58 protein-coding genes, 2 pseudogenes and 1 riboswitch (2 of these 61 running past the window's edge) are annotated in these 55,382 nt (G+C 63.6%); of the genes and pseudogenes, 36 read left to right on the forward strand and 24 right to left on the reverse strand.

The annotated features are described in order from the left end of the window. Positions 1-885 carry the final stretch of an allophanate hydrolase gene (gene atzF / locus V1273_RS32320; protein WP_334411945.1) on the forward strand. The gene continues 924 nt to the left of window position 1, outside the view, so 885 of the gene's 1,809 nt are visible here — the last part of the coding sequence; the start codon falls outside the window, past its left edge; it ends in the stop codon at positions 883-885. A 140-nt stretch (positions 886-1,025) separates the two neighbouring features. On the opposite strand, the gene V1273_RS32325 is transcribed toward atzF, so the two are convergent. The 10 genes and pseudogenes from V1273_RS32325 to ugpB form a co-directional block, all read right to left on the reverse strand. After that, positions 1,026-1,730: a GntR family transcriptional regulator gene (locus tag V1273_RS32325; protein WP_334379949.1), complete on the reverse strand. Its 705-nt coding sequence runs from the start codon at positions 1,728-1,730 to the stop codon at positions 1,026-1,028. Further along, positions 1,727-2,155 carry an oxalurate catabolism protein HpxZ gene (hpxZ, locus tag V1273_RS32330; protein WP_334411946.1) on the reverse strand — a complete coding sequence of 143 codons (429 nt, stop codon included), beginning with the start codon at positions 2,153-2,155 and terminating at the stop codon, positions 1,727-1,729. Before hpxZ ends, V1273_RS32325 begins: the two co-directional genes overlap by 4 nt. 2 nt (positions 2,156-2,157) lie before the next feature. Next, positions 2,158-3,555, reverse strand: a complete 1,398-nt coding sequence (locus tag V1273_RS32335) for an AtzE family amidohydrolase (protein WP_334411947.1) — start codon at positions 3,553-3,555, stop codon at positions 2,158-2,160. 7 nt (positions 3,556-3,562) lie between these two features. After that, positions 3,563-3,745: a DUF4089 domain-containing protein gene (locus tag V1273_RS32340; protein ID WP_334365398.1), complete on the reverse strand. Its 183-nt coding sequence runs from the start codon at positions 3,743-3,745 to the stop codon at positions 3,563-3,565. A 19-nt stretch (positions 3,746-3,764) separates the two neighbouring features. Next, a pseudogene (locus V1273_RS32345) lies at positions 3,765-5,562 on the reverse strand (dipeptide ABC transporter ATP-binding protein). 244 nt (positions 5,563-5,806) lie between these two features. After that, positions 5,807-6,706, reverse strand: coding sequence for an ABC transporter permease (locus V1273_RS32350; RefSeq protein ID WP_334411948.1), 900 nt, complete (start codon positions 6,704-6,706; stop codon positions 5,807-5,809). Positions 6,707-6,715: 9 nt separating this feature from the next. Then, positions 6,716-7,729 (reverse strand): ABC transporter permease, encoded by a 1,014-nt coding sequence (locus V1273_RS32355; protein ID WP_334411949.1) that lies wholly within the window; start codon positions 7,727-7,729, stop codon positions 6,716-6,718. A 228-nt stretch (positions 7,730-7,957) separates the two neighbouring features. Next, positions 7,958-9,580 (reverse strand): ABC transporter substrate-binding protein, encoded by a 1,623-nt coding sequence (locus V1273_RS32360; protein WP_334365402.1) that lies wholly within the window; start codon positions 9,578-9,580, stop codon positions 7,958-7,960. 229 nt (positions 9,581-9,809) lie between these two features. Continuing rightward, a complete protein-coding gene (locus V1273_RS32365; RefSeq protein WP_334411950.1) occupies positions 9,810-10,760 on the reverse strand; it encodes an aminoglycoside phosphotransferase family protein in 951 nt (316 codons plus the stop codon). A gap of 108 nt (positions 10,761-10,868) precedes the next feature. Further along, a complete protein-coding gene (gene ugpB, locus V1273_RS32370; protein WP_334411951.1) occupies positions 10,869-12,191 on the reverse strand; it encodes a sn-glycerol-3-phosphate ABC transporter substrate-binding protein UgpB in 1,323 nt (440 codons plus the stop codon). Between the two features lie 626 nt (positions 12,192-12,817). Between ugpB and V1273_RS32375 the strand changes: the two genes are divergently transcribed. From V1273_RS32375 to V1273_RS32430, 12 genes are all read left to right on the forward strand, one after another. After that, complete coding sequence (locus V1273_RS32375) at positions 12,818-14,824, forward strand: sensor histidine kinase (RefSeq protein ID WP_334412305.1); 2,007 nt, start codon at positions 12,818-12,820, stop codon at positions 14,822-14,824. Then, on the forward strand, positions 14,794-16,539 hold the full coding sequence (locus V1273_RS32380) for an ATP-binding response regulator (protein WP_334365404.1): 1,746 nt from the start codon (positions 14,794-14,796) through the stop codon (positions 16,537-16,539). The genes V1273_RS32375 and V1273_RS32380 overlap by 31 nt, the downstream gene beginning before the upstream one ends. Continuing rightward, positions 16,536-17,273 carry a response regulator gene (locus V1273_RS32385; protein ID WP_334411952.1) on the forward strand — a complete coding sequence of 246 codons (738 nt, stop codon included), beginning with the start codon at positions 16,536-16,538 and terminating at the stop codon, positions 17,271-17,273. The genes V1273_RS32380 and V1273_RS32385 overlap by 4 nt, the downstream gene beginning before the upstream one ends. A 515-nt stretch (positions 17,274-17,788) precedes the next feature. Then, positions 17,789-18,400 (forward strand): sigma-70 family RNA polymerase sigma factor, encoded by a 612-nt coding sequence (locus tag V1273_RS32390; RefSeq protein WP_334411953.1) that lies wholly within the window; start codon positions 17,789-17,791, stop codon positions 18,398-18,400. A gap of 178 nt (positions 18,401-18,578) precedes the next feature. Beyond that, a complete protein-coding gene (locus V1273_RS32395; RefSeq protein ID WP_334411954.1) occupies positions 18,579-18,914 on the forward strand; it encodes a hypothetical protein in 336 nt (111 codons plus the stop codon). Between the two features lie 100 nt (positions 18,915-19,014). Next, the gene (locus V1273_RS32400) at positions 19,015-19,704 is read left to right on the forward strand and encodes a cytochrome c biogenesis CcdA family protein (RefSeq protein WP_334365408.1); all 690 of its coding nucleotides are present in this window, start codon (positions 19,015-19,017) and stop codon (positions 19,702-19,704) included. Between the two features lie 16 nt (positions 19,705-19,720). Continuing rightward, positions 19,721-20,287, forward strand: coding sequence for a thioredoxin family protein (locus V1273_RS32405; RefSeq protein WP_334365409.1), 567 nt, complete (start codon positions 19,721-19,723; stop codon positions 20,285-20,287). Positions 20,288-20,433: 146 nt separating this feature from the next. Continuing rightward, positions 20,434-21,834, forward strand: a complete 1,401-nt coding sequence (locus tag V1273_RS32410; protein WP_334411955.1) for a cytochrome ubiquinol oxidase subunit I — start codon at positions 20,434-20,436, stop codon at positions 21,832-21,834. After that, positions 21,831-22,841 (forward strand): cytochrome d ubiquinol oxidase subunit II, encoded by a 1,011-nt coding sequence (cydB, locus tag V1273_RS32415; RefSeq protein ID WP_334365412.1) that lies wholly within the window; start codon positions 21,831-21,833, stop codon positions 22,839-22,841. The genes V1273_RS32410 and cydB overlap by 4 nt, the downstream gene beginning before the upstream one ends. Before the next feature lie 29 nt (positions 22,842-22,870). Next, the gene (locus tag V1273_RS32420; protein ID WP_334379939.1) at positions 22,871-22,969 is read left to right on the forward strand and encodes a DUF2474 domain-containing protein; all 99 of its coding nucleotides are present in this window, start codon (positions 22,871-22,873) and stop codon (positions 22,967-22,969) included. A gap of 176 nt (positions 22,970-23,145) precedes the next feature. After that, a complete protein-coding gene (locus tag V1273_RS32425; RefSeq protein WP_334379938.1) occupies positions 23,146-23,745 on the forward strand; it encodes a L,D-transpeptidase in 600 nt (199 codons plus the stop codon). A 55-nt stretch (positions 23,746-23,800) separates the two neighbouring features. Then, positions 23,801-24,841: an amino acid ABC transporter substrate-binding protein gene (locus V1273_RS32430; protein ID WP_028351901.1), complete on the forward strand. Its 1,041-nt coding sequence runs from the start codon at positions 23,801-23,803 to the stop codon at positions 24,839-24,841. Positions 24,842-25,012: 171 nt separating this feature from the next. On the opposite strand, the gene V1273_RS32435 is transcribed toward V1273_RS32430, so the two are convergent. Continuing rightward, positions 25,013-26,152 (reverse strand): acyl-CoA dehydrogenase family protein, encoded by a 1,140-nt coding sequence (locus V1273_RS32435; protein WP_334365415.1) that lies wholly within the window; start codon positions 26,150-26,152, stop codon positions 25,013-25,015. Between the two features lie 164 nt (positions 26,153-26,316). After that, positions 26,317-27,501: an acyl-CoA dehydrogenase family protein gene (locus tag V1273_RS32440; protein ID WP_334379936.1), complete on the reverse strand. Its 1,185-nt coding sequence runs from the start codon at positions 27,499-27,501 to the stop codon at positions 26,317-26,319. A gap of 163 nt (positions 27,502-27,664) precedes the next feature. Between V1273_RS32440 and V1273_RS32445 the strand changes: the two genes are divergently transcribed. Both V1273_RS32445 and V1273_RS32450 read left to right on the forward strand, forming a co-directional pair. Beyond that, positions 27,665-28,210 (forward strand): carboxymuconolactone decarboxylase family protein, encoded by a 546-nt coding sequence (locus V1273_RS32445; RefSeq protein ID WP_334411956.1) that lies wholly within the window; start codon positions 27,665-27,667, stop codon positions 28,208-28,210. A gap of 171 nt (positions 28,211-28,381) precedes the next feature. Continuing rightward, positions 28,382-28,876 (forward strand): VOC family protein, encoded by a 495-nt coding sequence (locus V1273_RS32450; RefSeq protein WP_334372248.1) that lies wholly within the window; start codon positions 28,382-28,384, stop codon positions 28,874-28,876. 11 nt (positions 28,877-28,887) lie between these two features. Here V1273_RS32450 and V1273_RS32455 read toward each other — a convergent pair whose 3' ends face one another. Both V1273_RS32455 and V1273_RS32460 read right to left on the reverse strand, forming a co-directional pair. Next, positions 28,888-29,388 carry a DUF2938 domain-containing protein gene (locus tag V1273_RS32455; protein ID WP_334411957.1) on the reverse strand — a complete coding sequence of 167 codons (501 nt, stop codon included), beginning with the start codon at positions 29,386-29,388 and terminating at the stop codon, positions 28,888-28,890. Next, positions 29,381-30,244: a class I SAM-dependent methyltransferase gene (locus V1273_RS32460; RefSeq protein ID WP_334411958.1), complete on the reverse strand. Its 864-nt coding sequence runs from the start codon at positions 30,242-30,244 to the stop codon at positions 29,381-29,383. The genes V1273_RS32455 and V1273_RS32460 overlap by 8 nt, the downstream gene beginning before the upstream one ends. A 92-nt stretch (positions 30,245-30,336) precedes the next feature. On the opposite strand from V1273_RS32460, the gene V1273_RS32465 reads away from it, so the two are divergent. After that, entirely contained in the window at positions 30,337-30,813 is a 477-nt protein-coding gene (locus tag V1273_RS32465; protein WP_334411959.1) for a helix-turn-helix domain-containing protein, read from the forward strand. Here the strand turns inward: V1273_RS32465 and V1273_RS32470 are convergent. From V1273_RS32470 to V1273_RS32485, 4 genes are all read right to left on the reverse strand, one after another. After that, positions 30,776-32,008, reverse strand: a complete 1,233-nt coding sequence (locus V1273_RS32470; RefSeq protein ID WP_334411960.1) for an MFS transporter — start codon at positions 32,006-32,008, stop codon at positions 30,776-30,778. The two genes, V1273_RS32465 and V1273_RS32470, sit on opposite strands and share 38 nt — an antisense overlap. Positions 32,009-32,217: 209 nt before the next feature. Next, the gene (locus V1273_RS32475; RefSeq protein ID WP_334411961.1) at positions 32,218-32,577 is read right to left on the reverse strand and encodes a nuclear transport factor 2 family protein; all 360 of its coding nucleotides are present in this window, start codon (positions 32,575-32,577) and stop codon (positions 32,218-32,220) included. 14 nt (positions 32,578-32,591) lie between these two features. After that, positions 32,592-33,836, reverse strand: coding sequence for an MFS transporter (locus V1273_RS32480; protein ID WP_334411962.1), 1,245 nt, complete (start codon positions 33,834-33,836; stop codon positions 32,592-32,594). A gap of 134 nt (positions 33,837-33,970) precedes the next feature. Beyond that, entirely contained in the window at positions 33,971-34,465 is a 495-nt protein-coding gene (locus V1273_RS32485) for a type II toxin-antitoxin system HicB family antitoxin (RefSeq protein ID WP_334411963.1), read from the reverse strand. Between the two features lie 93 nt (positions 34,466-34,558). Between V1273_RS32485 and V1273_RS32490 the strand changes: the two genes are divergently transcribed. Next, positions 34,559-35,428, forward strand: a complete 870-nt coding sequence (locus V1273_RS32490; protein WP_334411964.1) for a protein-L-isoaspartate O-methyltransferase family protein — start codon at positions 34,559-34,561, stop codon at positions 35,426-35,428. 14 nt (positions 35,429-35,442) lie between these two features. Here V1273_RS32490 and V1273_RS32495 read toward each other — a convergent pair whose 3' ends face one another. Continuing rightward, on the reverse strand, positions 35,443-36,129 hold the full coding sequence (locus V1273_RS32495) for a DUF938 domain-containing protein (RefSeq protein WP_334411965.1): 687 nt from the start codon (positions 36,127-36,129) through the stop codon (positions 35,443-35,445). 35 nt (positions 36,130-36,164) lie between these two features. After that, a complete protein-coding gene (locus V1273_RS32500) occupies positions 36,165-36,554 on the reverse strand; it encodes an ArsR/SmtB family transcription factor (protein ID WP_334411966.1) in 390 nt (129 codons plus the stop codon). 212 nt (positions 36,555-36,766) lie between these two features. Between V1273_RS32500 and soxC the strand changes: the two genes are divergently transcribed. The 10 genes from soxC (at position 36,767) to V1273_RS32550 (ending at position 44,502) form a co-directional block, all read left to right on the forward strand. Next, a complete protein-coding gene (gene soxC, locus V1273_RS32505) occupies positions 36,767-38,011 on the forward strand; it encodes a sulfite dehydrogenase (RefSeq protein ID WP_334411967.1) in 1,245 nt (414 codons plus the stop codon). Beyond that, complete coding sequence (locus tag V1273_RS32510) at positions 37,995-38,669, forward strand: c-type cytochrome (protein ID WP_334411968.1); 675 nt, start codon at positions 37,995-37,997, stop codon at positions 38,667-38,669. Before soxC ends, V1273_RS32510 begins: the two co-directional genes overlap by 17 nt. Before the next feature lie 59 nt (positions 38,670-38,728). Next, the gene (soxX, locus tag V1273_RS32515) at positions 38,729-39,049 is read left to right on the forward strand and encodes a sulfur oxidation c-type cytochrome SoxX (protein ID WP_334369055.1); all 321 of its coding nucleotides are present in this window, start codon (positions 38,729-38,731) and stop codon (positions 39,047-39,049) included. 56 nt (positions 39,050-39,105) lie between these two features. Continuing rightward, the gene (gene soxY, locus V1273_RS32520; RefSeq protein ID WP_057841278.1) at positions 39,106-39,600 is read left to right on the forward strand and encodes a thiosulfate oxidation carrier protein SoxY; all 495 of its coding nucleotides are present in this window, start codon (positions 39,106-39,108) and stop codon (positions 39,598-39,600) included. A gap of 16 nt (positions 39,601-39,616) precedes the next feature. After that, complete coding sequence (gene soxZ, locus V1273_RS32525) at positions 39,617-39,928, forward strand: thiosulfate oxidation carrier complex protein SoxZ (protein WP_334411969.1); 312 nt, start codon at positions 39,617-39,619, stop codon at positions 39,926-39,928. Then, positions 39,925-40,791 carry a sulfur oxidation c-type cytochrome SoxA gene (gene soxA, locus V1273_RS32530; RefSeq protein WP_334379923.1) on the forward strand — a complete coding sequence of 289 codons (867 nt, stop codon included), beginning with the start codon at positions 39,925-39,927 and terminating at the stop codon, positions 40,789-40,791. The genes soxZ and soxA overlap by 4 nt, the downstream gene beginning before the upstream one ends. Beyond that, complete coding sequence (locus V1273_RS32535; protein ID WP_442894128.1) at positions 40,788-41,105, forward strand: hypothetical protein; 318 nt, start codon at positions 40,788-40,790, stop codon at positions 41,103-41,105. Before soxA ends, V1273_RS32535 begins: the two co-directional genes overlap by 4 nt. A gap of 26 nt (positions 41,106-41,131) precedes the next feature. Next, the gene (gene soxB / locus V1273_RS32540) at positions 41,132-42,880 is read left to right on the forward strand and encodes a thiosulfohydrolase SoxB (RefSeq protein WP_334411970.1); all 1,749 of its coding nucleotides are present in this window, start codon (positions 41,132-41,134) and stop codon (positions 42,878-42,880) included. Then, entirely contained in the window at positions 42,877-43,338 is a 462-nt protein-coding gene (locus tag V1273_RS32545; RefSeq protein ID WP_334411971.1) for a DsrE family protein, read from the forward strand. The genes soxB and V1273_RS32545 overlap by 4 nt, the downstream gene beginning before the upstream one ends. A 123-nt stretch (positions 43,339-43,461) precedes the next feature. Next, complete coding sequence (locus V1273_RS32550) at positions 43,462-44,502, forward strand: MBL fold metallo-hydrolase (RefSeq protein ID WP_334379920.1); 1,041 nt, start codon at positions 43,462-43,464, stop codon at positions 44,500-44,502. 207 nt (positions 44,503-44,709) lie between these two features. On the opposite strand, the gene V1273_RS32555 is transcribed toward V1273_RS32550, so the two are convergent. From V1273_RS32555 to V1273_RS32565, 3 genes are read right to left on the reverse strand one after another with little or no spacing between them, the layout of a single operon-like run. Beyond that, positions 44,710-45,543 (reverse strand): ABC transporter substrate-binding protein, encoded by an 834-nt coding sequence (locus V1273_RS32555; RefSeq protein ID WP_334411972.1) that lies wholly within the window; start codon positions 45,541-45,543, stop codon positions 44,710-44,712. Next, complete coding sequence (locus V1273_RS32560; protein ID WP_334411973.1) at positions 45,543-46,325, reverse strand: ABC transporter ATP-binding protein; 783 nt, start codon at positions 46,323-46,325, stop codon at positions 45,543-45,545. Before V1273_RS32560 ends, V1273_RS32555 begins: the two co-directional genes overlap by 1 nt. After that, positions 46,322-47,365, reverse strand: a complete 1,044-nt coding sequence (locus V1273_RS32565; RefSeq protein WP_334365436.1) for a FecCD family ABC transporter permease — start codon at positions 47,363-47,365, stop codon at positions 46,322-46,324. Before V1273_RS32565 ends, V1273_RS32560 begins: the two co-directional genes overlap by 4 nt. 134 nt (positions 47,366-47,499) lie before the next feature. After that, a riboswitch (cobalamin riboswitch) is annotated at positions 47,500-47,699 on the forward strand. Positions 47,700-47,810: 111 nt separating this feature from the next. Here V1273_RS32565 and V1273_RS32570 point away from each other — a divergent pair. The 9 genes and pseudogenes from V1273_RS32570 to V1273_RS32605 all read left to right on the forward strand — a co-directional run bounded on the left by V1273_RS32570 (position 47,811) and on the right by V1273_RS32605 (position 55,178). After that, positions 47,811-50,105: a TonB-dependent receptor gene (locus V1273_RS32570; RefSeq protein ID WP_334411974.1), complete on the forward strand. Its 2,295-nt coding sequence runs from the start codon at positions 47,811-47,813 to the stop codon at positions 50,103-50,105. A gap of 468 nt (positions 50,106-50,573) precedes the next feature. Then, complete coding sequence (locus V1273_RS32575) at positions 50,574-51,560, forward strand: methyltransferase (protein ID WP_334411975.1); 987 nt, start codon at positions 50,574-50,576, stop codon at positions 51,558-51,560. A 23-nt stretch (positions 51,561-51,583) separates the two neighbouring features. Next, entirely contained in the window at positions 51,584-52,762 is a 1,179-nt protein-coding gene (gene pobA / locus V1273_RS32580; protein ID WP_334411976.1) for a 4-hydroxybenzoate 3-monooxygenase, read from the forward strand. A gap of 268 nt (positions 52,763-53,030) precedes the next feature. Beyond that, positions 53,031-53,543, forward strand: a pseudogene (locus tag V1273_RS34155) (ABC transporter substrate-binding protein); the annotation flags it as partial. Between the two features lie 32 nt (positions 53,544-53,575). Further along, complete coding sequence (locus tag V1273_RS32585; RefSeq protein WP_334411977.1) at positions 53,576-53,998, forward strand: ABC transporter substrate-binding protein; 423 nt, start codon at positions 53,576-53,578, stop codon at positions 53,996-53,998. A 94-nt stretch (positions 53,999-54,092) separates the two neighbouring features. Next, positions 54,093-54,266 carry a hypothetical protein gene (locus V1273_RS32590; RefSeq protein WP_334411978.1) on the forward strand — a complete coding sequence of 58 codons (174 nt, stop codon included), beginning with the start codon at positions 54,093-54,095 and terminating at the stop codon, positions 54,264-54,266. Further along, positions 54,220-54,450, forward strand: a complete 231-nt coding sequence (locus V1273_RS32595; RefSeq protein WP_334411979.1) for a methyltransferase — start codon at positions 54,220-54,222, stop codon at positions 54,448-54,450. The genes V1273_RS32590 and V1273_RS32595 overlap by 47 nt, the downstream gene beginning before the upstream one ends. Positions 54,451-54,641: 191 nt before the next feature. After that, entirely contained in the window at positions 54,642-54,881 is a 240-nt protein-coding gene (locus V1273_RS32600; protein ID WP_051379883.1) for a hypothetical protein, read from the forward strand. A gap of 6 nt (positions 54,882-54,887) precedes the next feature. Beyond that, on the forward strand, positions 54,888-55,178 hold the full coding sequence (locus V1273_RS32605) for a hypothetical protein (protein WP_334365442.1): 291 nt from the start codon (positions 54,888-54,890) through the stop codon (positions 55,176-55,178). Positions 55,179-55,208: 30 nt separating this feature from the next. Here V1273_RS32605 and V1273_RS32610 read toward each other — a convergent pair whose 3' ends face one another. After that, on the reverse strand, positions 55,209-55,382 hold the 3' portion of the coding sequence (locus V1273_RS32610) for a hypothetical protein (RefSeq protein ID WP_334411980.1). 69 nt of this gene lie beyond the right edge of the window; the window shows 174 of its 243 coding nt (coding positions 70-243); the start codon falls outside the window, past its right edge; it ends in the stop codon at positions 55,209-55,211.

A 55,382-nucleotide genomic window follows, 5' to 3' on the forward strand; every position in this document is an offset into this window, starting at 1 on the left:
GTCGCCGAGCGATACCTTGTCATCCGCGACCTCCTGGCATCCTCGCCGGATTCGATTCATCCGGTGACCCGCGAAATCACCGCCGCCGGCGCGCGGCTGACCGCCGCCGACACCTTTGCTTCACGCTATCGGCTGCAGGCGCTACGGCGTACGGCCGAGCGCAGCTTTGCCCATTTCGACGCGATGGTGCTGCCGACGGCGCCGACCGCCTATTCGACCGCGCAGGTGCTGGCCAATCCGATCGAGCTCAACAGCCGGCTCGGCACTTACACCAATTTTGTCAACCTGCTCGACCTCTGCGGCCTCGCGCTGCCGGCCGCGATGCGCGCGGACGGCATCCCGTTCGGCATCACGCTGCTGGCGTCCGCGGGACGCGACGCGCAGCTCGCCAGCATCGGGCGGGTGTTTCATGCCGACACCCAACTGAAGATGGGAGCCAAGGGGCTGATGCAGCCGCCGCTCGCTTCGTTGCCGGCAGCCGCGAACGGCGATGAAATCACCCTCGCGGTGGTCGGCGCGCATCTTTCCGGCATGGCGCTCAATGGCGAGTTGCAGGTGCTCGGCGCCCGCCTGATCGAGGCGACCGCGACCGCGCCGGACTACAAGTTCTACGCGCTCGACACGGTGCCGCCGAAACCCGGCATGCTGCGCGTGGAGCAAGGCGCGGGCAGTTCGATCAAGCTCGAGCTTTGGGCATTGTCGGCGACAGCCTTCGGCAAATTCGTCGCTGCGATCCCGCCGCCGCTCGGCATCGGCACGATCCGGCTCGCCGACGGAACGGACGTGAAGGGATTTCTGGTCGAGCCCGCAGCCATCAACGGCGCGCGCGATATTTCAGCCTATGGCGGCTGGCGCGCGTTCATCGCGGAGAGGGTGGCGGTGTAGCCCCGTGTCCCGGACGCGGCGCAGCGTGCAACGCTGCTCCGCAGAGCCGGGACCTATGCGTATTCGGAGAGATGGACCCCGGCTCTGCAGCGCATCACTGCGTGCTGCGCTGCGTCCGGGGCACGCATGCCGAGAGAATCTTACACCGACACCGCGTAAATTTCGTACTCCCCGCGCACCAGTTCGATATGCGCGCGCATCGCGGCCGCAGCGCCCACCTTGTCGCCGCGCATGATCGCGACCACGACGCGGTCGTGCTCGGCATGCGATTTTGCCAGCCGCCCGAGATTGCGGAACTGGGCGCGGCGGAATGGCTGCACGCGCACCCGCGTCGCCAGCGTCATCTCGGCAATGTAGCTGTTCTGCGAACCGGCATAGATCGCGTTGTGGAAACGCTCGTTGACTGCGTGAAAGCGTTCGGGATTGCCGGCATGGCTCAGCACCCGCAATTCTTCATGGATCGCCTCCAGCTTCTGACGGTCCCCTGGCGGCATCCGTTCGGCCGCGAGCCCCGCGCACAACGCTTCCAGCTCCGCCATCGCTTCGAACATTTCGGTCAGGCGGTCCAGCGACGGCTGCGCCACCACCGCGCCGCGATGGGCCCGCGCCTCCACCAGGCCGCTCGCCACGAGTTGTCGCAGGGCCTCGCGCACCGGCGTGCGCGACACGGCAAAGCGCCGGGCGATATCGGTCTCGTCGAGCGCCGATCCCGGCGGCAGCACACCGCGCACGATCTCGTCGGCGAGCTGCAGCCGCAGTTCTTCTGCGCGCGTGACCTTGTCCCGCTGCGACGAAGGGCGATCGACGCGGCGAACCGTGGCTTCCGGCAGATCTTCCAGACTCATGCCTTTTGATCCATTTGCTTGGAAGACGTTTGCTCGCAAGATTCGGGCTCGTCGATGATGCTGACATGGGCCGCGACGATCTTCCAACCTTCGGGAAACCGTATCCAGGTTTGCATCTGCCGCCCGACCCTTCCGGGTGCGCCGTCGCGATAGAACAGCGTCGAGGCGACCGCGGTATCGCGGCCATAGGTCGTGATCACCGTCTTGTCGGTCCGCCGCATCAACCCGACCGGCGAGCGCGCGGCGCGGAACGCCATAATGGCGTCGTAGCCGTAGAGATTTTCGCCGATGCCATAGCGCAGCGTGCGGGGATCGTCGCGGAACAATTCGTCCAGCACCGCCACGTCGTTCGACACCAGCGCCTTTTCGTAGCGTTCGAACTGCGCGGTGACTTCGGCGAGCACGTCGGGAAGATCGATCTCCATGCTCACAATCCTCTCGGCGCGGGTGCCGCGGCGGCGCCCATCCGCTCCAGCGCATGCGCAACCCGCAAGGCGATATCTTCCCGCCACGGCGCGGCGATGATCTGCACGCCGATCGGCATCGGCTCGAGCGGCACCGGTACCGCCACCACCGGAAGACCGATGAACGAAATCGGCTGGGTGTGGATGCCGATATTGGCGCGCACCGGCAATTCGACGCCATCGAGCGTAAAGGTTGCCTGGCCGAGCTTGGGCGCGATGCAGGGCGTCGCCGGTGCGATGATTACGTCCACCGATTGGAACAGCTCCAACACCCTTGCCCGATACCAGCGGCGGAATTTCTGCGCGCGGTCGACCAGCGGAGCCGGGACCATCGCGCCCGCAATCAGGCGGTCGCGCACCGCGGGATCGAAATCGTTCGGACGCTGGCGCAGGCGATCGAGATGCAGCGACGCGCCCTCGGTCGTAGTGATGACGTAGGCCGCGGCGCGGGCGCGCGCGGCTTCGGGAATTTCGACCGTCTTGGTCGCGTTCAGCGCCTTGGCGATGCGCGCCACGGCCTCGACCGCTTCCGGAAAGACGTTCTTCTGAAAATACCCGCCGGCCACCGCGACCCGCAGGCCGTCGACGCCTTTCGCCAACAGCGGCGCAACCGGTTCGACCGGCCGTGTCGTGCAGGCGGCGTCGTCAGCGTCGGGGCCCTGCATGGCGTCATAGGCCAGCGCGAGATCGTCGACATTACGCGCCAAGGGACCCAGATGATCGAGGCTTGCGACAAAGGGGAACGAACGGGCGCGCGAAAGCCGGCCATAGGTCGGCTTCAAGCCGAAGACGCCGCAGAACGACGAGGGCACGCGGATCGAGCCGTTGGTATCGGATCCCAGGGCGATCGGAACAAGAGCGCTGCCGACCGCACTGCCAGAGCCGCCGGAGGAGCCGCCGGTCATCCGCGTCGGATCGTGCGGATTGCGCGACGGGCCGTCATGCACGTTCTCGCCGGTGAAGTCATAGGCGTATTCGCCCATGTTGAGCGCGCCGACCAGCACGGCGCCGGCTGCTTCCATGCGCTCGATCAGCGTGGCGTCGCGCGGTGATGGGGCGAGATCGCGGTTGATCTTCGATCCAGCGCGGGTGGCGAGACCCTTCACGTCGAACAGGTTCTTCACCGCGAAGGGAACGCCAGCGAGCGGGCCGACCTTCTGACCGGCGGCGATGGCGGCATCGACCGCGCGGGCTTTCGCGCGCGCGCGATCGGCGGTGATGTCGGTAAACGAGTTCAGCACGGAATCATATTTGGCGATTCGCGCCAGTGCGGCTTCGGTCGCGTCGAGTGCGGACAGCTTGCCGCCTGCGACGGCCTGCGCGATTTGTTGGGCCGATAGCCCATCACTGTTCACGGTCATGGCCTTGTCACGCTGTGTAGACGCTGGCCGGCTCGATCTCGTCCGGCAGCGGGAATTCGTCGACCAGCCGCGCCAGCCTCAGCGACACTTCGAGGTTCGCCCGCACCGCCGGCCGCCAGGCTTCTTCAACCGGCAGCGCCAGCGCCTTGGCGACGGCGTCGATGTAATTATCCAGGGGATCGGCGGCCATTTCGCTTCCATTCGAGTTTCTAGTGAACTGGCAACGGCGGATGCGGGATCGCCGTCAGCAATTCCTTGGTGTAGGCGTCCTGCGGATCGCCGAGCACACGCTCCGACGAGCCCTGCTCGACGATTCGCCCCGCCCGCATCACGATGACACGATCGCAAAGCAGACGCACCACATTCAGATCATGCGACACGAACAAATAGCTCATGCCCATCGACGCTTTCAGATCCTGTAGTAGATTGAGCACCACGGCCTGCACGGAGACGTCGAGCGCCGCGGTTGGCTCGTCGAGGATCACGAGTTTCGGATGCAGCGCGATTGCGCGAGCGATGCCGACGCGGGCTTTTTGGCCGCCGGACAGTTGATGCGGGAAACGATCGAGCAGATCGACGGGCAGGCCGACCAAACCGGCGAGCTTCTCGCAGCGAGCGCGCAGCGCGTCGCGCCCCTTGATGTCGCCGAGCTGCAGAAGCGGATCGGCAATGGCGCGTGCCGCGGTGAAGCGCGGGTTGAGGCTGTCGGTCGGATCCTGGAACACCATCTGAATGCTCTTGCGCAGCGGCAGCCGCGCAAAGGCCTGCGGCAGGATGGCGCCGATCTCCTCGCCGTCGAAACTGATGCGCCCGGAGGTCTGATCCAATAGCCGCATCACCATCATCGACGTCGTCGATTTGCCGCAGGCCGGATTCGCCGACGAGGCCAACGCTCTCGCCGTGGCCGACGGTGAAGCTGATGCCGTCAACGGCGCGGAAGACTTCCGCCTCCACCGGCGGCTTGCGAGAGAACAGTTTTGACAGCACCGCGCTTGCGCCCTGGCGCGGGTATTCTTTCACCAACTTCTCGACGAGAAGTAGAGGCTTCTCCATCTCCCCGCTCTTCGCAGGGAGAGGGTCGGGGTGAGGGGCGGCCTCCGCGAGCACGATGCGCGGAGAGTCCCCCTCACCCGCCGCACTTCGTGCGACGGCCTCTCCCCGCGTGCGGGGAGAGGCTAAAACCTCCTCCTCCGGAAGCAGATCCCGCAACGACACGCCGATCCGCGGCGTCGCGCGCATCAGCTTCTTGGTGTAGGCGTGCTCGGGCTTTGCAAAGATGTCCGCCGACTTCGCGGTCTCCACCACTCGGCCCTTCTCCATCACCACCACGCGGTCGCAGTAGGCGGCGGCGAGGCCCAGATCGTGCGTGATCAGGATCGTCGACATGTGCCGGCGCTTTGTCAGCTCCACGATCAGGTCCATCACGGCTTTCTGCGTGGTGACGTCGAGTCCCGTCGTCGGCTCGTCCGCGATCAAAAGCTGCGGATTGCAGGCCAGCGCCAGCGCGATCACGACGCGCTGGCACATGCCGCCCGAAAGTTCGAACGGATAGGCATGATAACGCTCGCGCGGACGGGCGATCTTGACCTGCTCCAGCGCCTCGATCGCCTTCTCGCCGCGATCGCTGGCTGCGCTCTGCACGTGCTGGCGCAGCACGTCCTCGATCTGGTCGCCGACCTTGCGGATCGGGTTGAGCGCGGCGCGCGGGTTCTGGAAGATCATCGAGATTTCACGGCCGCGCAAATCGCGCATCTCGTTTTCGCTCGCGGCCTTGACGTCGATGCCGGAGAACATCACCGAACCGTCGGCGATCCTGCCGGCGCGGTCGAGGATCCGCATCACGGCATATGACGTCACCGACTTGCCGGAGCCGGATTCGCCGACGATGCCGAGCGTCTCGCCCTTGGCAACTGAAATGTTGACATGCTGCACGGCCTTGACGATGCCGCGTCGCGTGGTGAACTCGACGGTGAGGTCGTTGACGTCGAGCAGGGGCTGGGCGGTCATGACGACCTCCGCAAAAATATCGAAAACAACCCCATGCAAAGTAGAACGAGGTTGGATTCACTGGATAATCTTCGAGAGTGATTCGCGCGTAAGTTGGGCACAACTCTCTCATTCCCTCCCCCCTTGCGGGGGAGGGGCAGGGAGAGGGGTAGCCACAAACTCCCATCTCTCCCGCGGCCACCCCTCTCCCCAACCCTCCCCCGCAAGGGGGGAGGGAGCGCAGCTGCGAGCGTGGAGACACCCATCACGTCCTCCGCTGCGGATCGACGATGTCGCGCAGGCCGTCGCCGAGCAAATTGAAGCAGAACACCGCAATCATCAGCGCCAACCCCGGAAACAGCGCGATCCACCATTCGCCCGACACCATGAAGGTGGCGCCTTCCGCGACCATGATGCCCCATTCCGCCGTCGGCGGCCGCACACCGAGCCCGATGAAGGAGAGGCCTGCGGCGTTGAGGATCGCGTAGCCCATGGTCAGCGACATCTGCACGATCATGATCGGCATGATGTTGGGCAGGATGTGCACCAGCAGGATCCGCATCTCGCCATTGCCTGACAGCCGCGCCGCCTGCACGAAGCCGGCGTTGCGGCGCACATTGGCTTCGGCGCGGGCGACGCGGGCATAGAGCGGAAAGTTCACGATCGCCGTGGCGAAAATGATGTTCTGCACGGTATTGCCGAGTGCCGCCACGATGCCCATTGCCAGCACGAACAGCGGAAACGCCATGATGGTGTCGGCGATGCGCCCGACGATGCGGTCGGTCCAGCCGCCGAAATAGCCGGCGGCGATGCCGGCCAGTCCGCCCATCAGGAACACCAGCCCCACCGAGGCGATCGCGATGAAGGTATCGAGCCTTGTGGCGACGATGACGCGGCTGAAGATATCGCGGCCCAATTGGTCCGTGCCGAACCAATGCGCCGCCGACGGCGGCTTCAACGCCGCAGCGGTATCGCTGGCGAGCGGATCGTAGGGAACGATGTAGGGGCCGAAGATCGCGGCAAACAGGATGATGACGAGCAAACCGAAAGCAAAGGCGGTGACGCGGTTCTCGCCGAGCACGTAGCCGATATGCTCGAACATCGCCGCCAAACCCGAGGTGCGGGCGGGAGCAGCAGGTTCAACGGCAGGCGCAACGCTACTCATCTTTGAACCTCACCCCTCAAGCCGCACGCGTGGATCGATCACGCCGTAGAGAATGTCGATGACCAGATTGAGCAGCACGTACATGACCGCCATGGTCAGCACGAAGCCCTGCACCGGCGCGAAGTCCGACGAGATCAGCGCTTCCACCGCATAGGAACCGATGCCGGGCCACGCGAACACCTTCTCGACCAGCACGTTGGCCCCGAGCAGAAACGAGAACACCATGCTGAGCGTGGTTATGACGGGCAGCATCGCGTTGCGGAACGCGTAGGTGACGATCACGGTCGATGGAGAAAGCCCGCTGGCGCGCGCGGTGCGGACGAAGTCAGAGGCCAGCACCGCCAGCATCGAGGCCCGCGTCATGCGCGCAATCGGCGCCAGCGAGAAGACCGCCAGCGTCGCCGCCGGCAGGATGAGCTGGCTCAGCGCCGAACGAAACGTCTCGAACTCGCGCGCGATCAGGGCGTCGATGAGATAGAGACCGGTCACGGTCGGCGGCGCGCTGTAGAACACGTCGAGCCGGCCGAGCGGTGCCGGCGACCAGCCGAGCCTGAAATAGAACAAGTACACCAGCACGAGGCCAGTAAAGAACACCGGCAGCGATACGCCGGCCGTTGTCGTGATCCGGCAGAGGTGATCGATCCACGAGCCCGGCCGGGTCGCGGCGAGCACGCCGAGCGGAATCGCGATCGTGATCGAGACGATGAGGCCGAGCAGCGTCAGTTCGGCAGACGCCGGCAGGCGGTTGCGGATTTCGGTCGCAACCGGCTGGCCTGTGGTCAGCGAGTTGCCGAAATCGCCATGCGCGAGATCGTTGGTGTAGCGGAAGAACTGCTCAATCAACGGCTTGTCGAAGCCGAGTTTCTTGCGGATCTGCTCGATCGCTTCCTTGCTCGCAGCGGGCCCGGCGAAATAGGCGGCGGGATCGCCCGGCAGCGCGCGCGTCAGCAGGAAGGTGACGATCACGACCCCGATGAGCGAGGGTAGAGCAAACATCAGCCGCTTGCCGATCATGGTCAACATGATCCGCTCCCGGTGATGAGACGAGGTGCTGCCGCAGGCGCAATTGCGCTCCCTCCCCCCTTGCGGGGGAGGGCTGGGGAGAGGGGTGGCGGCAACGGCGGGGCGTGTGGCTTACCCCTCTCCCCGTCCCTCCCCCGCAAGGGGGGAGGGAGTGAGAGAGCATTGCGTCCCTCACAGCAAAAGAGAGCGGAGCAAGTCAGCATTTCGCCTACCGCCAGCATCATCCACTCACGCCTTCACCAGCGCGCGATAATCCAGCCTCCGGTGGAACCAGTATTGATAGCCGGACACGTTCTTCTGCATCGCGACGTTGACGTAGGGCTGATACAGCGGGATGCGCGGGATGTCCTTGAAGGCGAGATCGACGAAGCCTTTGACGTCAGCATCGTATTTGGCCGTGTTGCCAATTGCCGCCGCGTCGACGGCGCCGTGGATGAATTCGTCCATCGGCTTCGACTGGTAGCTCATGGTGTTGAAGATCGAATTCTTGCCGTCGTAGCACCAGATGAAGAAATATTCGGGATAGTCGAGCCAGCCGGAGAACACGTTGGTGTAGAGCGGCAGCACCTTCTTGTTCAGTTCGGTGCGCCAGTTGGCGCCGGGGATCTTGTTGATCGTGGTCTTGATGCCGATTTGCGCCAGGCTCTCCTGCACCAGAACGCAGAGCGGCTCGTTGACACCGGCAAAGCCGAGATCAAACGACAGCGTGGTCTCAAAACCGTTGGGGTAGCCGGCCTCCGCCAGCAATGCCTTGGCTCTTGCGATATCGGTGACGTATTTGGTCGGCTGCGGCCAGGCCACCTCGGTCGCCTTGTCGGCTGCGGCGCCGAACATCGGCTTGGCCAGGCCGAACAGCACCGCATCCATGATCTTCTGGTAGGGAATCGCGCAGGCGACGGCCTCGCGGACCTTGACGTTGTCGAACGGCGCGATCTTGACGTTCATGCCGATATACTGGACGCCGTTGGAATAGGGCACCGAGACGATGTTGAGCTTGCCGCTGTCCTTCAGCTCGACGAAATCCTTGTTCGGCAGATCGTAGGAAATATCGGCATCGCCGCGCTCCAGCAGCGCGCGGCGGTTGCCGGCCTGCGGCACCATGCGCCAGATCACGCGCTTGACCTTCGGCAAGGGACCGCCGACCCAGGCGTCGTTGCGCTCCATGATGACTTCGGTGCCGGCCGTCCACTTCACCACCTTGTAGGCACCGGAGCCCGCGGTCTGCTGCTTGGTGTATTCGAGGCCCCACGGATCCTTCTCGGTGGCGTTCTTCTTCACCAGCTCGGAATTGACGATGCACGGCACGATGACCGCGAGATCGGGGATGGTGAGGCGGTCCTTCTTGGCGAAATCGATCCGCACCGTGTTGTCGTCGACGACGACGAACTGCTCGGTCTTGGTCAGCGAGCCCGCGCCCATCTGGAACGTCGGAAAGCCGCCGACGCTGACGGCGCGATCGAGCGACCATTTGACGTCCTTCGCCGTGACCGGCGCGCCGTCGTGGAATTTCGCGTTCTTCTTCAATTTGAAGGTCACCGACATGTCGCCGACCTTCATGTCCTCGGCGAGTTCGGGCTTGAACTTGTCGCGGTCGTAATACGGCACGCCGCCCGGACCGCTCTTCATCTCGTGGCTGATCAGGCGGTCGTAGCAATTCCACGACACCTCATAGCCGGGCACGTTGGTGCCGACGCCGTGAATGTCGAGATTGTTGGGGCCGCTTTCCGAGACGATCAGCAACGTTTCCGACCGCGCTTGCGCCTTGGCGGAGGACCAAATCGCCGGAGCCGGCGTGAGCGCGCCGGCGGCCGCCAACCCCGACACGGATTTGAGGAAATCGCGACGCTTCATGGGTGATGCTCCAACGCCCGAGGGAAAACGGCTTTGGAACTGGAATCGCAAGGTTCGTGCCAACGTTTAAGGAAAACTTACTTTCACGCCAACTCATTGATGCTGCTGGCGAATGCGTCCGACGCGAAATGGCGTCCGGGGACGCGGCATCCTGGCGGATTGCATACAGAGATGCATATTTGCTCAATTAATGTGCAGTCGTTTCGAGCGCTCCATTGCTGTGCTCCGCTCAAATTGGCCAGAGCAAATCCTGCAATTCATGGAGGTCCGCGGCCTTCTCCTGCCATCCCTCGATGCAGAATGCCCTGACCGGATCGCTGGCCCGATGCAGCAGCATCAGCGCGAGCAGCCGCCGCTTCAGTTCGGGCGTGATATCTGCGGCTGAATATCCAAAACCCTCGAACAGGCTTCGCACCCGCCGCGGCATGCCGGCGGTCATGAAGGCGCTGGGACCAAGCAGGTCATACTCGCCCCTCCCTGTCATCACGTCGCCGAAATCGATCAACCCCGCGAGCCGCCAACCCGAACCGCCGCTCAGCAGGAAGTTTTCCGGAATGTATTCGCCGGTCAGGATCACCGCTGGCCCCTCCAGCGCGACCAGCGAGCTCGCATCGCGCAGCAAATCGTCCAGGCCGTCGAGAAATTTCTGCGGCAATCCGAGACGCGCGTGCCGGGCGCGGCACCCTTCGATCTGCCGGCGCATGAAGACATCCCAGCCCGGCTCGATCTGCCCAAGCGGCCCGACGGGAACACGCTGCACCTCGGCGATGGTCTCGCCAATCTCGGCAAGCAAACGCTCCTTGTCCGCTTCCGGCAGCGATGGCCAGGCATCCACGCCCAACACGCCTGATAGCCGCGTGATGACGAGATATGGCCAGCCGTCGCGCTCCCCTTCGGCGACGATTTCGGGGATCGCGACACGAAGCCGTCCGCGAAGCTGCGCGAGCGCGCCACGTTCCGAGACGAATTGGGCGCGCAGAAATGGCGGAAAGATTTTGAGGATGAGTTTTTCGTCGAGGGCCATGACGAGATTGGTGCCGGTGGAGAAGACGTGCGGCGCTGCGCACGCCAGGCCATGGCCGCGAGCGATATCGCGCGCGATCGGCAGCCATTGCGCCGGATCGGCGCGAAAGGCGCGGAAGGGCTCGTAGCCGGTAAATGGCGGCAAAGATGCGGTCATGCGGGCACTGAACTTTGTTTGTCGTCATTGCGAGCGAAGCGAAGCAATCCATACCTCAGCGCGGAGACAGATGGATTGCTTCGCTGCGCTCGCAATGACGCTGTGAGATTACCGATCCGGGTTGGCCCGCTCGAACTGGCGCAGCAGGCGGTTGCCGCGCTCGACGGCGGCGTCGAGCGCCGCCTGCACAGTGCGCTTGCCGCTGAAGACCTGCTCCAGCTCGTCTTCGATGGCGTCGCGGATCAGCACAAAGGACCCAAGCCGGATTCCCTTCGAATTCTCGGTCGGCGGCTTCAAAGTCATCTGCTCGATTCCGATCGCAGTGCCCGGATTGCGATCGTAGAAGCCCTGCGCGCGGGTGAGATCGAAAGCGGCGCGGGTAATCGGCAGATAGCCGGTGTTCTGGTGCCAGGCGGCCTGAACCTCGGGCTTGGAGAGATAGGCGAAGAACCGCGCAACGCCGGTGTATTCGGCGTGCGGCCGGTCGCGCAGCACCCATAGCGTGGCGCCGCCGATGATCGAGTTTTGCGGGGCGCCGGCGATGTCGGGCCGGTATGGGATCATGCCGTAGCCGACCTCGAATTTGGAATTGGCCTTGATGTCGGCGCGAGTCCCGGAAGAGCCGATGAAGATGGCGCATTCGCCCTTTTGAAAGCGCGGCTCGGCCAATTCCCCGCGGCCGCTATAGTCGAAAACTTTCGTCGTCTGCCATTCCGCGAGTTGCGCGATGTGCCGAACCACGTCCGGATTGTTGAAGGTCAGCTCGGCATCGAGACCGCCAAAGCCGTTGCCCCGGGTTGCCAGCGCCAGATTGTGAAAGGCGGAAAAATTCTCGACATGGACCCACGACGGCCAGGATGTGGTGAGCCCGCAGGGCGAGCCAGCCGCACGCAGGCGCTTCGCCGCGGCGCCGACCTCGGCCCAGGTCTTCGGCGCCACCTCAGGGTCGAGGCCGGCGGCGCGGAACAGATCCTTGTTGTAGTAGAGGATTGGGGTCGAGACATTGAACGGGAACGAGAGCATATTGCCGGCGACGTCGGAATAGTAGCCGGTCACGGCCGGCAGATATGCCTCCGGCGAGAACGGCTCCGACTGGTCGCGCATCAACTCGAACACCGGATAGATCGCCCCTTTTGCCGCCATCATGGTTGCGGTGGCGATCTCGTTGACCTGAACGACGGCGGGCTGGCTTCGCGATCGGAATGCGAAGATCGCCGCCGTCACCGTCGCGGTGTAGTTGCCCTTGTAGGTCGGCACGATCCGGTAGTCGGACTGCGACGCATTGAAATCGGCCGCCAGCTTTTCGAGTTGCTTGCCGAGTTCCCCCGACATCGCGTGCCACCACATGATCTCCGTGGCGGCGTGGGCGGGGGACGCAAGCGCCATGGCGGCGAGCGCTGCGAGTTGCAAGAACCTCAAGGCCGATTTCACCGGTGATCATCCTGCTCTGCCGCGCGAGCGATGTACCCCGCCGCCGCGCCCTCATAAATCCCCGCGACCGCGGTTTCAATCCGCCGACATCACTGCAATGCACAATTAAAGATTGCAGCCGGCGCATCAGGGTAACCCCAGGATAGACCCCGCACCGCCATGCTACCAATAGCCAAGCATCGGCAAATTCTGCTAAAATTGCGTTGAACCTTTTCTCCCCGCTGCAGACTCCATCTCTAAGGGGATTTGTCGCCTGTGTATCGCCGCGCCAACCTTTCGCGGACCTTGGTGCTTGTTGTCGCGCTGTTGCTTACGGCGGTCTCAACGGGCGTTTTTGCGCGCGGATTTCCTGCCGCCGATCCCCGAAACGACAGGGATCGGATCGAAATGTTCCATTCCCGCCCGTGCGGCGCGGAACAGGACCGTTCCGGACAGACCTGGACCGGTGCGATCGATCTCCACCGTACCAACGTTGCATTGATCGGGACGGTGGCGCCGTTATTGGTCGGGCGCCTTCGCAGAGTGGAGTGGATTTGACCGGCGCGCCGCAACAGCAGCGACCAGCGGAACGGCCGGCGAGCTTCGCCGCGCGCGGGCGCTTTCACGTCGTCCAATGGCTCCGCGCGGTGCCGATCCGATGGCGCATTCTGTCGATCGCGGGATTGAACTCCGCCGTCGTCATGGTGCTCGCCGTCTTGATCTGGAACGGCGCCAACGTGCTGGGCTCTGCATGGGACGACGTCCGGCAGGTGCGGGAATCAGACAAGATCCTGGCGCACCTCGAAAGCGAAACCAGCCGGCTGCAGAACCTGATCCACCGCTACATCAACCAGCCAAGCCCTGAGCTGTTCGCCGAGATCCTGCTGCTGCGAGAGGCCGTACTGGGCACGCTCACAACGCGCGCCTCGAACGACCCGATGCTATCGGGGTCAGTCGAGCGGCTCGAACAGGTCACCGACCGTTTCCTCAACGGCTTCGGCGAATTGCGCGCCGTGCAGGCCACCATCACCAAGACCTATGAGCAGCAGGTGCTGGGACCGGCCCGGGAGATGGCCGGGCTGTATTCGATCATCGAAGGCGCCACCGGGCATCGCGACGCGCAGATCTGGCCCGCGCTCGGCAAATCGCGCGAGGCGTTTACGGCCATGCTGGTTGCCGCCAACGCCTATTACCTGTCGCCCGCCTCAGGCTCCGCCGAGGACGCCCGCAGGAATACCGAGACGATCGAGAAGACCATCCCCATGATGACCGATCTGGCAGATAATGATTTGCAGCGCATGGCACTGACGCGGTTGCAGGCCCGGACCGTGGCGCTGCGCGACGGCATGGCCAAACTGACCGAACAGCTCGCGGTCCGGACCGAACTCTTGCGCAATACCATCGATGCCAGCCAGGCCGAGGCCATTGCGGTTATCGACGAGCTATCGGACAAGATGCGCCAGCGCGAGCAAAAGGCGCAGGAGACTTTTGACAAGACGCTGTCAGGCATCTCGCGCCGGGTGCTGTCGATCGCCGTGATGTTCCTCGGCATCATCCTGTCCGCCGGCGTCTTGATCGCGCTCTCGATCCGTCTGCCGCTGCAGCAGATCCTGGCGGCGATGCATGCAATCACGTCGGGCAATTACGATCGCCGCGTACAGGGCACCACCGCGAGAGACGAGGTCGGCGCCATGGCGCGTGCGGTGGACGTCTTCCGCGAGAACGCCATCGCCAAGCGCAAGACCGAGGACGAACTGCGCGCCTCGAAGGAAAGAGCCGAGAGCGCGCTGCTCGAGCTCAACACCGCGCAGCAGAACCTGATCGACGCCGAGCGGCTGGCGGCGCTCGGCGGGCTGGTCGCCGGCGTCGCCCATGAGGTGAACAACCCGATCGGCATCAGCCTGACGGTGGCGTCGAGCTTTGCGCGCCGGGCTGAAACCTTCGAATCCGAGTTGCGGACCGGGCCGCTCCGTCGCTCCAAGCTCGACGAATTCGTCAAGAGCTCGCGCGACGCCGCCCAGCAACTGGTAGCGAACCTGCACCGCGCCGGCGAGCTGATCCAGTCGTTCAAGCAGGTGGCGGTCGACCGCTCGCACGCCGAGCGCCGGCAATTCAACCTGAGCGAGGCCACCGACCAGATCGTCGCGAGCTTAAGGCCGGTGTTGAAGAAAGCGGCGATCACGCTGTCGGTCGAGGTGCCGGAAGGGCTCGTCATTGACGGCTATCCCGGCTCGTACGGCCAGATATTAACCAATCTTTTCCTCAATGCCGCCAATCATGCCTTTGCTGATGGCCGCTCCGGCGCGATCACGATCTCGGCCCGGGCGCGCGGCAGCGACGATGTCGAGATCATCTTTGCCGATAACGGGGCCGGAATGACGCCGGACGTGCAACGGCAGGCGTTCGACCCGTTCTTTACGACGCGCCGCAACGAGGGCGGCACCGGACTGGGCTTGCATATCGTCTATAATCTTGTCACTCAACAGCTCGGCGGCCGGATGATGCTGGAGTCAAGGCTGGGACAAGGCACCACATTCCGCATTATCATGCCGAAAGTCGCCAGGGGCGGATCGACAGCCGGATCCACGAGTACAGACCAGACAGCAGCCGACGGAACTTCGCAATGGCCGAACAGGACGATGTCCTCCACCTGATCGACGATACCGGATTGGCTCCGGAGGACTCGTCCGCGCGCAAGTGGAAGATCGCCGTCATCGACGACGATGCCGCCGTGCACGAGGGCACGCGCTTTGCGCTCAGCGATTACAGTCTCAACGGCGCAACGCTGGAGATCCTGTCAGCCTATTCCGCGGCCGAAGGCCGCATCTTGATGCGCGACAATCCGGACATCGCGGCCGTGCTGCTCGACGTCATCATGGAGACCGACGTCGCGGGCCTGGAGCTGGTCGAATACATCCGCAACGAGATCAAGAACGAGACCGTCCGCATCATCCTGCGCACCGGCCAGCCCGGGCAGGCGCCCGAGCGCCGCGTCATCGTCCAGTACGACATCAACGACTACAAGGCCAAGACCGAGCTGACAGCCGACAAGCTGTTCACCTCGCTGACCGCGGCGCTGCGCAGCTACCAGCAGCTCGAGCGCATGGTGCAGACAAGGCGCGGGCTTGAAATCATCATCGACGCCGCCTCGACGCTGTACGATTTCAAATCGATGCAGCGGCTGGCGGAAGGGGTGCTGACGCAGCTCGCCTCGCTGCTCAATGTCGACTGCGCCGGCATTCTGGTGCTGCGCGACGACGGCGCTCCGGGGAGCGAATTCTCGGTGCTGGCGGGCTCGGGCTGTTACAGCCGGTTCATCGGCACGACCAGCTCCAAGGCGCTCGATCCGGACTTGCGGCAAATGGTGGAGGCCGCCTTCCAGCGCCGCAAAAACGAATTCGCCGACCACCGCAGCGTGCTGTACTTGCGGACCGGCAGCGGCCGCGAAGTGGTGGTGCTGTTGCAGGCCGAGCGCCAGCTTTCCGATACCGACCGCGCGCTGGTCGAGATTTTCTCCAGCCGGCTGTCGATCGCGTTCGACAACGTCATCCTCTATCGCCAACTGCATGAGGCCAACACCCAGCTCGAGGACCGCGTCGCCCAGCGCACCCGCGCGCTGATGCAGGCCAACCGCAGGCTCTCGGCGCAGTGGCTGCGGCTGCAGCGCGCCAACGGCTTCAAGAACGAAATTCTCGGCACCGTGGCGCACGATTTGAAGAACCCGCTCGGCGTGATCCTCGGCCGCACCGAGATGTTGACCGAATTGATCGGCGCGGGCTCGCCGAAGGAGAACGTCACCGCGCAGGTCGAGCACATCAGGGATGCCACCAAACGCCTGACCTCGATGGTCGATCACCTGATTTCGGATGCAATGGCGGATGCCTTCGACATCACCATCCGCCGCGAACCGGTCGATGTCGCCGCGCTCGTGACCGAGGTCGCCGATTCCAACCTGCCCTCGGCCGTCAACAAGCAGCAGGCCGTCACGGTGTCAGCCCCGCCGAATATCGTTACCATGTGCGACGCCGACCGGATCCGCGAGGCGATCGACAACCTCGTCAGCAACGCCATCAAGTATTCGCCGATCGGCGGCAAGATCACGGTCACTGTGAGCCATGAAGGCAGCGACACGGTGATTCGCATCGCCGACCAGGGCGCCGGCCTTTCGCCGGAGGATCTCGGCCGGCTGTTCGGCCGCTTCCAGCGGCTCTCGGCCAAGCCGACCGCCGGCGAAAGCTCGACCGGCCTCGGTCTGTCGATCGTCAAACGTATTATCGACATGCATGGCGGCCATGTGACTGCGGAAAGTGCCGGACCCGGGCAGGGATCGACATTTACGGTTACACTGCCTGCGACAGAGACGACATGACCCAGAGCCCGCATATCTTCATCGTCGACGACGAGGCGCCGGCCCGCGAGATGGTCGGCGATTACCTCAAGATGCACGGCTTCGGCGTCACCTTGTGCGACGGGGGAAAGAGCCTGCGCAAGGAGATCGAGAACGCCGTGCCCGACCTCGTCGTGCTCGACCTCAACATGCCCGAGGAAGACGGGCTTTCGATCATTCGCGACCTCAAGAGCCGCATCAACGTCCCCGTCATCATGCTGACGGCGACCGCAAGCCCGATCGACCGTGTCGTCGGCCTCGAACTCGGCGCCGACGACTACATCGCAAAGCCCTGCGAGCTGCGCGAACTGATGGCGCGCATCCGCTCCGTGCTTCGCCGCAGCACGCCTGCCAAGACGGCGACGCCCGAGCCCGCGGCGGCCAAGGCGGAGAAGGAACAACTGGTGCGGTTCGGCACCAAATGGCTCGACCTCGAAGCCCAGGCGCTGCGCGACGACGAAGGCAACGAGCATCCGCTGACGGCCTCCGAATTCGGCCTCTTGAAAGTGTTCGCGGCGAATCCGAAGCGGGTGTTGTCGCGCGAGCGGCTGTTGGAATTGGCCAATGCGCGCGACGCCGAAGCCTTCGACCGCGCCGTCGATCTGCGCATCATGCGTATCCGCCGCAAGATCGAAATCGACCCCACCAAGCCCGCCGTGATCCGCACCATCCGAGGCGGCGGCTACCTGTTCTCGCCGAGCGGCGAGAAGGGTTAGGCTTTCTTTGTCGTCCATGCGAACGCACGGACCCATACGCCGCGGCGGTTATTTTGACCCGCTGGGTTAGATATCCTTTCCAGACAATAACGCCTTGCGGTTATGGGTCGCTGCGTTCGCAAGGACGACGGAATAGAGGCGAGGACATCTCAACATGTCGCCCCTGCGAACGCAGGGGCCCATAACCACAGGCGTTCGTAATTTCGCCTGGCTGGGGCTCCAGCGTATTTCGATAATCAACATCGGTGGTTATGGATCCCGGATCGCGCTCGCTACGCTCGCTTGTCCGGGACGACGGGATTTGTTCCGGGACCCAAATCTCATCTCTTCCAATTTTCCGCATATTGAAATTACTGGCATTTTGTCCCCGAATGTTTCGTCGCGGGCCCTGCAACGAAACAATTCTCTCCCGCACGAAACCATTTTCCCCTTTTCGAGCAGACATCCCGAAACGGAGGCTCATTAACAATTCTCCCAACGGAACGCCGCACCTCGTGGCGCAAGGGGAGCCTGTCATGTCGAACGTCATCGCCATCAACGCCGCAGCCAAGAAGTCGATTGCCGCCGCCCGCGCGACATCGGACGAAACGCTGCTGCAGAGTATTGCCAAGGGCGACCGCACGGCGATGCATGTACTTTACTCCCGTCATAACGTCCGGGTTTACCGCTTCGTGCTGCGCATGGTGCGTGACACCACGATGGCCGAAGACCTCGTCAGCCAGGTGTTCCTCGACGTGTGGCGGACCGCCGCCCAGTTCGAGGGCCGCTCGCAGGTTTCGACCTGGCTGCTGTCGATCGCCCGCTTCAAGGCGCTGACTGCGCTGCGCCAGCGCAAGCATGAGGACATCGAGCAGGACGACGTGCTGGAGATCGCCGACGAGGCCGACACGCCGGAAGCCTCGCTCGACCGCAGCAACACCAGCGCCATCCTGCGCGCCTGCGTCGCCAAGCTGTCGCCGGCACATCGCGAGATCATCAACCTAGTCTACTACCACGAGAAGTCCGTGGAAGAGGCCGGCGCGATCATCGGTATCCCCCAGAGCACGGTGAAGACCCGCATGTTCTATGCCCGCAAACAATTGGCCGAGTTGCTTAAGGGCGCCGGCGTGGACAGCATCGCCGCCTAAAGACAAGCGATTTCAAACAGTTAGATTGGTGATAGGGACGGAAAAACGGGCCGGGTTCGACGGACAAAGATTACTTCCGACGAAACAAATGAAACATTTCACGACATCACCCGGAAAAGCTCACCCCCTATACCGATCACCACCGACGTAAACGCCAACGCCGAACAGGAGAGCGAACATGCTGAAGCCGTCCTTCCGCTTTTTCATCGTCCCGCTCGGCGCCGTCGCAACCCTGGCCACCCTGTCGGCCCAGAACGTTCAGCCTCGCGCTCAGCGCGACGCCGGTTCGACGTTCGTGCGCGAACAGGTGGTCGATTGCGGCACCAAGAGTCCCAAGGAGATCTGTGTGATCTCCTACGACAGCGAGACCCCCGCTGAATGCTTCTTTACCTCCCAAGCTCCAGACTCCCAAGCGACCTCCAACGACCCGGCCGGGATGCCCCCCAGCCGGGTCGCTCTGTTTTGGGCTCCGGATTCCGTGTACGCGGGCCGAACGAGTCTCACACGGACGTGACGCCGGCTGAAGCGCCGCTGGCGTAACGCCCCGCCCCGTCACCGCGAAGTCCATCATGCACCCGGCAATGTCTCGCCGGGACTGGTGATGGATGCTTTCGATGCTCAATCTCGTACTCGCGCTGCTCGCAGGCGTCGTCACTGTGGCCGCGCCTTGCACGCTGCCAGTGCTGCCTATCCTCCTCGGGGCATCGGTCGGCCAGACCGGCAAGGCGCGGCCGGCAATGATCGCGCTCGGCTTTGTGATGTCATTCTCGATGGTGGCATTGCTGCTGGGCGCGATCACGCGCGCATTCGATTTCGATCCCAATCATCTGCGCAACGCCGCCGCGATTCTTCTAGTCGGTTTTGGATTATTGATGATCTGGCCGGCGCCGTTCGAATGGCTGTCGGTTCGCATCGGCGGCTTCGCCGGCGCTGCGGCGGCCTCCCGGCAGGGAATGATCGGCGGCTTCGTGCTCGGCACGACACTCGGCCTGGTCTGGACGCCTTGCGCCGGACCGGTCCTCGGCTCGATCCTGACCGTCATCGCCACGTCGAACGACACCGCCTGGGCCAGCCTGCTGCTGGTCGTCTACGCAATCGGCGCGGGCTTGCCAATGCTCGCGATCGCTTATGGCGGCCAGGCCGTCACCACCCGCGTTCGCAGCGTCGCACGGATCGCGCCGCGGCTGCAGCAGGGATTCGGCATCGTCGTCATAGCCTTCGCGCTGCTGTCTTACTTCCAATACGACACGCTGATCGTGTCGTGGCTGACCGGATTTTACCCCAACGGCCAGATCGGCCTCTGATGCAATGGAGATTGCCATGAATCTACGTTCGCTCGCCGCATCGGCTGCCATCGTTGCAGCATCTCTCGCGGGTTCAGCGTTACCTGCCGCCAGTGGCGAGGCGCCACGCGCGCTGGAAACGCCGCTTACCGTCGCCGCGGCGCCAGCCACCGCGCCCGATTTCGTCGGTCTCGGCAACTGGTTCAACTCGGCGCCGCTCAAGCTCGCCGATCTCCGCGGCAAGGTTGTGCTGGTGAATTTCTGGACCTATGGCTGCGTCAACTGCGTGAACACGCTGCCGCATGTCACCGCGCTCTACGCCAAATATAAGGACCGTGGCCTCGTCGTCGTCGGCATTCACACGCCGGAATTTCCGTTCGAGCGGTCTGCGTCCAACGTTCAGGCCGCGCTGAAGCGGCACGGCATCACTTATCCGGTGGCGCAAGATAACGACTCGCGAACCTGGAACGCTTACCGCAACCGCTATTGGCCGGCGCAATACATCGTCGACCAGAACGGAAAGATCGTATTCCAGCACGATGGCGAGGGTCAATACGAGCAGATCGAGCGCACGGTCGCCGGGCTCCTGAACGCGAATAGCTGAAATGCCGATCCGCGCAGCGCGCGCGGGTACTATCGTCGCACCCGGCGTGGTAGGCTCCGCGCCGGGTCCGGGCGCGATCTCCGAAAAACTGTCATCCAGTTTTAAAAAAAGATTGCGGCCGGCGAAACTAGCGACGGGTGGTGTCGATGTTCGAAGGCTGGGATGCGGTCGTATTGGCCCGGGCGCAGTTTGCTTTCACGATGTCGTTCCACATCATATTTCCCGCCTTCTCGATCGGGCTCGCCAGCTACCTCGCCGTGCTCGAAGCGCTGTGGCTCGCAACCGGGCGCGAGGTCTACATCAACCTGTTCAACTATTGGCTGAAGATCTTCGCCGTCGCCTTCGCGATGGGCGTGGTGTCGGGCATCGTGATGTCCTACCAGTTCGGCACCAACTGGTCGGCCTTTTCCGACAAGACCGGCCCGGTGATCGGGCCGTTGATGGCCTATGAGGTGCTCACCGCATTCTTCCTCGAAGCGGGTTTCCTCGGTGTGATGCTGTTCGGCCTGAACCGCGTCGGTCCAAAACTGCATTTTCTGGCGACGCTGATGGTCGCGATCGGGACGCTGATTTCGGCGTTCTGGATTCTGTCGGCCAATTCCTGGATGCAGACGCCGACCGGCCACACCGTCAATGAGGCCGGTCAGTTCATCGCCGCCGACTGGCTGAAAGTGATCTTCAATCCGTCGTTCCCATACCGTCTCGTGCACATGGTGCTGGCGGCGTATCTGACCACGGCACTGGTGGTCGGCGCAGTCGGTGCCTGGCACCTGTTGCGCGATCGGCACCTCGCCGGCCCGCGCGTGATGTTTTCGATGGCGATGTGGATGGCGACGCTGGTGGCGCCGATTCAGATCATCGCCGGGGATCAGCACGGGCTCAACACGCTGGAGCACCAGCCGGTGAAGATCATGGCGATGGAGGGCCACTTCGAGAGCCACAAGGACGGCGCGCCCCTGATCCTGTTCGGCCTGCCCAATCAGAGCGCCGGCAGGGTCGACTATGCGGTCGAAGTGCCGAAATTGGGATCGCTGATTCTAAAACAGTCGACGGACGCGCCGATGGCCGGCCTCGACACGGTCCCGCGCGAAAACTGGCCGCCGGTCGCCATCACGTTCTGGTCGTTCCGGATCATGGTCGGCATGGGATTGCTCATGCTGGCGCTTGGCTTGTTCAGCCTGTTGATGCGTATTCAGGGCAAGCTCTACGATTCCCGGCTGTTGCACATGTTCGCGGTCGCAATGGCCCCCGCGGGCTTCATCGCCGTGCTCGCGGGCTGGATCACCACCGAAGTCGGCCGCCAGCCGTTCACGGTCTATGGATTGCTGCGCACGGTTGAATCCGCCTCGCCGCTGGCGGCACCGGCCGTCGCCTCCTCGCTGATCGCCTTCATCATCGTCTATTTCGCGGTGTTCGCCGCCGGCGTGATCTACCTGCTGCGCCTGATGGCGGCGCCGCCGCATCCGGGTGAAGAGGGGCCGTCATCACACGAGGCGCCGATCCGCACCGCCGGCATCACGCCGGCTGCCCAGGGGGTCGGCTCATGAACATCGCGGTCGACCTCGCCACCGTCTGGGCCTTCATCATCGCCTTTGCCGTGTTCGTCTATGTCGTGATGGACGGTTTCGATCTCGGGCTCGGCATTCTGTTTCCGCTGTTTCCGGACAAGCGCGACCGCGACGTCATCATGAACAGCGTCGCCCCGGTGTGGGACGGTAACGAAACCTGGCTGGTGCTCGGCGGCGGCGGCCTGATGGCGGCCTTCCCGCTCGCCTATGCCGTGCTGATGCCGGCGCTGTACACCCCGATGATTGCGATGCTGCTCGGCCTCGTATTCCGCGGCGTCGCCTTCGAATTCCGCTGGCGCACGACCAAGGCGCGAAACAGGTGGGACATCGCCTTTTTCGGCGGGTCGTTGCTGGCAACGTTGGCGCAAGGCATTGCGCTCGGCGCTATCCTGCAAGGCGTGCATGTCGAAGGACGGCATTATGCCGGTGGCTGGTGGGACTGGCTGACGCCGTTCAGCATTCTGACCGGCATCTCGCTCGTGATCGGCTATTCGCTGCTCGGGGCGACATGGCTGGTCATGAAAACCGAAGGCGAGTTGCGTGACCGCGCCTATCATCTGAGCTGGATATTTTTGCTCACGATGCTGGGCGCGATCGGCGCGGTCAGCATCGCGACGCCGTTCCTCCATATACAGTACACCGAGCGCTGGTTCGCCTGGCCGAACGTCCTCATGACGGCACAGGTACCGATTTCGGTTGCTGTAGTCACCGCCCTGTTGCTGCGCAGTCTCGCCAACAAATACGACTACCAGCCGTTCTTCCTGACGCTGGCGTTGTTCGCGCTGTCCTATGCCGGGCTCGGCATCAGCATGTATCCCTATATCGTGCCGCAGAGCATCACGATCTGGCAGGCGGCGGCGCCGGAAAACAGCCAGCTCTTCATGCTGGTCGGCGTCGCCGGGCTGATCCCGCTGATCCTCGGCTATACCGCCTGGGCCTATTGGGTTTTTCGCGGCAAGGTCAAACCCGAGAGTGGATACCATTGAAGCCCAACGAGCCGGCCCGTCGTCCTCTGATGCAGCGCTTGCTGTGGTTTGCCGCGCTCTGGCTCGGCGGCGTCGGCACCGTCGTGCTGATTTCGTTTTTGCTGCGGCTGTGGATCGCGCCGAAATAAGGCAGGCGGGATATCCCATGAATTTGGTGGACCACGAAAATGGACGACATTTCAGTCACGTATCCGCCGCATTCGCCCTAAACTTGCCATCAAGCCAGCCCTGAGATTTGATGGTTCCGCTGATTTGCCAAAGCGCCAACCATTTGGCCGCCGCGCCAACAAGGAGAATTTTTGCGATGACAAAATTTCGGCACCTGATCTGGATGGTGATCGCCGCCGGCGGTCTGGTCCTTTCAGCTTCTCAGAGCCAGGCGCAGACGCGGCAGCCCGATGTCGGCGACCAGCCCGGTCTGCTGCCCGATGAATCCGTCGAACTCGATCCGCAGTTCAGGAAGACCGCGGTGCTCTATCGCACCAACGAAGCGCCGGGCACCATCATCGTCGTCACGGCCGAGCGCCACCTCTACCTGATCCAGGGCAACGGCCGTGCCTTGCGCTACGGCATCGGCGTTGGCCGCGAAGGATTTCAATGGCAGGGGCTTGTGAACATCACCCGCAAGGCGGAGTGGCCGGACTGGACGCCACCGCCGGAGATGATCGCGCGCCAGCCCTATCTGCCGCGTTTCATGGCTGGCGGCCCCGGCAACCCGCTCGGTGCGCGCGCGATGTATCTCGGCACCACCGTCTACCGTATCCACGGCACCAACCGGCCCGACACCATCGGCACCGCCGTCTCGTCCGGCTGCTTCCGGCTGGTCAACGCCGACGTCACCGATCTCTATGAGCGCGTGCCTGTCGGTACCAAGGTGATTATCCGGCAGAAGCCGGAACTGTAATTGCGACGCGGCCGCTCTGGCCGATCCATTCCCTCCGACTTAGTGAGTTCAAAAAATGCTACGGACATTTCGAGGCGGCCTCCTGATTGGGCTGGCTGTCGCAATCGCGATTGCGGCTGGCGCGATCACCTATGAGCGTTACGACACCAAGACGCTGAAGCGGACCATCCGGCGCGGCGAAGTGCTGTGCGGCGTCAACAAGGGCCTGCCCGGCTTCTCGATCCCCGATGACAAGGGCGACTGGACCGGCTTCGACGTCGATTTCTGCCGCGCAGTAGCCGCGGCGATCTTCGACGATCCCAAGAAGGCGAAATTCGTAGCGCTGGATGCCAACGAGCGCTTCAAGGAGCTGCAGAGCCGCAAGGTCGACATCCTCTCCCGCAACACGACCTGGAGCATGTCCCGCGAGAGCAACTACGCCCTCTATTTCCCGGCGGTCGCCTATTATGACGGCCAGGGCTTCATGCTGCCGCGCTCGCGCAACATCGATTCCGCGCTGGACCTCAACAACAGCAAGGTTTGCGTGCAGGAGGGCACAACGACGGTGCTCAATGTCGCCGACCATTTCCGCGCCAACAACATGAAGTATACCGAGGTCAAGTTTCCCAAGCTGGAAGACGTGCTCAAAGCCTATGAGGGCGGCAAGTGCGACACCTTCACCGCCGACGTTTCCCAGCTCTACGCGCTCCGCTTGAACCTGATCCAGCCGAGCGATCATGTCATCCTGCCCGACGTCATCTCCAAGGAGCCGCTCGCGCCCGTGGTGCGCCAGCGCGACGACGACTGGATGATGCTCGTGAAGTGGACGCTGTATGCGATGATCAACGCCGAGGAACTCGGCATCACTTCGAAGAACATCGACGAGGCGCTGAAGTCGAAGAAGCCCGATGTGATGCGGTTGGTCGGCACCGAAGGCGCCTATGGCGAAGATCTCGGCCTGCCCAAGGACTGGGCCGCCCGCATCATCCGCCATGTCGGCAATTACGGCGAGATGTACGACCGCAATGTCGGCGAGGGATCGAAGCTGAAGATCCCGCGCGGCCTGAATTCGCTGTGGAGCAACGGCGGCATCCAGTACGCCCCGCCGATACGGTAGGTCTCTCAACCACCACAAACTGTCGTCACCCGCGAAAGCGGGTGACCCAGTACGCCGCGGCCCATCGGCTCAAGCATTGCCGTCTCTGGAATACTGGGTCGCCCGGTCCCAGTGCGCAATTGCACAAGGCCGGGCGATGACAGCGGTGCATGACGCGCCGCTTCGGGACGATCAATACCCCTTCATCCGCGCCAACTGATCAGCGTGGTAATTGCTGTCGCCGAACAATTCCTGGCAGACGCGGGCGCGCTTCATGAAGAAGCCGATGTCGAACTGGTCGGTCATGCCCATGCCGCCGTGCATCTGCACGCCCTCTTGCACCGCCAGCGTCGCCGTGGTGCCGGCGCGTGCCTTGGCAACCGCGACCGCGGCGCCAGCGCGCTCGAAATCGCCGTCGAGGGTCTGCAGCGCCTTCAGAACGGCCGCGCGGGTGATCTCGATATCAATATAGAGCTGGGAGGCGCGGTGCTGCAGTGCCTGGAATTCGCCGATCAGTTTGCCGAACTGCTTGCGTTCCTTGAGATAGGTGACGGTGCGGCCGAACACCTCTTCGCTCAAGCCGACCATTTCGGAAGCTACCGCGCCGCGGCCGATATTGAGCACGCCCTCCAATAACGCGCCGCCCTGGTCGACCTCGCCGAGCACCTGATCGGCATTGACGTCGACATTGCTGAATTCGATCCGCGCCGCGTTATGCGCATCGACCATCACCGTGCGTTCGATCGCAACTCCCTTCGCCTTGGGATCGACCAGAAACAGCGTCAGACCATCGCGCTCGCCGGCCGCGCCGCCGGTGCGTGCCGCGACGATCAGGAGATCGGCGGTGTGGCCGTCGACCACGAGCGCCTTCGCGCCGTTCAGCTTGAAGCCGTTGCCGGAGCGCACCGCCTGCAAATTGATCTGCAGCGGGCGATGTTTTGCGCCTTCATCGATCGCGAGCGCCGCCAGCAGCGATCCGTCCGCAATCTTCGGCAGATGTGCGGACTTTTGCGCGTCACTTCCACCGCGCGACAGTGCCGATACCGCCAGCACCGCGGTCGACAGGAACGGCGACGGCATCAAAGTGCGACCGATTTCCTCCATCACGATGCCGGCCTCGACGCAGCCGAGCCCGCTGCCGCCGAAATTTTCGGGCACCAGCAGGCCGGAAAAGCCCATCTCGGCAAACGCCTTCCAGAGCTCGCGGGAAAAGCCCGTTTCGTCCTTGCTGTCGCGCAAGCTGCGCAGATGCGACACCGGCGCCTTGTCGCTGATAAGGCCGCGCGCGCTGTCGCGCAGCATGGATTGTTCTTCGGTGAGGACGAGGGGCATCGATGAATTCCGTTTCAGAAGAGAATTAAGCTACTTCGTCGTCCCTGCGAAAGCAGGGACCCATACGCCGCGGCTTATCGATTATGAATGGTGCTAGCGTCACAGTACTCAGACAGCGGTGGTTATGGGTCCCTGCTTTCGCAGGGACGACGGAGGAGGCGGTGCTACGCCCCCGGCAGATCGAGGATGCGCTTGGCGACGATGCCGAGCATCACCTCGCTGGTGCCGCCCTCGATCGAGTTCGCCTTGGTGCGCAACCAGGCGCGTGGACGTGCGCCGCCTCTGGAGCGCTCGCTTTCCCATTCCAGCGAATCAATGCCGCCGGCTGACATCAGGATTTCATGTCGGCGCTTGTTGAGCTCGGTGCCGTAATATTTCATCGCCGATGAAAACGCCGGATGCGACTGGCCGGCCTTGGCGAGATCGATCGCGCGCTCAGCCACGGCCGCAAACGCCGCCTCGTCGATGTCGAACGCCGCAACCTGGCTGCGCAGCATCGCATCGTCGAGCCGACCGGAATCATCGCTACCGACGGAGTCGGCGGCGACCTGCCCGAGCGGACGGCCGATGCCGCGCTCTCCAGTGCCCGAGATCATCGCGCGCTCATGCTGCAGCAGATATTTTGCAACATCCCAGCCGCGGTTGACCTGGCCCACCACATGCGATTTCGGCACCCGCACATTGTCGAAGAAGGTTTCGCAGAACGGCGAATAACCGGAGATCAGAAGAATCGGCTTGGTCGAGACGCCCTTTGAGGCCATGTCGAACAGGATGAAGCTGATGCCGTCATGCTTCTTCGCCGTGGGATCGGTGCGCACCAGGCAGAAGATCCAGTCGGCATAGTTCGCATAGGACGTCCATATCTTCTGGCCGTTAATGATGTAATCGTCGCCGTCGCTGTCGGCGCGGGTCTGCAGCGAGGCGAGGTCCGATCCGGCGTTCGGCTCGGAATAGCCCTGGCACCAGCGGATCAGGCCCGCGGCGATCTTGGGCAGATGTTCCTTCTTCTGCGCCTCGGTGCCGTACTTCAAAAGCGCCGGCCCAAGCATCCAGATGCCGAAGCTCGAGAGCGGCGAGCGCGCGCCCATCGCCGCCATTTCTTCGCGCAGCACCTTGTGCTCGGCAGGCTCCAGCCCTCCGCCACCATATTCCTTCGGCCAATCCGGCACGGTCCAGCCCCTGTCGCGCATCCGCTCAAACCAGACGCGCTGCGGCTCGGAGGAGAATTTGGCGTTGCGACCGCCCCAGTAGGTGTCGCTTTCGGAGGTCATCGGCCGTCGCATTTCCGGCGGACAATTGGCCTCCAGCCAGGCGCGGGTTTCACGGCGGAATGTTTCCAGATCGGACATATCAGGCGTTTCCATGTGGGAATGTTTGGACACGACCTTAGCCCTCGCGTTGCGGAATTCAATATATGTCTGACATCAGCCCATGCCGCTCTGGCGGTGGTCACGCTGTCCGATCGGGTGTATGCGCTAGGCGATAACGATTGAAAAACAAGAGGAAACCGGCATGCGGCTGAAGTTGCTTTCGCCTGGCGAAATGAGCGCCGACCAGAAAGAAACCTACGACGAGGCCATCGCCGGCAAGCGCGGCGCCCCGCCGGCGCCGATGATGGCCTGGCTCAACAGTCCGGAGATGGCGCGGCACGCTACGCGGCTTGGCGAGCAGCTCCGCTTCAACACGATGTTTCCTGCCAAGCTTTCGGAAATTGCCATTCTCGTCACTGCGCGGCACTGGACCTCGCATTACGAATGGTATGCGCACAAGCGCCTGGCGCTGAAGGGCGGCATGGACCCGAAAATCATTGAGGACATCCGCGACCGTCGCACGCCCACCTTCGATGACCCCAAGGGCCAGATGATCTATGATCTCGCCAAGTCACTGCATGAGGGCCATGGCGTGTCGCAAGCGCTGTATGAGGAAGCGGTAAAAGTGCTCACCGAACGCGGGATTGTCGAGGTGATCGGGCTGTGCGGCTACTACACGATGGTCTCGATGACGCTGAACACGTTCGAGTTCGGGCTGCCGGACGGCGAGGTATCGGATCTTGTGTGATGAAGATCGGCGCCTACGTGTCCCGGACGCGGTGCACCGCAGAGCCGGGACCCATCTCGGCGCGCAGCATGGGCCCCGGCCTAGCAGCGCACCGCCGGAGTCGCGCAAAGCGCGATCCCGGACGCGCTGCGCGGCATCCGGGGCACGCAAGCTTCCAAACGGAGTCACAACATGCCCCAATCCCCACCCATCGTCGCCGGCACGCGGATCGGGCATGTCCATCTCAAGGTCGCCGATCTCGAACGCGCGCTCGGCTTCTATTGCGGCGTGCTCGGCTTTGAGGTGATGCAGCGGATGGGTTCTGGCGCCGCGTTCATATCGGCCGGCGGTTATCACCATCACATCGGCCTCAACACCTGGGAAAGCAAAGGCGGCCATCCGCCGCCGCCGGGCACCACCGGCCTGTTTCACACCGCCATTCTCTATCCCACCCGCGCAGCGCTGGCGGATGCGCTCTACCGCGTGATCCAGGCCGGCATCGAGCTCGACGGCGCCAGCGACCACGGCGTCAGCGAGGCGCTCTATTTGCGCGACCCCGACCAGAACGGCGTCGAACTCTATCGTGACCGGCCGAAAGAAGAATGGCCCCGCGCGCCCGACGGATCGCTCGCGATGTTCACCAAGCGGCTGGATCTGGAGGACTTGCTGCGGCAGCGGGAGGCGTAGGCCAATGCGATTCACCGTAGCACCAGGTGCGTAACCCAGCCGCCGGCATAGAGACCGCCGCCAAACACCGCATGCGTGACGAGACTGTGCAGTCGGGCGGCTGCCGGATGCGACGTGCGGCTCGCGGCAATGCCGAAACCCATGGCGGGCTGCATCACCAGGAACGGCGCGGCCACACTGCCGATCCCGACCAACAGTGCCGGGCCGATCGTCGGATCGCGAGCCCAATCGAGGCCGAAGAACGCAAGCAGCACGCCGGCAAGCACAATCCCGATCAGGTAATGCGCTGACCAGCCGATCAGTCGCTCGCCCCGCAGCGGCGGCGACGCGGCAATCCGGTCGTGGCGCAGGCGCCCGCGCGCAAGGTGGCCGAGCCAGCGGCCCACCAGACCATAGTCCAGGGACGGAATGCCAAGCAGCCGCTGCCGGATCATCGTCCAGATGTCCATCACGACGGTTGCACCCGCTCCGATCAGCACCGCTGATGTCAGATAATGTGCCGCTTCAGTCATGCATGGCCTCCGTTGGAGCCTGCGCTGCCACCATCCAGCACGCCGCGGTGAAGGAGACCGCTGGCCCGCGTATATAGGGCTCGAAGGCGGTGCTGATGGTTTCGATCACCCGTGCACGGGTGCCTTCATCCGCCCCCTGAAGGAACAGGCCGACCGGTCCAAGCCAGCCGACGTAGCGGGCGAGTTCCGTCTTTTGAAAGCTGCAGACGATATCGATCGGCCGGATGTCGATCGCTGTCCAGCCACTCGCCGCCAAAATGGTCTCGATTCGGCGCCGGTCGGCGAAGGCGAACTGCCCCGGCCCTTCGGCTCGACGCGCGGGAAGGTCGGGCAGCAACGGCTTTGCGGCCCGCTCGGCCGTCGTCATGAATGGATTTTCCGCCGCACCCCGCCAGGCGATGAAGCGCAGCCTCGCGTCAGGCCGTGCCGCCTGGCGCAGATTGGCGAACGCCTGCACGGGGTCGGCAAAGAACATGACGCCGAGGCGCGAAATGATCATGTCGAAACTTGCGGGCGCGAAGCCGTGTGTTTCGGCGTCGGCGCAGATGAAGCTTGCAGGTTGGCCGTCCCGCGCCGCTCGGGCGCGTGCCACGGCGATCATCGGTTCCGAGAGGTCGATGCCCGTGCAGTATCCCTTGGTACCGAGTGCCCGGGCGACGGCGAGCGTCGTGGCACCCGTGCCGCAGCCGACGTCGAGCACGCAGCTCGCTGCGGCCTCGGCGACCACCTGGACCAGCAAATCCTCGAAGGGCTTGAACATCTCCTCGAGCACGTGCCGTGCCTCGACCCAGCCACGTCCGGCGGGGCCGTTCCATAGTCTTGCCTGTTCGTCATCTGGCTGCTGCGCGACATTCATGATCTCTTCCTTTTGTTGGAGCTGTTTCCTGGCTTGCCAAATGGGCGCGGATGGCTGCACTCTGCCAGTTCAAGTCAACTTGAGGTCAAGGCATGAGAGACATCGATATCGCAGAGGCGGCTCGATTGTCGGGCGTTCGCGCCTCGACCCTGCGCTTCTACGAGGAGAAGGGGTTGATCGCCTCTCGCGGAAGGCGGGGCCTTCGCCGGCTGTTCGATCCGGCCGTGTTGGACCGGCTGGCGCTGATCGCGCTCGGGCGTGCCGCCGGCTTCTCGCTCGATGAGATCGCCAGGATGTTCGCACCCGACGGCCGGCCGCGCATCGACCGGCGGATGCTGGCGGCCAAGGCCGAGGAGCTGGAGCGGACGATCCGCAAGCTCAACGCCATGCGCGACGGCCTGCGCCACGCCGCCGCCTGTCCCGCCCCGAGCCACATGGAGTGTCCCACCTTCCGCCGCCTGCTGCGGGCTGCGGCGTCAGGCGCTATTGGCGAAAGCAAGACGCGGCGGCCGCCGCGCAAATCGTTCGCCGCTACTGGACGCGCGCAGGGCCGCGCCCGCGGATCATGATCAACACCGCCGCCGTCAGCTCGACTCCGATGCAGCCGTAGAACGGCAGCACGTAACTACCCGACAGATCCCGCAGCAATCCCACCACGCCGGGACCGAACGCATACGTGATCTGGTTGATCGCCGTGATCAAACTGATCAGGACACCAAATGAACGCGGATCGAATTCGCGCTGCACGATCAGGGCCGGCAATGTGATCAGGTTGCCGACGGAAAAGCCGAACAGCGCGCAGGCGGCGATCAGCACGTAATCATTATGCACATTGATGACAATGAGCAGCGCCACCGCCTGGCTGACGAACGACAGCGAGGACGCCAGCCGCTGGTTCATCCGGTCGATCACGAAAGAAAACAGCACACGGCCAACCACCGCCATTGCCGTCAACAGAGCCACCGCAATCGCCGCCTGCTGCCGGCCGATCACCGAATCCAGAAACGCGATCAGGTGGACGATGAAGCCGACCTGCGCGAACAGCACCAGTGCGAACGCCGACGACACCGAGAGAAAGCCGATGTCGCGAAAGGCGCGTGCGCGAATTTGCGTCGGCGACGGCGCGCCGGCAGCCTCTAACCCGCCCGTACTCAGGTGAAGCGGCGGCCGTCCGACCAAGAGCAGGATCACCGGCACCATCAACGCAACCATTACGACGGCCGACGCCATCATCGCGCCAGAGAAACCGAAATAGCCGATCGCGGTCACCAGCAGCGGCACGCCGACGATGCCGCCGAAGCTCGCGCCATTCAGCGCCAGGCTGATCGCCATACCGCGCTTGTTGTCGAACCACAGCCCCAGCGTATTGGTGATGATGCCGAGGCTGGTGCCGGCCCAGCCGAACGCCAGCACGGCATTGGCGAGGTAAAGCTGCCAAGGCTCGCGCACCTGACCGATCGAGATGGCCGCCACGGCCATCGCCAACGTGCCTGCGATCAGGCAATTGCGCGGACCGAACGCTTTGATCGCCTCGCTGACGAACGCGACCAGCAGCGCGCCGAACAGATAGAAGAACGTGGTGCCGGACGAAATCAGCGACGCCGGCCAGCCGTGCAGCCGCTGCAACTCGGCGACGTAGACGCTCTGGCCGTAGAAGCCGAGCCCCCAGCCGAAGGTTGCCAGCAGGAAGCACACGACGACTATGCGCCAGCCGTCGTAGCGGATCGAGGTCTCGTCGATGGTGGCGTAGTTGCGAGCGTCCAACGTCGTTTGCTTCTCTTGCTATTTCTCACGTCGTCATGCCGGGGCTTGTCCCGGGCATCCACGTCCTTCCTGCGGCGGTCAAAGACGTGGATGGCCGGGACACCTAGCGCGAAGACGCGCTTCGCGCTTTTGCCCGGCCATGACGGAGAAGGTTAGCAGACCCGCAAGCCAATTGCTTCGGTGCCGGCCGAACTGTCAGCAGGTGGCAGCTAGGTCGGCTTCGACGGATCGTAGAAGAACCGCTCGCGCCAAACCTTGTCGCCGCGCCATTCCTGCAGCGCGACTTCGTCGAACCGGCCGGTCTTGCCTGAATGAAAGACAAAGTCGAAAATCCAGTGAATCGCGACATGGTCGCCCTCGACGATCGAGGTCACGCAGGTCGAGGTCACGCTTTTGACCCGCTCCAACACCGCGCGCTCATGCGCCACCAGCACGTCGCGGCCGACCCGCGGCGGAGCGGCGTTCTCCTGCATGCTGGCGTCCTCGGTGTAGAAGCGCTCGATCGCGCCGGCATGATCGCCGGAGACGACGGCGGCGATGAACTCATCGAGACGGGCGCGCGACGGCATGGGATCTCCGGTAATCAGACACTCGGACTTGGAATCTCGTTGACCGCCTGCAACTTCGCGCGACGCTTGGCAAATGACGCAAACGACAGCACCGCAAGGCCGAGCAGCACCGGCGGGAACACCACCATGTTTACCATCGACCAGCCGTAATGCGCCAGCAACTGGCCGGACGAGAACGACCCCAGCGCCATCATCCCGAAGATCAGGAAATCGTTGAACGCCTGCACCTTGTTGCGCTCCTGCGGCCGATGCGTCTCCAGCACCAATGCCGAGGCGCCGATAAACGCAAAATTCCAGCCGACGCCGAGCACGATCAGCGTCGCCCAGAAATGCAGCGCGGTGATGCCGGAAAGGCCGATCGCGGCAGCGGCGGCCTCCAGGGTCAGGCCAAGTGCCACGATTGTCGGTGCACCGAAACGCGCGATCAGCGAGCCGGTGAAGAAGCTTGGGCCGTACATCGCCACGATGTGCCACTGGATGCCGAAATTGGAATCGCTCACCGTGAGCCCGCACATCTTCATGGCGAGCGGCGCAGAAGTCATGACGAGATTCATCATGGGGTAAGCAATCACGCCGCACAGCGCCGCGGCAATGAAGCGCGGTTGCCGTGCAATCTCGAACAGCGGCCGGCTGCCATGCATGTCCGACGGTGCCGGCTTCGGCGCGTCGACGCCCCACAGCACCGCCGTCGCCACCAGCGCGACGAACGTCTGCACCACGAAGCTGAACGCAAACAGATAAGGCGGCCAGATATCCATGGTCCACTGCACGAGCTGCGGACCGAGCACGCCGGCGAACACGCCGCCGGCCATCACCCAGGAGACGGCCTTCGGCCGGAACGCTGTGCTGGCGCCGTCAGCGGCGGCAAAGCGATAGGACTGCGCGACTGCGCCGTAGAGGCCGCCGAGGAAAGTCGCGAAGCAGAACAGCCAGAACGATGCGTACAGAACGGCGGCGGCGGCGAGCGCACCGGTGAGGATTCCGCAGAAGGTACCAATGATGAACGCGACACGGCGGCCATAGGCGCGCGAGATCGCGCCCGTCGGCAGCGTGCCGGCGGCGAGCCCCAGCACGTACATCGACAGCGGCACGGTGGCGAGCGATATGGTCGGTGCCAGCGTCGCGCCGACGATCGAGCCGGTGGCGAAAATCACCGCCGAATTGGCGCCGGTCAGCGCCTGAGCCGCAGCGAGCCGCAGCACGTTGGCGCGCGCGCGAGCGTCGTTTGATACCTGTTCGGTGGCTGTCGTATCCAGCATCGGCATTCCCGCCCGGCAGGCCCCGGGCCGGGAGCCTCATTGATTGATTCCGCGGCACTATGAAGACACCGGGCGGCGCGATCAACCGACGCAAACGGGCGCGCGCTATGCGACGGGCGCAAGCAACTGTCGTATCACGACCGCTTCTTGCCTGCTCGTTTCCCAGCTTGCACCGCGCCTGTCTTGTGGACCTTCGAACGAGGATGCCCAAGGCCACCATGCGGAAAGCCCGGACTCCAATCAAGTGCAATCGTGGCAGCGAAGCCGAAGAAGCTGGAACGACTCATGCCAAGCTCCGTGGCGCGTTTGTCGATCCGCGCAATCAGGCTCTTCGGCAGATAGACGTTCACGCGTTCGGACGGATCGGGCGGGTCGACCCCGACAATGAAGTAGGCGACGACGTCGGCACCCCTCGGCAGCGCGATCTGTTCGATCGGCGTTGGCTCCGGTAGCGACCTGCTCTGCTCTGCCATTTCGTCCACCGCTCGCGCCAGCGCGGCCTCCGCTTTCTCGATCGCCTCTTCTTGCGATCGCCCGCCAGCGACGCAACCCGGGAAATCGGGAAACCACGCGCCGAGCGCTCCGCGCGGACCGCGTTCCAGCACTGCAGGATAGAGCCGCTTCTTCACTCTGGCTTCCCCATGGTAGTTGTGCTATTTAACACACAAGATGGTGTGTCAAATCACACATCAATGTTAACATGATCCAGGAGGAGAGGCAAAATGGACGCGCAAGCCGAACTCCGCATCATTCGTGCGGCCTACGCCAAGCAGGTCCTTGCTGCTGCAAGCGTTGCCGATGCGCGCCTGGCTCAGGCGTTTGCGACCATTCCTCGCGAGGACTTTCTTGGGCGCGGTCCGTGGCTGGTGCGGCGCTGGCTACGCGACTACGTTTCGACACCCGACGCCGATCCCGTTTACCTCTATACCGACGATCTGGTCGCGCTCGTGCCCGAGCGGGGCGTCAACAACGGGCAGCCGTCGTTGCACGCCCATCTCATTCACCAGGCCTCACCCGCCGTCGGCGAGCACGTGGTGCATGTCGGAACGGGCACGGGCTATTACACCGCCATCCTCGCGCACCTGGTCGGACCGTCAGGGCGGGTTACGGCGATCGAATATGATGGAGCCCTCGCGGCCCGCGCCAGAGCCGGCCTGGCGCCCTACGCGAATGTCGCCGTGATCGAGGGCGACGGCGCACAGGTGCCCTTCGATGCCGCCGATGTCATCTATGTCAATGCCGGCTGCACACGGCCTGCCACGCCTTGGCTCGACAGCCTTGCCGATGGCGGCCGCCTGATCATGCCGATAACGTCAGATCAGGGATTTGGCGGCATCGCGCCGGAGCGCATCGCGAGTGCCGGCGCAGTGTTCCGAATTGAGCGAAGAGCTGCGGACTATCTTGCAAACTGGATCTCGCCAGTTGCGATCTTCCCCTGCACCGGCAGCCGCGACGAGGCGTCCGAACGAGCTCTCGCCGAAGCGTTTGCCCGCGGCGGCTGGCAGAAAGTCACGCGACTGTACCGCGACCAATCCATTCCGGATGAGCGCTGCTGGCTTCGCGGAGTTGGGTGGTGCCTCGCCTATCAATGATGTGCGGAAAGCGCCTACGCTGACCCGTGCAATCGCCGAAACGTCAGAATCATGTTGTTGGCGGGCATCCGCTCGGTTTCGACCAGCGTGAGGCCAACGCTTGCGGCGAGTTGCTCGAGGTCGGCTATATCGCGCACGCCCCACTCGGCGTCCTGCTCGCGCAGGCTGGTGTCGAACACGGCGTTGCTTATAGCGGTGTGCTTGCCGTCGCGCTTGAACGGGCCATAGAGAAACAGCCGTCCGTCATCGCGGAGATAGCGCGCCGCGCCGGCGAACAAGCCCTCGGCGACGCGCCAGGGCGCGATGTGGATCACATTGGCGCAGAACACCGCGAGCAGTTTGCCCGGCCCGCTGCCGTCATGCATCGCCGGACACCAGGCCGGATCGACGAGATCGACCCGCAGCGGAGAACGAATGTTCGGAAAGCCGGCATGCGTGCGCCACGCTTCGATGCTCCTGAGATGTCGTTCATTGAGATCGCTCGGCCACCAGGTGATGTCGGGCGTGTGCTTTGCGAAATGCACCACATGCTGGCCGGTGCCGCTGCCGGCCTCCAGCGCGTTACCGGATTTGCCGGTGAGGAATTTTTGCAGCACCGCCCAGATCGGTTCGTGGTTGCGGTGGAATGCCGCCGCGTCGAGCCGGCCGTCGGGCTCGACCGGCCGGCCATCCTTGCCGAATTCCGCCACATGCTCAGCCATCGCAGTTCGGTCCCGAAAAATCAGTGGCGCAGCGATCACTTCAGATCGCCGCAGAATATCTCCTTCAACACCCCAAGCAGACGCAGTGTGCGTTGGTCGGCAACGCGATAATGCAGCGTCTGCGAGGTTCGCCGGAATTCCACCAGGCCGTCGGCGCGCAATTTCGCCAGATGCTGCGACAGTGCGGACTGACTGAGATTCACGACAGTGACCAGCTCGCCCACCGTCATCTCGCCGCGCACGGCAAGAAAGCAGAGGATCAGCAGACGCTTTTCATTGGCGAGCATCTTCAGGAGCTGCGCGGCGTCACCGGCCTGCTTTGCCAGCTTCTTCAGCGCCGCCGCGTCGTCGGCGCCGGGGGCGACGGCGGTCTCTTGCGTAGTTGGTTGCTCTGTCTCTTGGGCTGCCGGGGCGGCTGCTCTCATCGCTGCAAATCCGGTATCGTTTTCCGCGCCTGCGAAGCACACAGACCACACTAGCGCGTCAGCCATTCTTTAGCATTGACTAAATTAGCAAATGTGGATATCGGTTGCAAAAAGCAAAAAATGATGCGGCGATGCGACCGCGAGGGGAAGAAAACGTGCGGCCAGACCCGTTACGCAGCAAAACTGTTCTCTCTGATCCCCCGGATATCCCGATGGGCCGCCGCCGCTTCCTTGGCCTCGGCGCAGCCCTGACCGCCAGCCTCGCCGTTGGCGGCAAACAGGCCATAGCGGACCCCGCGCAGGAGTCTCCCCCTGCAGACGCGCCCTGGTCGCAATCGATCGGCGCCGGCGTGGTCGACCGGCCCTATGGCCGCCCCGCCGACACCGAAGCCTCCGTCATCCGCCGCAATGTGCCCTGGTTGACCGCAAGCGCGGAATCGTCCGTGAGCTTTTCGCCGCTGCAGGACCTGCACGGCATCATCACGCCGAACGGGTTGTTCTTCGAGCGCCATCACGCCGGCCGCCCTGATATCGACCCGGCGCAGCACAAGCTCATGATCCACGGGCTGGTCGAGCGCCCGCTGCTTCTCACCATGAAGGACATCATGCGCTTCCCATCCGTGTCGCGCATCCATTTCATCGAATGCCCGGCCAATGGCGGCATGAACTGGCGCGCCGCGCAGATGAATTCGCTGCAGTTCAGTCACGGCATGGTCAGTTGCGCGGAATGGATCGGGGTCAAACTGTCGACGCTGCTGGAGGAGGTCGGCATCAAGAAGCAGGCGAAATGGGCGATGGTCGAGGGCGCCGACGGCGCGCATATGAACCGCAGCCTGCCGCTCGACAAATGCCTCGACGATTGCCTCGTGGTCTACGCGCAAAACGGCGAGGCGCTACGGCCCGAACAGGGCTACCCGCTGCGGCTGGTGGTGCCGGGCTGGGAAGGCAACGTGAACATCAAGTGGCTGCGCCGGATCAAGCTCGGCGAAAAGCCGTGGCACACCCGCGAGGAAACCTCGAAATACACCGACCTGATGCCGGACGGCACCTCGCGCGGCTTCACCTGGCTGATCGACGCCAAATCGGTCGTCACCTTTCCCTGCCCCGAGAAGCCGCTCGATGGGCCCGGCCTCTATGAAATCCGGGGACTGGCCTGGACCGGCAACGGCAAGGCCAAGCGCGTCGATGTCACCATGGACGGCGGCGTCAACTGGCAGACCGCGCGGCTGCACGAGCCGGTGCTGTCGAAGGCGCTGACGAAATTCACCCTGCCCTGGCGCTGGGACGGCCGGCCCGCGCTGGTCGCATCCCGCGTTATCGACGAGACCGGTTATGTGCAGCCGACAATTGCACAACTGCGCGCACAGCGCGGCTCAAACTCGGTCTACCACAACAATTCGATCCAGACCTGGCAGGTCAAGCCCGACGGAAGCGTCTTCAATGTACAGCTCGCGTAAGATTTGCCTGCCGATCATAGCCATTCTGCTTGCCTGCGCCGCAAGCCTCGCCGGCGCGGCCGAACCCGGCTCGTTCGGTTACGGCAGCGTGGCCACGCCGGCGCAGATCGGCGGATGGGACATCGACGTGCGCGGCGAGGACGGAACGGGCCTGCCGCCCGGCAAGGGCACCGTCGACCGGGGCGCGGAGGTTTATGCCGAACAATGCGCGGCGTGCCATGGAACCTTCGGCGAGGGCGAAGGTCGGTTTCCGAAGCTGGTGGGCGGCGTCGGATCGCTCCGGGACGAGCGCCCGGAGCCGACGGTCGGCAGCTACTGGCCGTTCGCCCCGACCCTGTGGGACTATATTAACCGCGCCATGCCGATGCAGGCGCCGCACACATTGTCAGCGGATGACGTTTATGCTTTGACCGCCTATATTCTGAACCTGAACGATCTCGTTCCCCATGAATTCGTTGCCGATCGCAACAGTTTGCCGAAAGTCAAAATGCGCAATCGCGACAATTTCATCTGGACCGATCCGCGCCCCGATACGGTGACAAAACCCTGCATGAACGACTGCGTTAACGCCGCCGATGTCAGGATATCGTCGACGGCTGAGGGCAGGAATCTGACGCCGCGCACGACCGGGCCGCTCGACACGATGCAACAGAAGTAGAAATTACGGAAACGCCTGTGACCGATCATTTTCCGACGAAATCCGCAAAGCTTCCGGCGTTGGCGCTGCTCGTCGCTCTGGCGTCCGCGGGCGCCGCGCAGGCGCAGTCCGCGGTGGATGAAGGCCGCAAGCTGGCCTTCGATCGCAGCAAGGGCAATTGCCTGACCTGTCATGTCATCAAGGGCGGCAACCTTCCCGGCACGATCGGACCCGAACTGGTCGACATCAAGAGCAAATATCCGAAGCGCGAGGATCTCGTCGCCATCCTCAACGACGAGACCCTGCGCAATCCGCTCACCGTGATGCCGCCCTTCGGACGGAACCGGATTCTGACCGAGAAGGAAATCGACGCGGTGGTGGATTTCCTGCAGACGCTTTAACGCAAGACGAGAGATCAAGCCTGTGACGTGCCAACGCAGGCTTTAGGAGATTTTCGATGAATAAGATTGATGTTGGATTTTCGGCCACGCGGCGACTGATCCTGCAGGGTGCAGGCGCAGTCGCGCTCATCGGCCTCGGCAACCTTCCCTTCGGCCTGACGCCGGCGCTCGCCGCGGCCAACGACAAATACCCGGAAGAGGCGTTCAAGCAGAAGAGTGACGCCGACGTCATCAAGACGCTCTACGGCAAGACCGCTGAGCCATCGGACAAGGTCAAGATGGACGCGCCCGAAATCGCCGAGAACGGCGCCGTGGTGCCGATCTCGGTCTCTACAACCCTTGCCGACGTAACCTCGGTTGCGTTCCTCGTCAGCGAGAATCCGAACGTGCTGATCGCAAAGTACAACATCCCGGCCGGCACGCTGCCGAGCGTCGCCAACCGCATCAAGATGGCCAAGACCAGCAACGTGACCGTGCTGGTGGAAGCCGGCGGCAAGCTCTACAGCGCCTCTAAGGAAGTCAAAGTCACTGTCGGCGGTTGCGGCGGTTAAGGCAGGGAGAACTCACATGGCATCCACCATTCGCGTGCGCGCTTCTTCGAACGGCGAAATCACCGAGGTGCAGGCACTGATCCAGCACCCGATGGATTCCGGGTTCGTCAAGAACGCCAAGGGCGAGACCATTCCGCCGCACTTCATCCAGCAGCTCACCTTCGAGCATGACGGCAAGAACGTGTTCGCCGCCGATTGGGGCGGTGGTATCTCCAAGGACCCCTACGTGAAGTTCGCGTTCAAGGGAGCCAAGAAGGGCGACGAACTGAAGATCAGTTGGGTCGATAACAAGGGCGCGACCGACACCACCACGGCGAAGATCCAATGAAGCTGCGATCCGCGATCTTTCTGGCATCCGCCACGATTGCGCTGGCCGCGCTGACGCTGGCGGGCGCGCCGCTGTTGGCAGCTGACGACAAGATCGATCCTGTCGCCGACGCCAAGGCGTTCCAGAAGTTCTTCAGAGACAAATTTCCCAAGGTGAAGTTCGAGGACTTCGTCAACGGCCCCTATTCGATGAACGAGGACCTTTATCGGCAGTGGCAGGAGAAGGAACAGTTCCCGCCCTACGAGTTCTCGCTCGAAATGGGCAAGGAGATGTTCTCCAAGCCGTTCAAGAACGGCAAGACCTATGCGGACTGCTTCCCGAACGGCGGCATCGGCATCCGCCAGAACTACCCTTACTTCGACGAGAAGGAAGGCAAGGTCATCACGCTTGAATTGGCCTTGAACCGCTGCCGCGAGGCCAACGGTGAACCGCCGTTCTCCTATGTGAAGGACGAAATGGCGGCGCTGACCGCCTACATGGCCTTCACCTCGCGCGGCAAGCCCATGGACATCAAGATCCCGAACGATCCGCGCGCGCTCGCGGCTTACGAAAGCGGCAAGGAATATTTCTACACCCGGCGCGGGCAGCTCAACTTCTCCTGCGCCACCTGCCATGTGCAGAGCCCGGGCGAGCGCATCCGCGCCGAAATCCTGGCGCCCGCGCTTGGCATCGTCAATGCGATGCCGATCTACCGCTCGGAATGGAGCGGCATGGGCACTACCAGCCGGCGCTTCACCACCTGCAACAGCCAGATCCGCGCAGTGCCGCTCAGCCCGCAGGACGACGAATATCGCAACGTCGAATATTACCTGTCCTATGTCAGCAACGGACTGCCGATTTCAGGTCCGGGAGCGCGGCCATGAGGAACTTGATGCAGAAATCCGCATTAGTTCTAGCGCTGTTTGCCGCGGGTGCTGTGCCCGCGCTCACCTTGGGCTCCGAGGACGAATTCAAGGCAGCCTACGCCGCGGCTGAAGCCGCCAACAAGGAGGCCGGCAAGCTACGCAACCAATGGACCACCACGGCGAACACGCTGGCGGCGGCGAAGAAGGCGGCGGATGCGGGTGATTTCGATAAGGCCACCGCGTCGGCCAAGGAAGCGGAGGCGCTGGCCAAAGCTTCGATCTTCCAGGCCACCAGCGAGAAGACCCGCTGGAAGGATCTGGAAATACGCTGACACCGTTACGACGCGCGAAGACCCGCATGACCATCCGCCGCCGCGATTTTCTGACGCTAGCGGGCGCTGCCACCCTGTCCGGCAGCCTGCCACGGCTGGCGCGCGGCGCCGACAACGCAGGCGTTTACGACCTCGAGCGGTTCGGCAATGCACGTATCCTGCACATCACGGATACGCACGCGCAGCTTCGGCCGGTGTTCTTCCGCGAGCCGAGCGTCAATCTCGGCGTTGGACCGATGCAGGGCAACCCGCCGCATCTGGTCGGACGCGCCTTTCTCGATCGCTTCGGCATCCGCCCGGACAGTGCCGATGCCTATGCTTTCACCTGCATCGAGTTCGAGAAGGCCGCCGGCCGGTTCGGCAAGCTCGGCGGCTTCGCGCATCTGAAGACGTTGACTGATCGCATGCGGAGCGAAGCCGGCTCCGGCCGCTCGCTGCTGCTCGACGGCGGCGATCTCTGGCAGGGCACCGGCCTCGCTAATACCATGCGTGGCGTCGACATGGTGGAGGCCGCCAACCTGCTCGGCATCGAGGCGATGACCGGCCATTGGGAATTCACCTATGGCGAGAAGGCGCTGCGCGCCAACCTCGAACGCTTCAAGGGCGAATTCCTGGCGCAGAACGTCTATCTCACTGAAGAAGCCGCCTTCAATGACGCCAAGGCGTTCGACCCGGCATCGGGGCGCGTGTTCAAGCCGTCCGTCATCAAGGAAATCGGTGGCCATCGCGTTGCCGTAATCGGACAGGCGTTCCCCTACGTGCCGATCGCCCATCCGAAGCGCTTTACGCCGGACTGGAAGTTCGGCATCCGCGACGAGGAGCTGCAGAAACTTGTCGATACGCATCGTAACACCGACAAGGTCGACGCCGTCATTCTGCTCTCGCACAACGGCATGGATGTCGATCTCAAGCTCGCCAGCCGCGTCACCGGCATCGACGTCATTCTCGGCGGTCATACCCATGACGCCGTGCCGCAGCCGATTGCCGTCACCAACGCAGGCGGCACCACGCTCGTCACCAATGCCGGCTCGAACGGCAAGTTTCTGGCGGTGCTCGACCTCGACATCGGCAAGGGCAAAATCAAGGATGTGCGCTACCGGCTGCTGCCGGTGTTTTCCGAATTGCTGAAGCCCGATCCGGCGATGCAGGCGCTGATCGACAAGACTCGCGAGCCCTATGCGGCCACGCTCAACGAGAAGATCGCAGCAGCCGACCGACTGCTCTATCGCCGCGGCAATTTCAGCGGCAGCATGGATCAACTGATCTGCGATGCGCTGCTCGGCGAATTGAACGCGGAGATCGCGCTGTCGCCGGGTTTTCGCTGGGGTACCACGGCGCTGGCCGGCCAGCCGCTGACGATGGAGGACGTGATGGCGCAGACCGCCGTCACCTATCCGGAGACCTATGTCCAGACCATGACCGGCGGCCAGATCAAGGACGTGCTGGAAGACATCTGCGACAATCTCTTCAACACCGACCCCTATTACCAGCAGGGCGGCGACATGGTCCGCGTCGGCGGGCTCGCCTACACCTGCACACCGACTGAAACCGTGGGCAAGCGGATTTCCGAACTCAAGCTCGACAACGGCCGCACGCTGGAAGCCGACAAGCATTACAGAGTGGCGGGCTGGGCCTCGGTCAACGAACAGACCGGCGCGCCGGTCTGGGATGTGGTCGCAAGGTATCTGAGGTCGGGCAAACCGCCCAACCGCTCGCCGCCGGGCGTAACGCTGAAAGGCGTAGAAGGCAATCCGGGCATTGCGGGACAGGCATGACGGGCTTTTCGACCATCCTTCGCGCGATAGCCGCGGCGCTTCTGATCGCAACCGCCGCGCCCGAGGCCCGTGCCCAGCAGGCACCACTGCAGGACAAGCCGTTCGCGGAGCACAAAATCGTGCTGCAGCTCTCCGACAACGATCCGCGCAAGCAGGGCCTCGTGCTCAGCGTCGCCAGCAACCTGATGAAGCATTACGATCCCGACAAGGTGGCGATCGAGGTCGTCGCGTTCGGCCCCGGCATCGACCTGCTGCGCCCGGAAAATCCCAACCGCAAGATGGTCGAGAGCCTGGTCGCGCAAGGCGCGCGTTTCGACGTCTGCCTCAACACCGTCGATACGCTCGAACGCGAGGCCGGCAAACGGCCGGAATTCATCGCCGCGGCAACGCCGGTGCAGGTCGGGGTCGCGCAGATTCTGTTTCTGACGGAGAACGGGTACACGCTGGTACGGCCGTGACCGCCTGCGAGCGAGCCGTAATTTCATCGCGCCCTCAGGCGTGGTAAAGTGGATGGAATTGCAGGAGCGGGCTGGAGCTACGTCCGGCCCTGATCCAACCTGAGTTAACGCGGACGTGTAGCCATGATCTTTCGTCAACTCTTCGACAGCGTGTCCGGCACCTACAGTTATCTGCTGGCGAGCCGCGCCGGCGGCGAGGCGTTGATCCTCGACCCCGTGCTGGAAAAGGCCGATCGCTACTGCCAGCTTCTGCGCGAGCTCGATCTGCGGCTGGTGAAGGCGGTCGACACCCATCTGCACGCCGACCACGTCACCGGCCTCGGCGAATTGCGCGACCGCACCCAGTGCATCACCATCATGGGCGAGCAGAGCAAGGCCGACGTGGTGTCGATGCGGGTGTCCGAGGGCGATAAGGTGACGATCGAGGGGTTGTGCCTGGATGTCATGTACACGCCCGGCCACACCGACGATTCTTACAGCTATTTGATGGGCGACCGCGTCTTCACTGGCGACACGCTATTGATCCGCGGCACCGGCCGCACCGACTTCCAGAACGGCTCTTCCCGGGCGCAATATGAATCGATCTTCAACCGGCTTCTGAAACTGCCGGACGAGACGCTGGTATTCCCCGCCCATGACTACAAGGGCGACACGGTTTCCACCATCGGCGAGGAGCGCCGCTATAATCCACGGCTGCAGGTACGCAGCGTCGACGAATACATTGAGCTGATGGCGAACCTGAAGCTGCCGAACCCCAAGATGATGGACGTCGCGGTGCCCGCCAACATGCATGTCGGCCTGCACCAGGAGGAGCTTGCCAAGCAGGGACTCGCGCTCTGTGCACGCGACGCGATTGCGAGCCTTGGCCGGCCCGATATCCTGCTGGTGGATTTGCGCGAGACCAGCGAGCGCGCCAAGCATGGCACGATCTCGGGCGCGCTGCATGCGCCCTACCCCGGCATCGCCGAGAGCCTCAAGCCCGGCGGCATGCTGCGCGAAGTCGCCGCCGCCACCGGCCGCCGGGTCGTGTTCTTCTGCGCCTTCGGCGAACGCTCGGCGATGGCGGTGGCCGCGGCAAAGAACGCGGGGCTCGCCAACACCGCGCATATCGAAGGCGGGCTGGACGCGTGGAAGAAGATAGGTGGGCCGGTGGTGCACGAGTAGTCTTTATGGTGTCGTCGTCCCTGCGAACGCAGGGACAACGGGATAGAGGCGAGAACCTCTCAACGTGTCACCCCTGCGAACGCAGGGGCCCATACACCGCGGCCCGCGCAAAGGGCACAAGGGGCGACGGCTGCGCTTCAACAATGTAGGCTGGTGGTTATGGGTCCCTGCGTTCGCAGGGACGACGGCCCCAGTTTTACCCGGACATCACCGCCCCACCCGCTTCAACTCCGCCGTCAGCGCATCGAGCGCATCGGCCAACATGACGCCGCCGCATTCGGTCAGCCGCTCCGGAATCACGATGCGCCGCTCCGGCGGGTAGAAGCGCTCCAGCGCCGGATGGACCAGAAACGCCTGGCCGTCGTCTCGCGCATAATCGCCGGCGTTCGAAACCACGACGAAGTCGGGCCTCAGGGAAACGATCGCCTCCAGCGAGGCAAATCCGCCGAAGGTAAGGCCGAGATCGCCGGCGGCGCTGCGCAGCCCGACTTCGCTCAGCAGCGAACCGAGAAAGCTGTCGCTGCCCGCCACCCAGCCGCGCCGCGACAGCGGCAGCACGCGATAATGCCGCTCGGCGGCGGCACGGCGGGCGCGCGCCAGCGCGGCGTCGAGCCGCGCGATTTCGGCGGCCGCGCGATCGGGGTGCCCGGTCATGTCGCCGATCTCGCGGATCTGCGCGCGGGCTTCGTCGAGGTTTCGCGGCACGGCGAGCTCGGCAAGATGAAGACCCTTCGCCTTCAACAGCTCCCGCGTCGAGCGCTTGTCAAATGCGCTGGCAATGACCAGGTCCGGCTTGAGCAGCAGCACGTCCTCGGCCGCGCCTGACAGTACCGGATAGCGGCTGATGTCGCCCGCCTGCGATTGCCAGCCGTCGCGCGCGAAGCGGCTGAGACCCAAAATCTGCTCGGGGTCGGCCAGCGTCAGCAGCAACTGATCGCTGCAGACATTCATCGACACCATACGCGGAGGGCCGGCCGCGAATACTGCGCCGCCTGACATCGCCAACGTGGCGATCGCGACAAGAAGGCCGAGCCGTCGCATCAGATATCCGCCCAGGGCACGATGACCGCCTCGTGCTGATAATCCGCGCGGTAGGCGCTGATCCGAAACACATCCGCCATCACCTGCTCCGATAGCCCCTCGCTCGGCGTGCCCCACGACACCAGGTTGCCTTCCTTCAGCACCAGCACATGGTCGGCAAACCGGGCTGCAAGCCCGAGATCGTGCGTCACGACGATGACCAGCACGCCCTTGTCCGCGGTCGCGCGCAAATTCTTCATGACGTCGATCTGGTGCCGCGGGTCGAGCGAGGCGGTCGGCTCGTCGGCCAGGATGATCGGCGCCTCCACCGCCAGCGCACGCGCCAGCGCGACGCGGCTGCGCTCGCCGCCGGACAGCTCGGTGACGCGGCGATCGCTGAACTCCATCACGTCGACCGCCTGCATCGCGCGCAGCACGGCCTCGGCGTCCTTCGGCGACAGCCGCGCCGGATCGGTTGCGCCATGCGGGTAGCGGCCGAGCGCCACGATATCGCGCGCCGGCAGCGGCCAATGCACGAGATGCCCCTGCGGCAGATAACCGAAGCGTTTGGCGCGCTCGCGGAGCGGCAGCGAGGCCAGCGCATCGCCGCCGACCGCGATCTCGCCTTCGGAGGGGATTAGCCCGGCCAGCGCCCGCAGCAGCGTCGTCTTGCCGGCGCCGTTCGGGCCGACCAGCGCCACCAGGTGTCCCGCCGACAGCGCCAGCGAAACGTCCCTCAGCACGACGCGGCCGGCAAGCCGCACGCCGATCCCCGTTGCGGTCAGTAGCGCCGCCTCGCTCATGCGACGCCTCCACCGAGCGCGCGGCGTTCGCGCATGATCAGATAGAGGAAGAACGGTACGCCGATGATCGAGGTCAGCACGCCGACCTTGATGTCCGACGTCGAGGGAATGATGCGCACCGCGATGTCCGCCGCCAGCAGCAGCGCCGAGCCGGCGAGTGCGCTCGGGACCAGCAGACGCCCGGGGTCATGGCCGATCAGGGGCCGCATCAGATGCGGCGCAACCAGGCCGATGAAACCGATGGTGCCGGTGACGGCGACCGCGCCGCCGACGCCGAGCGCGACGCCCGAAATCACGAACAGCCGCAGACGCCCCACATCGACGCCAAGGCTCTGCGCGGTTTCCTCGCCCAGGCTCAGCGCCCGAAAGGCATGGCGCTGGCTGAACAGCATCAGGGCGCCGGCAATGATGAAGGGAAATGCCAGCATTACATGCTGAAAGCTACGATCCTCCAGCGAGCCGAGCAGCCAGAATGCGATCTCCAGCACCAAGAAGGGATTGCTGGAGAGGTTCATCACCAGCGCGGTGGCAGCGCCTGCAAAGCTCGAAATCGCCAGTCCCGACAGAATGAGGATCAGCAGCCCGGCGTTGCGGCCGGCAATCGAGAGCAGCACGAACACCGACGCGAATGCTGCGACGATCGCCGCGACCGGGAGCGCATAGGAGCGCACGTCGGCGAGCCCGAGCGCAATCACCAGCACGGCGCCGAACGCGGCCGATTGCGGCGCGCCGAACAGCGAGGGCGAGGCCAGCGGATTGCGGAGCAAGCCCTGCAGCGACGCGCCCGACAGCCCGAGAATGGCGCCGATCGCCAGCGCCAGCAGCGTCCGCGGCAGGCGGATTTCCCGCACGATCACCTGCGCCACCTCGCTGCCGCCGCCGAACAGCGCTTCCGCCACCGCAAGCGGCGACAGCCGCACCGGACCGATACCGAGCGAGATCAGCATCAAGAGCACCACGAGGGCAGCAAGCGCTGCCGTCGTGCCGATCCGCCGGCGCGCGGCTTCCTCATTGGTCACGGTTACGGCCTCAACACTCATCGATCGTCCTAAAGCAGGTTTACCCGCCCCGGTACAGGTGGCGGGCAGGCGTGCTCATGCGGCAAAAATAGCGCACTCGTCCAGTGAGGATCGCCGGACGCCCCGGGGCGCATTGACTCGGACTTTGACAAACTTCTACCATAGTTCCCGACGGTTCCCGTTTTGGGGATCAAAAGGGAATGCGGTGCGGGGAAATCCCCCAATTCCGCGGCTGCCCCCGCAACTGTAAGCGGCGAATCCTTCGTCATAAGCCACTGGGCATCTCGGTCCTGGGAAGGCGACGATGGGGTAACGACCCGCGAGCCAGGAGACCTGCCGTCAGCCGTGGTCACACGCGAAGATGTCGGTCGGGGAGTACAGACATTAGCTTCACCTGAGTTGCTGAAAGCACATGGTGAGACTTGGTTCGCTGTGACGTGCCACTGACGTCACCGAGGTCCAAGTCATGTCTTTCACCAACACAGCCACGCGGCGCCGCCGCTTTTGGCTCACCAGCAGCTTCCTGATACCCATCTCGCTTGGCATTTCCGGCGCACAGGCGCAGCAAACGGCGCCCGAGCAACTGCCACCGATCGAGGTAACCTCGCCCACTGACGCGAACCGGACCCGCGCCAAACCGACCTACGATGAAGGATCGACCTCGCGCCGCATCGTGCCCGCGGCTGCGCCGTTGACCGGCACGCGACCTGCGGCGGGGACCGGCTCGAACGTCGCATCGCAAAGCGCCCCGCAAGGCGCGGGCGCAGGCGGCGGACGGCAGTTCTCCGGCATCGTCGGCACGGCGTCGACCGTTATTACCGCCGAAGAGATCGCGCATTCGCCCGCACAAACGTTGCAGGAAATCATCGCGCAAACGCCGGGCGTGCAACTGACTAGCCTGTTTGGCGGCGTCAACGGCGCCAAGACCAGCGTCGACCTCCGCGGTTTCGGCGCTTTCGCGACCTCAAATACCCTGGTGCTCATCAACGGCCGAAGGCTCAACGACATCGACATGGCCGGCGTCGATTTTTCGACCATTCCGCGCGATTCGATCGAGCGGATTGAAATCACCCGCGGCAACAGTGGCGCGGTACTGTATGGCGACAACGCGGTCGGCGGTGTCATCAATATCGTCCTGAAGAACGGCGTCGGCGGCCCACCAGTCGCCATTCGAAGCGAGGCCGGCGTCGGCTCGTTCAATCAACGACTTGCGAATCTCTCGGCCACGACCAATTACGGACCGTGGTCGACATCGTTCTATGGCAACGCAATCAAGTCCGACGGCTATCGGGAAAACAATGCGCTCGACCAGCGCAACGGGGTCGGCAATCTCAATTACTCCACGCCCGACCTCAAGGCCTTTCTCACGGTGACCGGTGACGACCAAAAGCTCGGATTCCCCGGCGGCCGCTTCGTCGATCCCTCGATCGGTCTCAACGAACTGGTCACGAACCGCCGGGGCGCCGCCACGCCGTTCGATTACGGCAATCAGCAGGGCGCCAGCGCCACCGCCGGTTTCACAAAAACGCTGTGGAACGGCGCCGAACTCATCGTCGACGGCGGCGTGCGGAAGAAGGATACGCAAAGCGGTTTCTTCGGTGCGGTACCGTTTGCTTCGCCGCTGCCGAGCTTCTCCTCGACCTATAACGATGCGGCACTGCAGACCTGGTCGATCACGCCGCGACTGAGTGTCAAGAACTCGATACTCGGGATGCCCTCACAGATCCTGACCGGCATCGATTATTACGATGCGACGTTCAACCAGGAACGCGGGGCGTTCAAAGGCCTTCCGCCCACCCACATCTACGATCTGTCGCAACAGTCGGTGGCGGGCTATTGGCAGCAGACCGTCGGTCTGCTGCCGACGACGGATTTCTCCTACGGCGCCAGGATTCAAAATACCAGCCTGAGTGCCCGGGATCGGTACGACCCCAACGCGCCCGGTTGCGCCATGTTCTTTAACTGCAGCGCTCAGGCCTTCCCGTTGGACAGCAACGAAACGCAATATGCGCTGCATGCTGGCCTCGAGCATCGCTTCAATGGCGTATTCTCGGTGTTCGGCCGCGCCGCACGCGCGTTCCGCACCCCGACCGTGGACGAGCGCGTCGCCTCGGGTCCGGCATTCGACCCCTTCTTCACCCCGCTGCCCGGCGACTTCAATCTGAAGACCCAGACCTCGCACGACATCGAGGGCGGCTTCCGCATCAAGAGCGGTGCCTTCCAGATGCAATCGAGCATCTACAACATGGACCTCGAGAACGAGATCCATTTCAATCCCGTGCTGTTCCACAACTTGAACCTCGATCCCACCCGCCGCTACGGCTCCGAGACCAGCGCTTCGCTGCGCGTCAGCGACAGCGTGCTGCTGCGGGGTGGCGTCGCCTATACGCGCGCTGTCTTCCGCGAGGGTGCGTTTGCGGGGAACGACGTGCCGCTGGTGTCGCGCTACACCGCGAGCGGCGGCGTGACCTGGAACATCTGGCAGAACTATCTGGTGTTCGACGCCACGGTGCGCGCCTGGAGCGAACGCTTCATGGACAACGACCAGGCCAACACCCAGCGCCGCATTCCGGCAGACGCCACCGTCGATTTGAAACTGAGCGGCGCCTACGATCGTTTCTTCTGGTCGGTGGGCGTGAACAACCTGTTCAACGCGCTCTATTACGACTACGCCATTGCGAGCTCGTTCACGCCCGGCCGTTTCTCGGCCTATCCGCTGCCCGGCCGCACCTTCATGGTGAAGGCTGGCGCGACGTTCTGACCGATACAGCCGGTTCGGCTTATGTCGAACTCGACATAAGCCGAACTATGTCGAGCACGAAGTTATGTTGCGACGGCCATCCGGCCCCTGACCGTTAAGGGTCAAAGGGGCAGGTCGCTTTACATAACTAATTGCCTGCTGCCGCTGTCCCCGTGAGAATATTCGCGTGGAGCTTTCGCGGACAGCGCCTCCGGCCAAGCATGCAAACGTCCAGCCGATTGCCGCCGCGCCCGAGCTTTCTTCCGTCGCTCCGCTGAAGGCGCAGCGACGCCAAACGAGAATTGGACTGGCCGAGAATCCATGAATTGGCACTTCTACCAGTCTTGTAATTTCTTACGATACTAGGATGGCAATGTTCGCCAACACGGTCATGCAAGCCACGGTCCTTAGTCTGGAACATGGGAGGCCGAAATGCCTCGAACAAAAACTCTTGCCCCCAAGCTGGAGCTTCCTTCCGCCGTCCCGCTGATGGCGCTTTCGACCGGTTTCTGGGCCTTCAAGACTCTGGCCGCTGCGCACGAGTTGGACCTCTTCAGCCGCCTTGCGGGCGGCGCCAGCATCACGGTTGCCGGGCTGGCGGAAGCCCTCGGTCTGCATCCACGTCCGGCCGAGATGCTGTTGACCGGCTGCGCTGCACTCGGGCTTTTGGAGAAAACGGACGGCCGTTATCGCAATACGCCGTTAAGCGAAGCCTATCTCGTGCGCGGGAAACCGTATTACTTCGGTGGCTTCGTGCAGATGGCTGACAAGCGGCTCTACGCGGGCTGGGGGAGGCTTACAGAGGCGCTGCGCACGAACCGGCCAACCACGTGGGACCCGGCAGTGCAATCCTCGATGTTCGACGGCGAGGATCCGACGATGCTGGCACTCTTCTGGGAGGCGATGCATTCGCTCTCCACGATGACCGCGCGCAAGCTCGGCGAAGCCGTGGATCTCAGTCATTTCCGCCGCCTTCTGGACATCGGCGGTGGATCCGGCGCGTACGACATCGAGCTTTGCAAACAGTATGGGGCGCTGCGTGCGACCGTGTTTGACTTGCCGCATGTGGCCGCGATCGCCGCGGGAAAGATTACCGAGGCCGGCTTGACCGACCGCATCGAGACCGCCGGCGGCAACTTCTTCGAACAGCTTCCCGGGGATCACGACGTGCATCTCCTGTCGATGATCCTGCACGATTGGGACGAGGCGAAGAACCGCGCCCTGCTGCGCCGGTCCTTCGAGGCTTTGCCGAGCGGCGGCGCAGTCGTCATCAGCGAGCTTCTCGTCAATAACGAAAAGACCGGGCCGGCGCCGGCTGCGCTGATGAGCCTCAACATGCTGATCGAGACGGAAGGGCGGAACTACACGCCGGCCGAATATTCGGCGTGGCTCGAGGAAGCCGGATTCCGGGACATCGAGACGGTCTGGTTCGACGCACCCGCCGCAAACGGCGCCGTGATCGGCCGTAAGCCGTAACTCAAGGGAGGCCTCATGCGGCGATGACGCGAACGCAGGTTGCCATCATCGGCGGCGGTCCCGCCGGTCTACTACTCTCCCACATGCTCGCCCGCAACGGCGTCGACAGCATCGTGCTGGAGCGGCAGAGCCGCGGCCATGTGCTCGAGCGCATCCGCGCCGGGGTGCTGGAAGCGGGAACGATCGAACTCTTGCGCGAGGTCGGCCTCGGCGCGCGCATGGATCGGGAGGGACGTGTCCATGACGGCTCGGGCATCGCGTGGGAAGGCAAGCCGCACTTCCTCATCGACACCCGCAAGTTCACCGGCCGACCGATGATGTCCTATGGCCAGACCGCGATCACCGAGGATCTCTATGCCGCGCGCGACGCCGCTGGCGGCGTCGTGATCGATGACGCGGCAAACGTAGCGCTGCACGAGCTGACGTCGGACCGCCCGCACGTGACCTACGAAAAGGGCGGGCAGACCCGCCGGATCGATTGCGACTATGTCGCTGGCTGCGACGGCCACCATGGCGTGAGCCGGCAATCGATCCCGGCGTCGGTGCTGCGCACGTTCGAGCGCGGCTATCCGTTCGGCTGGCTCGGCATCATGTCGGAGACGCCGCCCTATCCGGAGATCTGCTATTGCTATCATTCGCGCGGCTTCGCGCTCGCCTCGCAGCGCAGCCCGATGCTGAGCCGCTACTACATCCAGTGCGATCTCGACGCCCGCATCGAGGACTGGCCGGACGACCGCTTCTGGGAGGAATTGAAGGCGCGCTGCCCGAAGGACATGGCCGACAGCATCGTGACCGGTCCCTCGATCGAGAAATCGATCGCGCCGCTACGGAGCTTTGTCGCCGAGCCGATGCGCTATGGTCGCCTGTTTCTGGCGGGCGACGCAGCGCACATTGTCCCTCCCACAGGAGCGAAAGGTCTCAACCTCGCGGTCTCCGACGTGTTCTACCTCTCGCGCGCGTTGACCGAGGCCTTGAAGGCCGGCCGCACCCACTATCTCGACGGCTATTCCGATATGGCGCTGCGCCGGGTGTGGAGCGCCGAGCGCATGTCGTGGTGGCTGACCACGTTGATCCACCAGTTCCCTAATGAAGCGCCGTTCGACCGGCGCATGCGCGAGAACCAGTTCGATTACCTTCTTGCGTCGGAGCGTGCGCAGGCATCGCTCGCCGAGCAGTATGTCGGCCTGCCATTTGAGAGCTGATGCCGCGAGCGCTACGCTTCGCTGCCGCAATCGCTCGCAGCGCCTTATCGGCAGCGGGGCCCGCACGAACTCTGGAATCGAAGGACACTGGCAACTCGTTGATTCCAGTGTGGCTTGGTTCAGAAGTCTGTGGCTTGGTTCAGAAGTCTGTGGCTTGGTTCAGAAGTCCGTATGTCCAACTCGCCGCGAGAATGGTGCGGACTTCTGAACCGCCACACTAGTGATGCACACGAAGCCTGTTGACCACATGCAGAAGAACAGCCGTCTTATGCGACTGCCGGCCGCATCTAGGAGTCTGGTGACCGGACGGATCGCCGCAGCCTCGACCGCCTTGATCCTCTCCAGCACCTGGGCACCTGCGCAGGAGGTGAAGGTCGGCGTTCAGTTGCCTTATACCGGCGTGGGCGCGGAGAACGCGCAGCAAATCGATCGAGGTCTTGATCTCTACCTCAAGCTCAACCCCGACAAGGTCAAGCCATACACGATCAAGCTGATCAGACGCGACGCCAAAGATCTCGCCGGCGCCAATGCGCGTGTCGCGGTGCAGGAGCTGCTGACCCAGGACAATGTCGATATCCTCACCGGCTCGTACGATTCGCCGAGCGCGATCGCCAGCGCGCCGCTGGTCAACGCAGGAAAGAAGCTCGCGGTGATCCGGAACGCAGGCGCATCGCACATCCCGAACCTCTCGCCCTATTATGTCCGCGTATCGTTCAGCAATTGGCACGCTGGATTCTCCATGGGCGAGGCCGCCGCTAAGACACTGCAGGCGAAGACCGCGGTGGTCGGCTATAAATCAGCCAGGACAGCAAGTTGCAAAGGATGGGAGAGGCAGCGGCCGGTCTTGTCACCGCCTACCACTACAATGCCGATCTCGACCACGCGGAGAACCAGCGCTTCGTCGCGGCATGGAAGAAGGAATACGGTGCCGACGCAGTTCCGGACTTCTTCGCCGTCGGCGGCTACGACGGCATGGCGGCAATCGTGCACGCGATCCTTGCAACGAACGGGAAAAGCGACCCAAGCGAGGCGCTTGCGGCGCTCAAGGGCTGGACGCATGACAGCTCACGCGGGCCGATCGAAATCGATCCGGTTACGCGTGACGTGGTGATGAACGAGTATCTCTCGGAGGTGATCATGCAGAACGGTCGTCTGCATCAGAAGGTGATCAGGACCATCGAGCGCGTCAAGGATCCGTGCAAGGAGCTGAAGATCGATCCGTGCCGCCCCCATTGAGCACGTTGCGCAGCGATGACCGCGTTGGGTATCGGTCCGTTTCAGCCGTAACCGATTGTCCGAATCCCGAAATCACCCCGTTACCGAGGCCGGCTTGACCGACCGCATCGAGACCGCCGGCGGCAACTTCTTCGAACAGCTTCCCGGGGATCACGACGTGCATCTCCTGCACGATTGGGACGAGGAAGAACCGCGCCCTGCTGCGCCGGTCCTTCGAGGCTTTGCCGAGCGGCGGCGCAGTCGTCATCAGCGAGCTTCTCGTCAATGACGAAAAGACCGGGCCGGCGCCGGCTGCGCTGATGAGCCTCAACATGCTGATCGAGACGGAAGGGCGGAACTACACGCCGGCCGAATACTCGGCGTGGCTCGAGGAAGCCGGATTCTGGGACATCGAGACGGTCTGGTTCGACGCACCCGCCGCGAACGGCGCCGTGATCGGCCGCAAGCCGTAAGGCTCAGCTTCATCGAGCCGCTCATCGAAGACCGGCTCGACCTGCCGTGTTCCCGCAACCTTTCATATCAAGGCAGATTCTGTCAGAAACTGCGCCATTTTCGACCGAAAATAACATCCTCTGCGCGCCGATCCGTGGTAAATGGGCCACAGACCGCTCGACGATATCAGTCGTGATTTCAGAGGTATGACATGAATGATGAGCCGAAGAGCGCCGCCGAGCTGAAAGAAATGAGGCTCAACCGCAAGCGCGCCCAGGAAGTCGACGGCATCAAGGCGATGGCCGAGATCGCGGCTGCCGATATTGCGATCCGCCAGCGAACCGAGAAGCTGCGCGCGCTGCGCCTGGCAAAGGAAGCGGCCGACCGTGCAAATCCGCCGGAATCGAAGGTCAAGGGCAAGACCAAAGCCAGGATTGCGAAAAGAGGCTGACTTGAAATGACGAAAGAGGATCGCGATCGCGCCCAGGCGCGCTTCGACAAGGCGGCCAAGGCCGTTCAGGACGCCAAGTCCGGCAAAGCCGAACGCGACGCAGCGGCGAAAGCCGTGCTCGACAATATGGCGAAGCTGAAGGCGTTGCGGCTTGCGCGCGAAGCAGCCGAGCCGCAACGTGCGCCCGCCGCAAAGGCCGCAAAGAAGGCGCGCAGCAGCACAAAGCGGGCCGATGAGAAGCCGGTGGCCCTGTCCGAGTGGCTGGCGAGCCAACAGAACGGCGGACGGCGAACCTGAGATCGGCCGATCGAACTCGAAGATTCGGCGTTACGTCGGCCCCGGCCAATCGATCATCGATCGCGTCTTGTTTTCGGCATCGTAAACCTGCACCTGAAGCATCTGGAAGCGGTTCTTCAACGCCATGCCCGCTTCCTCAGCCGCCTCCACCGTATCGTGATGCGACTTGAAGTGGCCATCCACGACCAGCGAATAACCGGCGGT

The organism is Bradyrhizobium sp. AZCC 1721 (genome assembly GCF_036924715.1).
Lineage (GTDB): Bacteria > Pseudomonadota > Alphaproteobacteria > Rhizobiales > Xanthobacteraceae > Bradyrhizobium.

Coding starts and splice junctions, on each gene's coding strand:
- V1273_RS32495 (WP_334411965.1), bottom strand. CDS start 36,129: ATGGCTGAGCATGTGGCGGAATTCGGCAAGGATGGCCGGCCGGTCGAG.
- V1273_RS32335 (WP_334411947.1), bottom strand. CDS start 3,555: ATGACCGTGAACAGTGATGGGCTATCGGCCCAACAAATCGCGCAGGCC.
- V1273_RS32575 (WP_334411975.1), top strand. CDS start 50,574: ATGGCGCTTTCGACCGGTTTCTGGGCCTTCAAGACTCTGGCCGCTGCG.
- soxC (WP_334411967.1), top strand. CDS start 36,767: ATGGGCCGCCGCCGCTTCCTTGGCCTCGGCGCAGCCCTGACCGCCAGC.
- cydB (WP_334365412.1), top strand. CDS start 21,831: ATGAACATCGCGGTCGACCTCGCCACCGTCTGGGCCTTCATCATCGCC.
- V1273_RS32430 (WP_028351901.1), top strand. CDS start 23,801: ATGCTACGGACATTTCGAGGCGGCCTCCTGATTGGGCTGGCTGTCGCA.
- V1273_RS32460 (WP_334411958.1), bottom strand. CDS start 30,244: ATGAATGTCGCGCAGCAGCCAGATGACGAACAGGCAAGACTATGGAAC.
- pobA (WP_334411976.1), top strand. CDS start 51,584: ATGACGCGAACGCAGGTTGCCATCATCGGCGGCGGTCCCGCCGGTCTA.
- V1273_RS32475 (WP_334411961.1), bottom strand. CDS start 32,577: ATGCCGTCGCGCGCCCGTCTCGATGAGTTCATCGCCGCCGTCGTCTCC.
- V1273_RS32400 (WP_334365408.1), top strand. CDS start 19,015: ATGCTCAATCTCGTACTCGCGCTGCTCGCAGGCGTCGTCACTGTGGCC.
- V1273_RS32360 (WP_334365402.1), bottom strand. CDS start 9,580: ATGAAGCGTCGCGATTTCCTCAAATCCGTGTCGGGGTTGGCGGCCGCC.
- V1273_RS32570 (WP_334411974.1), top strand. CDS start 47,811: ATGTCTTTCACCAACACAGCCACGCGGCGCCGCCGCTTTTGGCTCACC.
- V1273_RS32420 (WP_334379939.1), top strand. CDS start 22,871: ATGCAGCGCTTGCTGTGGTTTGCCGCGCTCTGGCTCGGCGGCGTCGGC.
- V1273_RS32455 (WP_334411957.1), bottom strand. CDS start 29,388: ATGACTGAAGCGGCACATTATCTGACATCAGCGGTGCTGATCGGAGCG.
- V1273_RS32350 (WP_334411948.1), bottom strand. CDS start 6,706: ATGAGTAGCGTTGCGCCTGCCGTTGAACCTGCTGCTCCCGCCCGCACC.
- soxZ (WP_334411969.1), top strand. CDS start 39,617: ATGGCATCCACCATTCGCGTGCGCGCTTCTTCGAACGGCGAAATCACC.
- V1273_RS32500 (WP_334411966.1), bottom strand. CDS start 36,554: ATGAGAGCAGCCGCCCCGGCAGCCCAAGAGACAGAGCAACCAACTACG.
- V1273_RS32385 (WP_334411952.1), top strand. CDS start 16,536: ATGACCCAGAGCCCGCATATCTTCATCGTCGACGACGAGGCGCCGGCC.
- V1273_RS32340 (WP_334365398.1), bottom strand. CDS start 3,745: ATGGCCGCCGATCCCCTGGATAATTACATCGACGCCGTCGCCAAGGCG.
- V1273_RS32605 (WP_334365442.1), top strand. CDS start 54,888: ATGACGAAAGAGGATCGCGATCGCGCCCAGGCGCGCTTCGACAAGGCG.
- V1273_RS32490 (WP_334411964.1), top strand. CDS start 34,559: ATGGACGCGCAAGCCGAACTCCGCATCATTCGTGCGGCCTACGCCAAG.
- V1273_RS32510 (WP_334411968.1), top strand. CDS start 37,995: ATGTACAGCTCGCGTAAGATTTGCCTGCCGATCATAGCCATTCTGCTT.
- V1273_RS32565 (WP_334365436.1), bottom strand. CDS start 47,365: ATGAGTGTTGAGGCCGTAACCGTGACCAATGAGGAAGCCGCGCGCCGG.
- V1273_RS32390 (WP_334411953.1), top strand. CDS start 17,789: ATGTCGAACGTCATCGCCATCAACGCCGCAGCCAAGAAGTCGATTGCC.
- V1273_RS32550 (WP_334379920.1), top strand. CDS start 43,462: ATGATCTTTCGTCAACTCTTCGACAGCGTGTCCGGCACCTACAGTTAT.
- V1273_RS32405 (WP_334365409.1), top strand. CDS start 19,721: ATGAATCTACGTTCGCTCGCCGCATCGGCTGCCATCGTTGCAGCATCT.
- V1273_RS32410 (WP_334411955.1), top strand. CDS start 20,434: ATGTTCGAAGGCTGGGATGCGGTCGTATTGGCCCGGGCGCAGTTTGCT.
- V1273_RS32560 (WP_334411973.1), bottom strand. CDS start 46,325: ATGAGCGAGGCGGCGCTACTGACCGCAACGGGGATCGGCGTGCGGCTT.
- hpxZ (WP_334411946.1), bottom strand. CDS start 2,155: ATGGAGATCGATCTTCCCGACGTGCTCGCCGAAGTCACCGCGCAGTTC.
- V1273_RS32365 (WP_334411950.1), bottom strand. CDS start 10,760: ATGACCGCATCTTTGCCGCCATTTACCGGCTACGAGCCCTTCCGCGCC.
- V1273_RS32465 (WP_334411959.1), top strand. CDS start 30,337: ATGAGAGACATCGATATCGCAGAGGCGGCTCGATTGTCGGGCGTTCGC.
- V1273_RS32445 (WP_334411956.1), top strand. CDS start 27,665: ATGCGGCTGAAGTTGCTTTCGCCTGGCGAAATGAGCGCCGACCAGAAA.
- V1273_RS32480 (WP_334411962.1), bottom strand. CDS start 33,836: ATGCTGGATACGACAGCCACCGAACAGGTATCAAACGACGCTCGCGCG.
- V1273_RS32325 (WP_334379949.1), bottom strand. CDS start 1,730: ATGAGTCTGGAAGATCTGCCGGAAGCCACGGTTCGCCGCGTCGATCGC.
- V1273_RS32600 (WP_051379883.1), top strand. CDS start 54,642: ATGAATGATGAGCCGAAGAGCGCCGCCGAGCTGAAAGAAATGAGGCTC.
- V1273_RS32545 (WP_334411971.1), top strand. CDS start 42,877: ATGACGGGCTTTTCGACCATCCTTCGCGCGATAGCCGCGGCGCTTCTG.
- soxB (WP_334411970.1), top strand. CDS start 41,132: ATGACCATCCGCCGCCGCGATTTTCTGACGCTAGCGGGCGCTGCCACC.
- V1273_RS32535 (WP_442894128.1), top strand. CDS start 40,788: ATGAGGAACTTGATGCAGAAATCCGCATTAGTTCTAGCGCTGTTTGCC.
- V1273_RS32435 (WP_334365415.1), bottom strand. CDS start 26,152: ATGCCCCTCGTCCTCACCGAAGAACAATCCATGCTGCGCGACAGCGCG.
- V1273_RS32450 (WP_334372248.1), top strand. CDS start 28,382: ATGCCCCAATCCCCACCCATCGTCGCCGGCACGCGGATCGGGCATGTC.
- V1273_RS32555 (WP_334411972.1), bottom strand. CDS start 45,543: ATGCGACGGCTCGGCCTTCTTGTCGCGATCGCCACGTTGGCGATGTCA.
- soxA (WP_334379923.1), top strand. CDS start 39,925: ATGAAGCTGCGATCCGCGATCTTTCTGGCATCCGCCACGATTGCGCTG.
- soxY (WP_057841278.1), top strand. CDS start 39,106: ATGAATAAGATTGATGTTGGATTTTCGGCCACGCGGCGACTGATCCTG.
- V1273_RS32380 (WP_334365404.1), top strand. CDS start 14,794: ATGGCCGAACAGGACGATGTCCTCCACCTGATCGACGATACCGGATTG.
- V1273_RS32355 (WP_334411949.1), bottom strand. CDS start 7,729: ATGTTGACCATGATCGGCAAGCGGCTGATGTTTGCTCTACCCTCGCTC.
- V1273_RS32440 (WP_334379936.1), bottom strand. CDS start 27,501: ATGTCCGATCTGGAAACATTCCGCCGTGAAACCCGCGCCTGGCTGGAG.
- V1273_RS32425 (WP_334379938.1), top strand. CDS start 23,146: ATGACAAAATTTCGGCACCTGATCTGGATGGTGATCGCCGCCGGCGGT.
- V1273_RS32395 (WP_334411954.1), top strand. CDS start 18,579: ATGCTGAAGCCGTCCTTCCGCTTTTTCATCGTCCCGCTCGGCGCCGTC.